The sequence below is a fragment of the Streptomyces sp. cmx-4-9 genome (assembly GCF_046548835.1).
Classification (GTDB): Bacteria; Actinomycetota; Actinomycetes; order Streptomycetales; family Streptomycetaceae; genus Streptomyces.
In genome coordinates, this window is sequence record NZ_JAEBEE010000014.1 from 1 (window position 1) to 56,259 (window position 56,259).

Annotated in this window: 48 protein-coding genes (1 of these 48 only partly in view); 15 read left to right on the forward strand and 33 right to left on the reverse strand. The window is 72.9% G+C overall.

Annotation, left to right across the window (positions count from 1 at the left end):
* Window positions 1–1,493: 1,493 nt before the first annotated feature.
* Together ACLJTM_RS33165 and ACLJTM_RS33170 are read left to right on the forward strand one after the other, a co-directional pair.
* Window positions 1,494–2,210, forward strand: a complete 717-nt coding sequence (locus ACLJTM_RS33165; protein WP_411107522.1) for a hypothetical protein — start codon at window positions 1,494–1,496, stop codon at window positions 2,208–2,210.
* Window positions 2,207–2,680 carry a MarR family transcriptional regulator gene (locus ACLJTM_RS33170; RefSeq protein ID WP_411107523.1) on the forward strand — a complete coding sequence of 158 codons (474 nt, stop codon included), beginning with the start codon at window positions 2,207–2,209 and terminating at the stop codon, window positions 2,678–2,680. The genes ACLJTM_RS33165 and ACLJTM_RS33170 overlap by 4 nt, the downstream gene beginning before the upstream one ends.
* 113 nt (window positions 2,681–2,793) lie before the next feature.
* Here ACLJTM_RS33170 and ACLJTM_RS33175 read toward each other — a convergent pair whose 3' ends face one another.
* The 3 genes from ACLJTM_RS33175 to gdhA all read right to left on the reverse strand — a co-directional run bounded on the left by ACLJTM_RS33175 (window position 2,794) and on the right by gdhA (window position 6,724).
* Complete coding sequence (locus ACLJTM_RS33175) at window positions 2,794–3,741, reverse strand: DMT family transporter (RefSeq protein WP_411107524.1); 948 nt, start codon at window positions 3,739–3,741, stop codon at window positions 2,794–2,796.
* Window positions 3,742–3,804: 63 nt separating this feature from the next.
* On the reverse strand, window positions 3,805–5,145 hold the full coding sequence (locus ACLJTM_RS33180) for an AMP-binding protein (RefSeq protein WP_411107525.1): 1,341 nt from the start codon (window positions 5,143–5,145) through the stop codon (window positions 3,805–3,807).
* A gap of 220 nt (window positions 5,146–5,365) precedes the next feature.
* Window positions 5,366–6,724: an NADP-specific glutamate dehydrogenase gene (gene gdhA, locus ACLJTM_RS33185; RefSeq protein WP_411107526.1), complete on the reverse strand. Its 1,359-nt coding sequence runs from the start codon at window positions 6,722–6,724 to the stop codon at window positions 5,366–5,368.
* Window positions 6,725–6,933: 209 nt separating this feature from the next.
* On the opposite strand from gdhA, the gene ACLJTM_RS33190 reads away from it, so the two are divergent.
* Window positions 6,934–7,437: a DUF1772 domain-containing protein gene (locus ACLJTM_RS33190; RefSeq protein ID WP_411107527.1), complete on the forward strand. Its 504-nt coding sequence runs from the start codon at window positions 6,934–6,936 to the stop codon at window positions 7,435–7,437.
* Between the two features lie 122 nt (window positions 7,438–7,559).
* Window positions 7,560–8,033 carry a GNAT family N-acetyltransferase gene (locus ACLJTM_RS33195; protein WP_411107528.1) on the forward strand — a complete coding sequence of 158 codons (474 nt, stop codon included), beginning with the start codon at window positions 7,560–7,562 and terminating at the stop codon, window positions 8,031–8,033.
* Between the two features lie 15 nt (window positions 8,034–8,048).
* Here ACLJTM_RS33195 and ACLJTM_RS33200 read toward each other — a convergent pair whose 3' ends face one another.
* The 3 genes from ACLJTM_RS33200 to ACLJTM_RS33210 all read right to left on the reverse strand — a co-directional run bounded on the left by ACLJTM_RS33200 (window position 8,049) and on the right by ACLJTM_RS33210 (window position 10,307).
* Window positions 8,049–9,086 carry an AraC family transcriptional regulator gene (locus ACLJTM_RS33200; protein WP_411107529.1) on the reverse strand — a complete coding sequence of 346 codons (1,038 nt, stop codon included), beginning with the start codon at window positions 9,084–9,086 and terminating at the stop codon, window positions 8,049–8,051.
* Between the two features lie 103 nt (window positions 9,087–9,189).
* Entirely contained in the window at window positions 9,190–10,035 is an 846-nt protein-coding gene (locus ACLJTM_RS33205) for an NAD(P)H-binding protein (RefSeq protein ID WP_411107530.1), read from the reverse strand.
* Between the two features lie 68 nt (window positions 10,036–10,103).
* On the reverse strand, window positions 10,104–10,307 hold the full coding sequence (locus ACLJTM_RS33210) for a DUF4287 domain-containing protein (RefSeq protein ID WP_411107531.1): 204 nt from the start codon (window positions 10,305–10,307) through the stop codon (window positions 10,104–10,106).
* Between the two features lie 203 nt (window positions 10,308–10,510).
* Between ACLJTM_RS33210 and ACLJTM_RS33215 the strand changes: the two genes are divergently transcribed.
* The 7 genes from ACLJTM_RS33215 (at window position 10,511) to ACLJTM_RS33245 (ending at window position 18,543) form a co-directional block, all read left to right on the forward strand.
* Window positions 10,511–11,038, forward strand: a complete 528-nt coding sequence (locus ACLJTM_RS33215) for a flavoprotein (protein ID WP_411107532.1) — start codon at window positions 10,511–10,513, stop codon at window positions 11,036–11,038.
* A gap of 455 nt (window positions 11,039–11,493) precedes the next feature.
* Window positions 11,494–12,171 carry a ScbR family autoregulator-binding transcription factor gene (locus ACLJTM_RS33220; RefSeq protein WP_411107533.1) on the forward strand — a complete coding sequence of 226 codons (678 nt, stop codon included), beginning with the start codon at window positions 11,494–11,496 and terminating at the stop codon, window positions 12,169–12,171.
* Between the two features lie 226 nt (window positions 12,172–12,397).
* Window positions 12,398–13,660 carry a ParA family protein gene (locus tag ACLJTM_RS33225; protein WP_411107534.1) on the forward strand — a complete coding sequence of 421 codons (1,263 nt, stop codon included), beginning with the start codon at window positions 12,398–12,400 and terminating at the stop codon, window positions 13,658–13,660.
* Window positions 13,657–14,673, forward strand: coding sequence for a ParB/RepB/Spo0J family partition protein (locus ACLJTM_RS33230; protein WP_411107535.1), 1,017 nt, complete (start codon window positions 13,657–13,659; stop codon window positions 14,671–14,673). The genes ACLJTM_RS33225 and ACLJTM_RS33230 overlap by 4 nt, the downstream gene beginning before the upstream one ends.
* A gap of 250 nt (window positions 14,674–14,923) precedes the next feature.
* Window positions 14,924–17,212 carry a telomere-associated protein Tap gene (tap, locus tag ACLJTM_RS33235; protein ID WP_411107536.1) on the forward strand — a complete coding sequence of 763 codons (2,289 nt, stop codon included), beginning with the start codon at window positions 14,924–14,926 and terminating at the stop codon, window positions 17,210–17,212.
* Between the two features lie 9 nt (window positions 17,213–17,221).
* The gene (gene tpg, locus ACLJTM_RS33240) at window positions 17,222–17,776 is read left to right on the forward strand and encodes a telomere-protecting terminal protein Tpg (RefSeq protein ID WP_411107537.1); all 555 of its coding nucleotides are present in this window, start codon (window positions 17,222–17,224) and stop codon (window positions 17,774–17,776) included.
* 164 nt (window positions 17,777–17,940) lie between these two features.
* Entirely contained in the window at window positions 17,941–18,543 is a 603-nt protein-coding gene (locus ACLJTM_RS33245; protein WP_411107538.1) for a cupin domain-containing protein, read from the forward strand.
* Between the two features lie 245 nt (window positions 18,544–18,788).
* Here the strand turns inward: ACLJTM_RS33245 and ACLJTM_RS33250 are convergent, their stop codons facing one another.
* The 3 genes from ACLJTM_RS33250 to ACLJTM_RS33260 all read right to left on the reverse strand — a co-directional run bounded on the left by ACLJTM_RS33250 (window position 18,789) and on the right by ACLJTM_RS33260 (window position 22,556).
* Entirely contained in the window at window positions 18,789–19,550 is a 762-nt protein-coding gene (locus ACLJTM_RS33250) for an SDR family oxidoreductase (RefSeq protein WP_411107539.1), read from the reverse strand.
* 86 nt (window positions 19,551–19,636) lie between these two features.
* The gene (locus ACLJTM_RS33255) at window positions 19,637–21,139 is read right to left on the reverse strand and encodes an FAD-dependent monooxygenase (protein ID WP_411107625.1); all 1,503 of its coding nucleotides are present in this window, start codon (window positions 21,137–21,139) and stop codon (window positions 19,637–19,639) included.
* A gap of 247 nt (window positions 21,140–21,386) precedes the next feature.
* The gene (locus ACLJTM_RS33260) at window positions 21,387–22,556 is read right to left on the reverse strand and encodes an FAD-dependent monooxygenase (RefSeq protein WP_411107540.1); all 1,170 of its coding nucleotides are present in this window, start codon (window positions 22,554–22,556) and stop codon (window positions 21,387–21,389) included.
* Between the two features lie 366 nt (window positions 22,557–22,922).
* On the opposite strand from ACLJTM_RS33260, the gene ACLJTM_RS33265 reads away from it, so the two are divergent.
* On the forward strand, window positions 22,923–23,699 hold the full coding sequence (locus ACLJTM_RS33265; RefSeq protein WP_411107541.1) for an alpha/beta fold hydrolase: 777 nt from the start codon (window positions 22,923–22,925) through the stop codon (window positions 23,697–23,699).
* Window positions 23,700–23,789: 90 nt separating this feature from the next.
* On the opposite strand, the gene ACLJTM_RS33270 is transcribed toward ACLJTM_RS33265, so the two are convergent.
* From ACLJTM_RS33270 to ACLJTM_RS33295, 6 genes are all read right to left on the reverse strand, one after another.
* Window positions 23,790–24,518 carry an SDR family oxidoreductase gene (locus ACLJTM_RS33270; protein WP_411107542.1) on the reverse strand — a complete coding sequence of 243 codons (729 nt, stop codon included), beginning with the start codon at window positions 24,516–24,518 and terminating at the stop codon, window positions 23,790–23,792.
* Between the two features lies 1 nt (window position 24,519).
* The gene (locus ACLJTM_RS33275) at window positions 24,520–26,043 is read right to left on the reverse strand and encodes an FAD-dependent monooxygenase (protein WP_411107543.1); all 1,524 of its coding nucleotides are present in this window, start codon (window positions 26,041–26,043) and stop codon (window positions 24,520–24,522) included.
* Window positions 26,040–27,536 carry a 3-carboxy-cis,cis-muconate cycloisomerase gene (gene pcaB, locus ACLJTM_RS33280; protein WP_411107544.1) on the reverse strand — a complete coding sequence of 499 codons (1,497 nt, stop codon included), beginning with the start codon at window positions 27,534–27,536 and terminating at the stop codon, window positions 26,040–26,042. Before pcaB ends, ACLJTM_RS33275 begins: the two co-directional genes overlap by 4 nt.
* On the reverse strand, window positions 27,533–29,527 hold the full coding sequence (locus ACLJTM_RS33285; RefSeq protein WP_411107545.1) for an FAD/NAD(P)-binding protein: 1,995 nt from the start codon (window positions 29,525–29,527) through the stop codon (window positions 27,533–27,535). The genes pcaB and ACLJTM_RS33285 overlap by 4 nt, the downstream gene beginning before the upstream one ends.
* A 731-nt stretch (window positions 29,528–30,258) precedes the next feature.
* A complete protein-coding gene (locus ACLJTM_RS33290; RefSeq protein ID WP_411107546.1) occupies window positions 30,259–30,669 on the reverse strand; it encodes an enediyne antibiotic chromoprotein in 411 nt (136 codons plus the stop codon).
* Between the two features lie 114 nt (window positions 30,670–30,783).
* Window positions 30,784–32,331, reverse strand: a complete 1,548-nt coding sequence (locus ACLJTM_RS33295) for an MDR family MFS transporter (RefSeq protein WP_411107547.1) — start codon at window positions 32,329–32,331, stop codon at window positions 30,784–30,786.
* A gap of 224 nt (window positions 32,332–32,555) precedes the next feature.
* On the opposite strand from ACLJTM_RS33295, the gene ACLJTM_RS33300 reads away from it, so the two are divergent.
* Window positions 32,556–33,659 carry a transcriptional regulator gene (locus tag ACLJTM_RS33300; RefSeq protein WP_411107548.1) on the forward strand — a complete coding sequence of 368 codons (1,104 nt, stop codon included), beginning with the start codon at window positions 32,556–32,558 and terminating at the stop codon, window positions 33,657–33,659.
* Between the two features lie 84 nt (window positions 33,660–33,743).
* Here the strand turns inward: ACLJTM_RS33300 and ACLJTM_RS33305 are convergent, their stop codons facing one another.
* The 16 genes from ACLJTM_RS33305 to ACLJTM_RS33380 form a co-directional block, all read right to left on the reverse strand.
* A complete protein-coding gene (locus ACLJTM_RS33305; protein ID WP_411107549.1) occupies window positions 33,744–34,517 on the reverse strand; it encodes a response regulator transcription factor in 774 nt (257 codons plus the stop codon).
* 208 nt (window positions 34,518–34,725) lie between these two features.
* Window positions 34,726–35,790 (reverse strand): C45 family autoproteolytic acyltransferase/hydolase, encoded by a 1,065-nt coding sequence (locus ACLJTM_RS33310; RefSeq protein ID WP_411107550.1) that lies wholly within the window; start codon window positions 35,788–35,790, stop codon window positions 34,726–34,728.
* Window positions 35,787–36,404 carry a GNAT family N-acetyltransferase gene (locus ACLJTM_RS33315; protein WP_411107551.1) on the reverse strand — a complete coding sequence of 206 codons (618 nt, stop codon included), beginning with the start codon at window positions 36,402–36,404 and terminating at the stop codon, window positions 35,787–35,789. The genes ACLJTM_RS33310 and ACLJTM_RS33315 overlap by 4 nt, the downstream gene beginning before the upstream one ends.
* An 84-nt stretch (window positions 36,405–36,488) precedes the next feature.
* Window positions 36,489–37,775, reverse strand: a complete 1,287-nt coding sequence (gene purB, locus ACLJTM_RS33320; protein WP_411107552.1) for an adenylosuccinate lyase — start codon at window positions 37,773–37,775, stop codon at window positions 36,489–36,491.
* A gap of 45 nt (window positions 37,776–37,820) precedes the next feature.
* Window positions 37,821–39,326, reverse strand: a complete 1,506-nt coding sequence (locus tag ACLJTM_RS33325; RefSeq protein ID WP_411107553.1) for a glutamine synthetase — start codon at window positions 39,324–39,326, stop codon at window positions 37,821–37,823.
* 3 nt (window positions 39,327–39,329) lie between these two features.
* Entirely contained in the window at window positions 39,330–40,742 is a 1,413-nt protein-coding gene (locus tag ACLJTM_RS33330) for an amidase (RefSeq protein WP_411107554.1), read from the reverse strand.
* A 76-nt stretch (window positions 40,743–40,818) separates the two neighbouring features.
* Window positions 40,819–42,819 (reverse strand): hypothetical protein, encoded by a 2,001-nt coding sequence (locus ACLJTM_RS33335; protein WP_411107555.1) that lies wholly within the window; start codon window positions 42,817–42,819, stop codon window positions 40,819–40,821.
* Window positions 42,816–43,145 (reverse strand): 4Fe-4S dicluster-binding protein, encoded by a 330-nt coding sequence (locus ACLJTM_RS33340; protein WP_411107556.1) that lies wholly within the window; start codon window positions 43,143–43,145, stop codon window positions 42,816–42,818. Before ACLJTM_RS33340 ends, ACLJTM_RS33335 begins: the two co-directional genes overlap by 4 nt.
* A gap of 183 nt (window positions 43,146–43,328) precedes the next feature.
* Window positions 43,329–44,744, reverse strand: a complete 1,416-nt coding sequence (locus tag ACLJTM_RS33345) for an alkaline phosphatase family protein (RefSeq protein ID WP_411107557.1) — start codon at window positions 44,742–44,744, stop codon at window positions 43,329–43,331.
* A complete protein-coding gene (gene eboE / locus ACLJTM_RS33350; protein WP_411107558.1) occupies window positions 44,741–45,910 on the reverse strand; it encodes a metabolite traffic protein EboE in 1,170 nt (389 codons plus the stop codon). Before eboE ends, ACLJTM_RS33345 begins: the two co-directional genes overlap by 4 nt.
* Window positions 45,911–45,913: 3 nt before the next feature.
* Entirely contained in the window at window positions 45,914–46,783 is an 870-nt protein-coding gene (locus ACLJTM_RS33355) for a TatD family hydrolase (protein WP_411107559.1), read from the reverse strand.
* Complete coding sequence (locus ACLJTM_RS33360; RefSeq protein ID WP_411107560.1) at window positions 46,783–47,448, reverse strand: EboA domain-containing protein; 666 nt, start codon at window positions 47,446–47,448, stop codon at window positions 46,783–46,785. Before ACLJTM_RS33360 ends, ACLJTM_RS33355 begins: the two co-directional genes overlap by 1 nt.
* Entirely contained in the window at window positions 47,445–48,290 is an 846-nt protein-coding gene (locus ACLJTM_RS33365; RefSeq protein ID WP_411107561.1) for a sugar phosphate isomerase/epimerase family protein, read from the reverse strand. Before ACLJTM_RS33365 ends, ACLJTM_RS33360 begins: the two co-directional genes overlap by 4 nt.
* Window positions 48,287–49,162 (reverse strand): SCO3242 family prenyltransferase, encoded by an 876-nt coding sequence (locus ACLJTM_RS33370; protein ID WP_411107562.1) that lies wholly within the window; start codon window positions 49,160–49,162, stop codon window positions 48,287–48,289. Before ACLJTM_RS33370 ends, ACLJTM_RS33365 begins: the two co-directional genes overlap by 4 nt.
* Window positions 49,159–50,301 (reverse strand): inositol-3-phosphate synthase, encoded by a 1,143-nt coding sequence (locus ACLJTM_RS33375; protein WP_411107563.1) that lies wholly within the window; start codon window positions 50,299–50,301, stop codon window positions 49,159–49,161. The genes ACLJTM_RS33370 and ACLJTM_RS33375 overlap by 4 nt, the downstream gene beginning before the upstream one ends.
* 316 nt (window positions 50,302–50,617) lie before the next feature.
* Window positions 50,618–51,721, reverse strand: coding sequence for a ScyD/ScyE family protein (locus tag ACLJTM_RS33380; RefSeq protein WP_411107565.1), 1,104 nt, complete (start codon window positions 51,719–51,721; stop codon window positions 50,618–50,620).
* Between the two features lie 242 nt (window positions 51,722–51,963).
* On the opposite strand from ACLJTM_RS33380, the gene ACLJTM_RS33385 reads away from it, so the two are divergent.
* Together ACLJTM_RS33385 and ACLJTM_RS33390 are read left to right on the forward strand one after the other, a co-directional pair.
* Entirely contained in the window at window positions 51,964–52,998 is a 1,035-nt protein-coding gene (locus tag ACLJTM_RS33385; RefSeq protein ID WP_411107566.1) for a methyltransferase, read from the forward strand.
* Window positions 52,999–54,075: 1,077 nt separating this feature from the next.
* Window positions 54,076–54,390 (forward strand): hypothetical protein, encoded by a 315-nt coding sequence (locus ACLJTM_RS33390; protein ID WP_411107567.1) that lies wholly within the window; start codon window positions 54,076–54,078, stop codon window positions 54,388–54,390.
* An 89-nt stretch (window positions 54,391–54,479) separates the two neighbouring features.
* On the opposite strand, the gene ACLJTM_RS33395 is transcribed toward ACLJTM_RS33390, so the two are convergent.
* Both ACLJTM_RS33395 and ACLJTM_RS33400 read right to left on the reverse strand, forming a co-directional pair.
* On the reverse strand, window positions 54,480–55,979 hold the full coding sequence (locus ACLJTM_RS33395; protein WP_411107568.1) for an FAD-dependent monooxygenase: 1,500 nt from the start codon (window positions 55,977–55,979) through the stop codon (window positions 54,480–54,482).
* A gap of 106 nt (window positions 55,980–56,085) precedes the next feature.
* A protein-coding gene (locus ACLJTM_RS33400) for an FAD-dependent monooxygenase (protein WP_411107569.1) crosses the window boundary here: on the reverse strand, window positions 56,086–56,259 show its final stretch. Its footprint extends 1,305 nt past the window's final position; 174 of the gene's 1,479 nt are visible here — the last part of the coding sequence; the start codon falls outside the window, past its right edge; it ends in the stop codon at window positions 56,086–56,088.

Consider the following 56,259-nt stretch of genomic DNA (forward strand, 5'->3'; position numbering starts at 1 on the left):
CGGGCTCCGCTGCGCTCCGCCCAGGGAGGCCGCCTCGCTTCGCTTGGCGGGGTGGGCTTCGGCCGGATCAAGCGCTGCGCGCTTGGGAGAGACCGGGCTCCGCTGCGCTCCACCCGGCTCCGCTGCGCTCCGCCCAGAGATGCCACCTCGCTTTGCTCGGTGGGGTGGGCTTCGCCCACCGGTGCCGCCCTTCGGGCGGATCCAAGCGCTGCGCGCTTGGGAGAGACCGGGGTTCCGCTGCGCTCCACCCGGCTCCGCTGCGCTCCGCCCAGGGAAGCCACCTCGCTTCGCTCGGTGGGGTGGGCTTCGCCCACCAGTGCAGGCCTTCGGGCGGATCCAAGCGCTGCGCGCTTGGGGGAGACCTTGGGAGAGACCGGGTTCCGCTGCGCTCCCCCCGGCTCCCCCCGGCTCCCCCCGGCTCCGCTCGGCGAGGTCGGCTTTGCCGACCATGCCGGCCTTCGGCCGGGAGTCCTTCGCTTCGCTGCGGACTGGTTTGGGCTCCGCTGCGCTCTGCCCAAGGAGTGCCTTCGCTTCGTTGGGGGTCTGACTTCCCTAGCCCAGACCGTCTCTGGCCGGGAATCCTTTGTTCCCTTGCGTGTTGGCTCCGCTGCGCTTCGCCTAGGGAAGGCTGGGCTTCACTTTGCTCGATGAGGTGCCTTCCGCTTCGCTGCAGGCACCGTACGGTCGGCGGGTTGTCCATTCGTTGAGTGCGGAAGGTCCCGTGTGCTTCGTTTTGAGCACTGGCTAAAGCTTGACTGGGTGTGAAGGGCTGAAGGACGGCTGTGTTTGATCGGGGATGGGTGCTTCAGGTCAGGGAATCGGGACAGCGGTACGGCGGTTTGGCCGCTGTTGTACTGAAGTTCGCCCATTTTTGATGCTTGTCTTATGGGTTCTTTTCGGCCCGAACAAGAGGGCTTGGCATGCTCATGTGACTGCTGTTCTCAACAGGGCGTCCTGGAGTGCTTGAGGAGTGATTCAAAGGCACCTGTGGATAGAGATGGGAACCAGACACACCAGGCTCTGTTCAGGACAGGTGTCCGAGGAGGGTGAACCTCTCCACAGAGCGCATGACGGTGCGTCAGATTACGGATCCGCGGCAGTCGTTTGGGCTGTGCTGGGACCGTCAGATGCGAGACCACGTGCATATAGAGGGTACGGAGATGCGTTTGCGCAGGTCAGAGGGGGTGCGGAGGAAAAGATATGTCCCCTGAGAAGGGACATATCTCGGGTGATGTGTCCCTGGTGAGGGGACAGAGCGACGACAAAACGTCAGCGAGACTGACGCAATTAGGCCTAAAACGTCGGGATGGCTGACGTTTTGCGGAGATGTGTGCGTGAACTGGGGGTGGGAGGGGTGGGGTTGGCGCGCGGTGGTTGGAGGGGGGTCCTGGCCGAGATATGTCCCCCCAGGGGGGACACAAGACACGCCGAACGTCAACGAGCGTGACACTTGTGTCACCCTTGTTGACATACTCTCCTCGCAGATCAACGAAGTGGAGAGCATCCTCGTGTCATCCGAGCCACAGCGCCGCCGGCCGAGTCCCGGGCGTGCGCCGCGTCCTGATCTCCCTGTTGATGACGCGATCTCGGCCTGGAGTCAGCCGCTGGCCCCGGTCAAGGACCTGGACAGCCTGGCGAAGCGGTACCCGAGCCGGAAGCTGACGCTGGAGGGTGAGCGCAAGCCGCTGGAGTTCTACGGGACCCAGAGTCAGCCGAACGCATTCTCGATGGACAGCCTCGAGTTCTTCCTGGTCATCGCGCAGTACTTCCGGGAAGCGTTGCCGTTGCGGCTGATCCTGCTGCTCATCGCCTGTCAGCGGGCCGGGGGGCGGATTCAACTGACGCAGGAGGAGATGGCTACCATCCTGGATGTCACCCGGACGAAGATTTCGGAAGCGCTCCACACGGTGATGTCTCATGGGATCGTCTTCAAGGTGCGGCGGGGTGTGTATCAGTTCAACCCGCCCTACAGTTACCGGGTAGCCGAGTTCATCCCGGGTACGGAGATGACGGGTGAGTTCGTGAAGGTGGAGCAGCACAGCACCATCTCGGAGATTCGTGGCGACACGAGTCTTCCGGACCTGGTGCGGTTTCCGTCGCTGGACCACATGCGGCAGGCCATCGCGGAACTGCGGGCCGAACGGGCAAAAGAGCGCGCTGCGCGTCGGCTGAGCCGGGCGAAGCGCACGGAAGAAGGGACAGCTCAGTGAGCACCTTGCGATTCGCTGCTGTCAACGCCGATGGGCTTCTCTCAGACCTCGACCTCCCGCCGGCGGCCTATCGGGTGCTGCTGAAGCTGCGTTCGTTGAGTGAGCCGGGTGGACGGATCCTCATCGACCAGGCGACGGTCGGTGGGCTGCTGGATCTGAGTCGGCCGAGCGTGAACGCCGCGCTGCGGAGTCTGGAGCTCGCGAAGGCGGTGCGCAAGGTCCGCAACGGGGTGTACCAGATCAACCCGATGCTGGCCGGTTACAACTCTTTCGAGGACGCGGTGGCGGCGGTCAACGAGATGCCTGCGGAGGAGCGGCTGGACGCGCGCGGCTATGTGGCGAGCTACCACCAGGCCGTGGCGGCGTACCAGGACCAGCTGGCCGAGCAGCGTAAGAAGCGGGCCGCGCAGGCGGCTGCGAAGAAGGCCGCGGAGACGAAGCGGCGGAGGACGCTGCACGCCGTCGGGTAGCGGGACGTACGAGGAAGGCTTCTGAGGGGTGCTCAGGGGCCTGGTGGGGCCCCGGAGGTATTCCGGGGCCCTCTTGTGTTGCGGGGGCTTCAGGCGGGCTTGTGGGGCCTCGGTCAGCTCCCGGTGTGTATTGGTGGTTCCTCGTGTCCGGGGGGTGCGTGGCGGGCGGGGCGGGCGGCGGGTCGTCTGCGGGAGACGGCGACGCCGGCCAGGCAGATGGCGCCGCCCAGCAGGGTCAGCCAGCCGGGGACCTCGTCGAGGACGGCCCAGGCGATGAGGACGACGGCGGCGGGGACGGCGTAGGTGGTCGCGCCCATCTTGCCGGCGGTGGTCCGGGAGAGGGCGTACGTCCAGGTGGTGAAGGCCAGGGCGGTGGGGAACAGGCCCAGGTACACCATGTTGAGGGTGGCGTTGAGGGGGGCGCGGGGGAGGTCGGTGAGGAGTTGGCCGGCGAAGGGGAGGGTGACTGCGGTGCCGACGAAGCAGCCGTAGGTGGTCACCTGGAGGGGGCTGGCGTGGGAGAGGGCGGGCTTCTGCGAGACCACGCCGGCTCCGTAGGTGAGGGCGGCGACCAGGCACAGGAGGACGCCGGTGACGGAGGCGGCGCCGCCGGTGGAGGTGGACAGGCCGACCACGGCGGCGCCGGCGAAGGAGACGCCCATCCCGGCCAGCAGCATCGGGGGGAAGCCCTCCTTGAGGAGCCAGCCGCTGAGCAGGGCGATGATGATCGGGCCGATGTTCACGATCATGGCTGCGGTGCCGGCGTCGACCTTCTGCTCGCCCCAGTTGAGGGCCACCATGTACAGGCCGAACCACAGGACTCCGGAGGCCAGGATGCCGGGCCAGGCCTTGCGTGACGGCAGCGGGACGCGTTTGACGAGCAGGACGCAGCCCAGGGCCAGGGAAGCCGTCAGGAGACGTCCCAGGGCCAGGGCGCCGGGGCCGTAGTGGGCGGCTGAGGAGCGGATGGAGACGAAGGCGGAGGCCCACAGGACGACGGTGAGGGCCGCTGCTGCGAGGGCGCGTCGGTCGGTTCCGGGTGCGTCGGATGGTTGGTCCATGCCGAGAACTTCTCATGGCGGAGAGGGCCGGTCCGACGCGTTTTCGTACGGGTGGGCGGTGCTTCAGCTGCCGGGTTCCCCGGTGAGGAGCAGTTTCTTCTGCGGCTTGCCCATGGCGTTGCGGGGGACGGCCGTGATGAAGCGGACCTCCCGGGGGCGTTTGTGGACCGACAGGTGGGCGGCGACGAACTCGGTGAGTTCGTCGCCGGTGACGCCTTCGGCGACGACGAACGCCACGATGCGCTGCCCGAGGTCGGCGTCGGGGACGCCGACGACGGCGGCTTCGGTGACCTTGGGGTGGTCGAGGAGGGCGTTCTCGATCTCGCCTGCGCCGATCCGGTAGCCGCCGGACTTGATGAGGTCGATGGAGGCGCGGCCCACGATGCGGTGCACGCCGTCGTCGTCGACGGCGGCGATGTCGCCCGTGCGGAACCAGCCGTCCTCGGTGTACGCGGCGGCGGTGGCTTCGGGCCTTCCCAGGTAGCCGGCGAAGAGGGTGGGTCCGGTCAGCTGGAGTTCGCCGATGTCGGCGCCCGGTTCGGCCGCGATGCGGGTGCGGATGCCGGGCAGCGGGGTGCCGACGGTGCCGGGGCGGACCTCGGCGCAGGCCCGGCCGCTGACGGTGATCAGGGTTTCGGTCATGCCGTACCGCTCCACGGGCCGGTGTCCGGTGAGGCGTTCCAGGTTGCGGAAGACGGGGGCGGGCAGGGCGGCGCTGCCGGACACCAGGAGGCGGGCCCCGGACAGGGCGGCGGCGTCCTGTGGTGAGGCGGCGATCCGCGACCAGACGGTGGGCACGGCGAAGTACAGGCTGCCGCGGGCCTGTGCGTAGGCGGCGGGAGTGGGGCGGCCGGTGTGGAGCAGGCGGCTGCCGGTGCGCAGGGCGCCGAGGACGCCGAGGACGAGCCCGTGGACGTGGAAGAGGGGCAGGCCGTGCACGAGGGTGTCCTCGGCGGTCCACTGCCAGGCTCCGGCGAGGGCGTCCAGGTCGGCGGCGACGGCCGCGGCGGTGAGGACGACGCCTTTGGGGGCGCCGGTGGTGCCGGAGGTGTACAGGATGAGCGCGGGGTCCTGGGGGGCGGGTGCGGGTCCGCTCCAGGGGGAGCGGCGGGCGAAGTCCACGGTGAGGTGCCGGGCGCCGGAGTCGCGCAGGATGTGCTCGCGTTCGGCGGGTCCCGCGTCGGGTGGCAGTGGTACGAGGGGCACCCCGGCCAGGAGGGCGCCGACGGCGGCGGCGACGGTCTCCAGGGAGGCGGTCGCTGTGACGGCGAAGGCGGGGGCTCCGGCGATGTCGGCGGCGACGGCCCGGGCTGCGCCGAGCAGGTCCTCGTAGGAGGTGCTGCGGCCGGCGACGGTGACGGCGTCCTTCCGGTCCCCGTGGACGCCGGTGAGGGCGGTCAGCATGGCGGCGACTCCGTGAGTGGTGGGGGAGCGGGTGGGCCGGGGTCAGCCTACGGGGCCGGGCTGCGGGGCTGGGCTGCGGTGCGGGGGCTGGGCTCCAGGGGCCGGGGCTGGGCTCCAGGGGCCGGGTCGCCTCGGCCGCAGGCGGGGGCCCCGGCAGCAGGTGCCGGGGCCCCCGGGGGCGGTGGCGGCCGCGGGGGGCGGTCGCGGCGCGGGGGGTCGGTCAGATGACGCCTTGGGCGAGCATGGCGTCGGCGACCCGCTCGAAGCCGGCGATATTGGCTCCGGTGACGTAGTCGCCGGGGGCGCCGTAGCGTTCGGCGGTCTCGGCGGTCACCGTGTGGATGGAGCGCATGATGGCGGCCAGTTCCTCTTCCACGCGGGCGGCGCTCCAGGCGGTGCGGCCGGCGTTCTGGGCCATCTCCAGGGCGCTGACGGCGACGCCGCCGGCGTTGGCGGCCTTGCCCGGGCCGAAGGCGATACCGGCGTCCTGCAGGATGCGGACGGCGCCGGGGGTGGTGGGCATGTTGGCGCCTTCGGAGACCACCTTGACGCCGCTCTGGAGGAGGTTGCGGGCGTCGGCCTCGTCGAGTTCGTTCTGGGTGGCGGACGGGAAGGCCGCGTCGGCGGGGACCTCCCAGACGCGGCCGCCGCGCACGAAGCGGGCGGAGGTGCCGCGCCGGCGGGCGTACTCGGAGACCCGGCCGCGTTCGGTCTCCTTGATCTGCCGGAGCAGCGCGAGGTCGATGCCCTTGTCGTCGACGACGTAGCCCTCGGAGTCGGAGGCCGTCAGCGGGTTCGCGCCGAGCTGCTGGAGCTTCTCGATGGTGTGCAGGGCGACGTTGCCGGAGCCGGAGACGACGGCGGTCAGGCCGTCCAGGGCGCCGCCGCGGGCGGCGAGCATCTCGGCGGCGAACAGGACGCTGCCGTAGCCGGTCGCCTCGGGGCGGATCGCGGAACCGCCCCAGCCCTGGCCCTTGCCGGTGAGGACGCCGGCCTCCCAGCGGTTGGTGATGCGCCGGTACTGCCCGAAGAGGTAGCCGATCTCGCGGCCGCCGACGCCGATGTCACCGGCCGGGACGTCGGTGTGCTCGCCGATGTGGCGGTGGAGCTCCGTCATGAAGGACTGGCAGAAGCGCATGACCTCGGAGTCGGACCGGCCGCGGGGGTCGAAGTCGCTGCCGCCCTTGCCGCCGCCGATGCCGAGGCCGGTCAGGGCGTTCTTGAAGATCTGCTCGAAGCCGAGGAACTTCACCACGCCGATGGTGACCGACGGGTGGAAGCGCAGGCCGCCCTTGTACGGGCCGAGGGCGCTGTTGAACTCGACGCGGTAGCCCCGGTTGACGTGCACCCGGCCGTGGTCGTCCTGCCACGGGACCCGGAAGATGATCTGGCGTTCCGGTTCCACGAGCCGCTCCACGAGGGCGGACTCGGCGTACTCGGGGTGCGCGGCGAACACGGGGCCGAGGGTCTCCAGGACCTCCCGTACCGCCTGGTGGAACTCGGGCTGGGCGGGGTTGCGGCGCTCGATGTCGGCGCGCAGCGCGTCCAGGCCGTCCTTCGGGGCCGTCTGGTCCTTCACGGGCTGTTCCTCCTGGGGAGTGGGTCCGGTCCGGTACCGGGGCCGACGGGCCGCCGGGGGTCCGGATCGCTGTCACTGTTGCGGGCAGGGCTCAAGACACCATAGAAGTGGGGTGGAATCCTCCGGGACGTGATGGGTCGGCGGTGCCTATGATCGGCGTCGCCGGCACGGAGGACGGCCCGATCAGTCGCCGGCAGGGGGAGACCGGTGTGGAAACGGCACGACTCGTCGCACTCGTCGCTGCGGTTCTGACCTCGGCGCTGATGAGCGGACTGTTCTACGGGTTCTCCGTCGCCGTGATGCCGGGCCTGAAGCAGAGTGGCGACCGTACGGTCATCGAGACGATGCAGCGCATCAACGTGGCGATCCTCAACGGCTGGTTCCTGCTCGGCTACCTCGGCGCCCTGCTGTCCATCGGGCTCGCGCTGGGGCTGCACGGTGCTGCGGGCGGGGGTGGGGGCGGTGCGGTGTGGCCGGTGGCCGGGGCGCTGCTCTGCTACGTCCTGGCGATGGTGGTCACCGCGCGGGTGAACATCCCGCTGAACAAGGCTCTGGAGCAGGCCGGGCCGCCTGAGCGGATCGCCGATCCGGGGGCGGTGCGGTTGGCGTTCGAAGGGCCGTGGGTGCGGGCCAACGCCTGGCGTGCGGTGCTGTGCACGGTGTCGGTGGGGCTGCTGGCGTGGGCGCTGGTCCTGCACGGGCAGGGCCGGTAGGGGCGTAAGGCCGGTAGAGGTAGGGCTGGTAGAGGCGTAGGGCCGGGGTGGCCGGTGTGGCTGGTACGGCTGGGGGGAAATCGCCTTCGGGCCGTCGGGGGGCCGCCGTTAGGGTGCTGGTCATGAACAGCACGTCCCTTCGTCTTGAACCGGTGACCGCAGAGAACTTCGACGCGGTGTGCGCGGTGCGCGTGCACCCCCGTCAGGAGCACCTGGTCTCACCCGTGGTGAAGTCTCTCGCCGAGGCGTACGTCCACGGGGCGGCGGCCTGGCCGCGGGCCGTTGTCGACGGGGAGGAGGTCGTCGGCTTCGTCATGGCCTTCTTCGACGTCGTGTGGAATCCGGCCGTGGACCCCTCGGACGTCCGGTCCGGACTGTGGCGGCTGAACGTCGCCGCCGGGCGGCAGGGCAAGGGCTACGGGAGGTTCGCGGTGCAGGCCGTCTCCGAGGAGCTCCGTCGCCGGGGTGTCGGACGGCTCCACGTGACCTGGGAGCCGGGTGAGGGCACCCCGGAGCCCTTCTACCTCGGTCTGGGGTTCCGCCTCACCGGGGAGACCAGCGGTGGTCAGACGGTCGGGGTGCTGGATCTGGGGTGAGGGGGTCCGGGCCGGTTACGGGGACGGCAGGACGACCGTGCGCGGGGGGCGGCACGGCTCCGGTGCGGCGGCCGGGGCGGGAGCGGTGCGGAAGGCGCTGGGGCTGATCCCGCGGACCCGTTTGAAGGCGGTCGAGAGGGCGAACGCGCTGCTGTAGCCCACGCGGCGGGCCACGGTCGCGACGGTGGCGTCCGGTTCGCGCAACAGGTCGGCGGCCAGGGCCAGTCGCCAGCCCGTCAGGTACGCCATGGGCGGCTCCCCCACGCTGTGCGTGAAGCGCCGGGCCAGCGAGGCGCGGGAGACCCCGGTCTTGAGGGCCAGCCCCTCCACCGTCCAGCCGTGCGCCGGGTCCTCGTGCAGCAGGCGCAGGGCCTGGCCCACCACCGGGTCGTTCTGGGCGCGGTACCAGGCCGGGGCGCCGCTGCCGGGCGTCGCCAGCCAGGTCCGGAGCACTCCGATCAGCAGCAGGTCCAAGAGCCGGTCCAGCACGATCTCCTGGCCGGGCTCGTCTTTGCCGATCTCCTCCGACAGCAGGTGGATCAGGGGGGTGACGGCGGTGGTGGGTGGGTGGGCGGGGTTGACCGGGTGGGCGGGGCGGGGGCTGCGGTGTACCAGCATCGAGGGGAGCACGCCGAGCAGGCGCCGGCCGATCTCGCTGGGTGCCTGGTAGGTGCCGCTGAGCATCACCGCGGAGTGCTCGTCCTGCAGGGCGGCGCCCCAGGTGCGCACACCCAGGTCCATGCTGCCGGTGACGTCCTCGCCGTCCTGGGTGCTGCACCGCTGGTCCGCGTCGACCGTGATCTGTACGGGGGTGCCGGGGGAGTCCGCAATCGTGTAGGGCTCCGGCCCCCTGATGACGGCCACGTCCCCGGGGCCGATCGGGACGGGCTCGCCGTCGTCGGGCACCAGCCATGCCGAGCCGCGCACCATCGTCGCCACCGACAGCGGGGCGTGGTCTTCGACCCGTAGGGACCAGGGTGGGTTGAAGACGGACTTGAGGAGGAAGGCGCCCCGGGCGTTCGGGCCTTCGAGGAGGCCGGTCAGCGTGTCCATCCGTACATCCTCCTGCGCTGGGCGCTGGGCGCTGGGCGCAGGTGCCGGGCGCTGGGTGGGCGGGCTCGGGTGGCCGGGCTCGGGTGGGCCGGCTGGGCGGAGGTCAGGCGTTCCAGATGCCGGTGGCGGCCGCGCGGCGGGCGAAGTCGGCGAAATCGCGGGGCTTTCGGCCGAGGACCTCCTCGACCCCGTGGTCCAGGTGCGCGTTGCGTCCGTCGAGGATCAGGGCGAACAGGTCGGCGAAGTCCTCCGGGAGGCCGTGCTCGCGCAGCACCGCCCGGTACGAGGCGTCGGAGACGGCCACGTACGTGATGGTGCGGCCGGTGGCCTTCGACAGCTCGGCAGCGACGTCCTGGAAGCTGAGCAGGCGGGGCCCGGTCAGTTCGTAGGTCCGGCCGATGTGCCGGTCGTCGGTCAGCGCGGCCACCACCACGTCCGCGATGTCGTCGGCGTCGACGAAGGGTTCTACGGCGTCCGCGGTCGGCAGGGCGATCTCGCCGGCCAGGACCGGCTCCAGGAAGAAGCTCTCGTCGAAGTTCTGGTGGAACCAGGCGGCGCGGACCACGGTCCAGTCGGCGCCGGAGGCCTTCAGGTTCTCCTCGGCGCGCCGGGCCGACTCCTCGCCGCGGCCGGAGAGCAGGACCAGGCGGCGGGCTCCGGCGGCGACGGCCGCCCGGGCGAACGCGCCGACCTGGTCGGCGGCGCCGGGGAAGGCGAGGTCGGGGTAGTAGGTGACGTACACCCGGTCGACGTCCTCCAGGGCCGCGCTCCAGGTGTCCGGACGGTTCCAGTCGAAGGGCGTCTGCGAGGAGCGGGAGCCGACCCGGACCGGGCGGCCCTGGGCGGTGAGCCTTTCGGCGACCCGGCTGCCGGTCTTGCCTTTGCCGCCGATCACCAGGGTGGTGGCGGCGGCTTCCCTGCTCTGCGTGCTGTGCGTCGTCTGCGTCATGTGTCCAGTCAAATCCACGGTTGCGAGACGGGCCATGGCCGCAGAGCTCAGTTGCATACGCGTGCGTCTCAGCCCTCGGCGAGGGTGTGGGCGACCAGGGCATTGGCGTGGCCGTGGCCCAGGCCGTGTTCCTTCGTGAGCCAGGTGACGAGCTCCATGTGGCGGGTCAGGGGAGCGGCGCGGATGAGGTCCTGCCAGTGGGAGACCGGGTGCCCGTACTTCTTCTCGATGGAGGGGAAGTAGGAGGCCGGGCCCTTGGGCTTGTCGGTCATGGGGGTGTGTCCCTTCTGTGCGGCCGCGTGGTGCGGCGCGGTGCTGTCGGAGGTATGACGGCTGCGCTGCACGGAACTCATCGGTCGGGCGGGAGGAATGTCGCGGGCGCGCGGGGCTGGTGGCCGCAGCGGTGCGCGGCCCGTCCCCACCATCCCCACCCCTCAACCACGGTCCAGGTCAAGCAATGTGATCACATGTCGGTATGACGAGCACGCTCTACCTTTTCTGTTCCGCTGCCCCGCCCGTGTTCGACGTGGCCCATGTGATCGAGGACGCCCGGGTTCGCGGCTGGGACGTCTGCCTGGGTCTGACGCCCACGGCGGCCCACTGGCTGGCCGGGAGCCTCGACGGGCTGGCGGCACTGACCGGCCACCCGGTGCGGTGGCAGTACAAGCTGCCGGGGGAGCCCGACGTGTGGCCCGCAGCCGATGCGCTGCTGTTCGCCCCGGCCACCTTCAACTCGCTCAACGGCTGGGCGCTCGGGCTGACCGACCGATTCGCCGCCGGGGTTGCCGCGGAAGCGCTGGGCAAGGGCACTCCGGTGGTGGCCGTGCCCTGCCTGAACGCGGCGCTGGCCGCGCATCCGCAGTTCGACCAGTCGGTGGCCGTCCTGCGCGGGGCCGGGGTGACGGTGCTGCACGGGGAAGGCGGCTTCGTGCCGGGACCGGCGGGCCCTGACGCCCCGGACCACTTCCCGTGGCAGGCGGCCTTGGACGCAGTGGGGCGCTGACGGCACCGGGGTGCCGGTGGTGCTGGTGGTACCGGTGGTACCGGTGGTGCTGCTGGTGGTGCCGAGGGCGTTAACGGCGTTAACGCCGTTAACGCCCTCGGTGGTTCGGGGCGCCGGGGGCGGGTGGCGTTAACGCCGTTAATGGTGGGTGGGGTGGGGTGGGGTGGGGTGGCGTGGGTGCCTTCTGCGGGATGCGGGGTGCGGAGTGCGGGGTGCGGGGTGCGGGGGGCGGTGCCGTTAACGGCGTTAACGGCGTTAATGCCCTGCGGGCCCGTCAGCTGCCACAAAGTAATAGGTCAAAGTGGAGCAATCGGTCGGGAAACGGACTGGCTTCGGTGAGAAACCGTACTTGTCGACTGGTTTTCTTTGGGTTCTTCCGACTAGATTGATCCTCAAGTGAGACGCCTGCGGAACCCCCGCGGCGTCCGCTCGTCGAGGACGCGGGGGACGGGTACGTGGCGAGGGTCAGGCAGGAACGCGCCGAGATCACCCGACAGGCGATCCTGGACGGCGCTGCCGTCGCCTTCGACGCGTGCGGGTTCGAAGGCACGAGCCTGAGTGACGTGGTCAGGCACGCCGGGGTCACCAAGGGCGCCCTGTACTTCCACTTCCAGTCCAAGGAAGCCCTGGCCCGCACCCTGATGGGAGAGCAGTACCGGCAGGTCGCCGAGGGGGTGCCCGCCATCGTGGACCCGGGCGTCCAGACGGTCATCGACCTGACCCACCGGATGGCGCACGCGCTGCGGACCGACATCCGTATCCGCGCCGGGATCCGGCTGGTCATCGAGCTCGGCTCCTTCACCCAGCCCGATCCGGAGCCGTACAACGTCTGGATCGACACCTGCCGGGACTGCCTGGGTGCCGCCCAGGAACGCGGCGACGTGCTGGCGGCGCGTGACGTGTACGAGCTCTCGACGCTCCTGGTCGGTGCGTTCACCGGGATCCAGGTCACCTCGCACGTGCGGACCGGCCGCGAGGACCTGCACGCCCGGGTCTTCGACCTGTGGGACTTCCTGCTCCCCGGGATGGTGCCCGCCGAGCGCATCCCCCTCTTCGACCCGTCGGGCTCGCCCGAGTGCCGGGCCGAACTCGGACTGCCGGCCCCCGACTCCCTCGGAGTCGCGGTCGGCTGACGCCGCGTCCAGGGCGGCCTCGTACACGCCGTGGTGAACCACGGGGGTGCTCACTACGGCGTGTGCGAGGCCGCCCTGTCGCGTTTCCCGTAACGTCCCGGTTCGATCCGGTGTCGTTGCGGAACCCGCCCTGGATCCGCTCCGGATCCAGGGCGTTTCTTATTTCGTTAGCAAAACTCAAGCGTGGCGGCCTCTCTTGGCGTAGAACGTTAGTAAAGTCCCTCTCATGACTTCGCCCTCGTCCCAGAGCGACCGTGAGAAGGTCGTCTCCAAGCTCCCCCCGAGGCTGCGCCAGGAGTTGAAGATCCGCACCGCTCAACTGCGGGTGGACATCCAGGACGCCGTTCACCAGGGCATCGCCCACTGGAGCGCCCTCGCTTCCGCGCCGTCGCCCGCCGACACCTCCGGCGCCGAGTCCTTCTCCACCTGGCTGCCCGCGGGCCAGTGGGAGTCCTTCCGCGCCGATGCCAAGGACCGGGGCGTATCCCTGATCCAGGGGCTGGCCCAGGCGGTGCGGCTGTGGTTGGAGATGAACCCGGCCCCCACCGTCCGGCGGCCGGCGGTCGTGCGCCGCATCATCGTGTGCAACCAGAAGGGCGGCGTCGGCAAGACCGCCATCACCGCGGGTACGGGGGAGGCCCTCGCGGAGGATCCGTCCGCGCTGCACCCGGTGCGGGTCGCCCGGCAGCTGGCCCGGCTCGCGGGTCCCGAGGACGAGGGACGGCAGGCGGACCCGGCGGCCGTGCCGGTCGATCTGGAGGACCTGCCCGGTCTGGGCATGCGGGTACTGCTCGTCGACTTCGACCCGCAGGGCCATCTGACCAAGCAGCTCGGACAGCAGCCGCTGCCCATCGGCGGCGACAGCCTCACCTGCCACATGGCGGGCGAGGCCAAAGGCCCCCTCGCCGAGCTGATCGTGCCGGTCTCCGACGAGCGTTTCGGCGACCGGCTGCACCTGCTGCCCGCCTGCACGGACGCCTTCCTGCTGGACGTCCGGCTCTCCACCGTCCGGGCCCGCGAAGCCGCCCTCGAACGGGCCCTCGCCCCCGTCGAGTCCGACTACGACGTCATCCTCGTCGACTGCCCGCCGAGCCTGGGCCTCAGCATGGACGCGGCCATCTACTACGGGCGCCGTCGTGACACCGAACAGGCCGGCGCCTCGGGGGCGCTGATCGTCGTCCAGGCGGAGGACTCCTCGGCCGACGCGTACGACCTGCTCACCTCGCAGATCAACGACCTGCGCGACGACCTCAGCCTCGACATCGACTACCTGGGGCTCGTCGTCAACCTCTACGACGGGCGGCGCGGCTACATCGCGACCTCCTCCCTCCAGGCGTGGATGGACATAAAGGATCCGCGTGTGGTGGCCGTCGTACCCGACCTCAAGGAACAGCGCGAAGCGGTGCGGGTGAAGCAGCCGCTGTTCGTGTACGCGCCCAGGGGCGGCCAGGCGGTCGCACTGCGCGCCCTCGCAAGGGAGATCTCATGAGCAAGGCCGACAAACTCGGGGTCTCGGCGTCCTTCGCCCGGGCCCAGCCGGCCGGCGTCAGCTCCCGCCGCGCGGCGATCGCCGAAGCCACCGGCGCCCCCACCTCCGGGGTGGTGCCGCCCTCGGAGGTGCCCATCGAGGCGCTGGCGCACAACCCGTTCAACCTCCGTGAGGAACTCACCGAACTCGACGAGATGGCGCAGTCCCTGCTCGCCCGGGGACAGCTCCAGCCGCTCGCGGTCGCCACCCGGATGGCCTTCATGGAAGCCCACCCGGGGCAGACCGACGGGCTGGGCCGGGCCCCGTACGTGGTCATCGACGGCAACCGGCGGCTGGCGGCGGCCCAGCTGGCGGGGCTGAAGTCGATGCACATCCACGTCAACGACTCCTTGGCCACCTCCGCGGCGGACATCCTGGAGTCCGCGCTGATCGCCAACGTCCACCGGGTGGACGTGGCGCCGATGGACCAGGCCCGTGCGCTCCAGGAACTGGTGGACGTGCACGGTTCCCAGGCGCAGGTCGCCAAGCGGCTCGGGAAGACCGCGGCCTGGGTCTCGCAGCGGCTGAGCCTCCTTCAGCTGACCCCGGAACTCCAGGAGAAGGTGGAGTCGGGGGAGCTGAAGGTGGAGCCGGCCCGGCGGATCGGGCGGCTGCCGCAGGAAGAGCAGGAGGCTGCCGCGGAGGCTACCGTCAACGCGGTCACCCCCCCTCGGCAGCGGAACCGGGCGGCGGCAGCGGCAGCGGGCGGGCCGAACGCCGCCACCGGTAGTGCCGGTCCGGGCGGCGGCAGCGGTGGCAGTGGCAGCGGTGGTGGCGGCAGCAGCGTTAACGGCGTTAACGCCGTTAACGCCGTCCTGGCCGCCGAGGGGGGGAGCGGCGCCGGGGCAGGTGCCGGGGCGCGGCGGATCACGATTGCGGCGGACTCTCCGGAGAAGGTCGCGGACGGGCTTGCGGCCCAGCTGTCCCCGGCGGATCTGAGGGCCGTCACCGAGCTCCTGCTGAGCCGGATCTGAGGGCGGGCGGACTGGAGGGCGGGGCGTCGGCGGCGGGGTGCCGTCTGCGTCCAGGGCGTTGACCGCGTTGACGGCGTCAACGCCCTCTGAGGGGTCGCGGCGTTAACGGCGTTAATGCCCCCTCGGGGGCGGCAGCGTTAACGCCGTTAACGCCCGGGCGTGGTGCGGGACGCGGCGGGAGGTCGGCCCCCGTGCGTTTCGTGTGCGTTCAGGCGTGCGCTTCGCATAGGCTGCATCTGGAGGTGCCTGCATGCACGAGGAACACGACGGCCTGTTCGCGGCAGTCGACGCGCTGCTCGAAGAGGCGGCCGCGCAGGACGCGCTGCCGCACCCCGACGAGCGCAAGCGGCTGCGTGAAGCTGCCGGGCTCAGTCAGGAACAGATCGCCAAGGCCCTGTCCGTACGGCGGGAGACCGTCACCTCCTGGGAGACCGGGCGCACCGCGCCGCGGCCGCCGAAGCGCGCAGCCTACGTCCGCCTCCTCGACGGGCTCGCCAGTCTTCATCCTCGTGCCGATGCCGATGCCGATGCCGATGCCGATGCCGATGCCGATGCCGCTGCCGGTGCCGGGCACGGCGGCCGTGCTGCGGTCGGCTCTGCCCCTGTTCCTGACGGCATGGCGGAGCCCGAGCCTGAGCCCGCTTCCGCGTCCGGGGCGGAGGCCGCTGCGAGCCTGGCGATCATCAACGGCGTTAACGGCGTTAACGCCGTGGGCGGTCCGGGCCGTGTGGGGGCGGAGCCCGAGCCGGAGGCTGCGGCCAGCTTGGCGATCATTAACGGCGTTAACGCCGTTAACGCCGTTAACGCCGTGGGCGTCGCAGGTGGGGCCGCGCCCGCTCGACGCCGTGCCCCGTGGAGCCGGCCCGCCGCCCTGGAAGGCAACGGGCCCCTGGTCGTCCTCGACGGCACCGGCCGCGCCCATGCCGCCGGCGGGCTCGTCCTCGACCACCCCACCACCGGGCTGCCCGCCCTCGTCTCCTGGGCGCTCGGCCCGGAGGCCGACCTTCACTCGCCGCGCCTCCACCGCAACGGCAAGGACGGCGACCCCCTGCTCGTCCTCACCGCCGCGGCCGCCGAGGCGTTCGGCCTGCCGCCCGTCCTGGAGGACCGCCGGGGCCTGCGGCTGCCCGACGGCCATCCGGTCCTGCGCCAGCTCGCCAAGGCCAAGTGGCAGCTCACCCGGCGCGGCTTCGGCCCCTGGCCCCGTATCTACCGGCCGGCGACCCAGGGCGGCGGCCGCCAGTGCGTACAGCTCGCCGTGCTGCCCTGGGGCGCACTCGACCCCCGCGCCTGGGGCGAGGACACCGCGGGGCTGCCCGCCCCGGAACTCGCCGAACTGCTCACCTGCTACGCCGCCCGCGTCCTCACCCCGCGCGGTTCCACCGCCGTCTCCGGCCTGGAACTCATGACGGCCCTGAGGCCGCCGACCCGCGCCGTCCGCAACCCAGGCACCGGAGCCTGGGAGTCCGCGCCCGTTGCCGGCTCCCTCACCCGTCCCGTCGACCCCGCGCCGCCCGAGGCCCCCGACGAGCACCCGGTGGTCGCGGCCCTGTACCCGCGCGCCCACCAGCGCACCCCGGACCAGGTCCTCGACGAGGAGGCGTACGACTGGATCCGCGACCCCGAGCTCCTCACCGACGCCGAGTGCGCCCGCACCCACGCCGTCGGCATCGACGTGAACATGGCCTTCGCCGCGGCCGCGAACCGGCTGACCGTCGGGCTGGGTCCCGCCGTCCACGACCCGGCTCCGCGGTTCGACCCCAAGGTCCCCGGCTGCTGGCTCGCCGACCTGTCCGGGCTGCGCCTGGACCCGCGCCTGCCCAGCCCGTTCACCCCGCACGGCAAGGCCCCGGCCGGCCCCGCCTGGTACGCGACCCCCACCCTCGCCTACGCCCAGGAGCTCGGGCACGAGGTCTTCCCGAGCGAGGCCTGGCTGCGCCCGGACCACGGCCCCTACCTCGACGCCTGGTACGCCCGCCTGCGCGACGCGTACCTGGCCACGATGGCCGACCTGGGCGTGCACCCCGACCTCGACGAAGCCGGATACCTGGCGGCGATGGAGACCCACAAGCAGCACGACCCGGCGCGCACGGCGGTCCTCGCCGCGATCAAGTCCACGGTCAAGGGCGGCATCGGCAAGCTCCGCGAACGCCCCCAGGGCGCCGCCTACCGGTCCGGCGAGCCCTGGCCCGCCCTGGAACGCCCCACCTGGCGGCCCGACATCAGGGCTGCGGTCATCTCCACGGCCCGGGTCAACATGCACCGCAAGATGCGCAAGCTCGCCGCGGCGGGGGAGTACCCCGTCGCCGTCCTGTCCGACTGCGCGGTGTACCTCTCCAACGGCCCCGGACCGCTCGACTTTCTGCCCCGCACCCCCGACGGCAAGCCGCTGCCCGGCGGCTTCCGGCTCGGTGTCAGCCCCGGCATGGTCAAGCACGAGGGCACCCAGCCCCTGCTGTGGGCGGTCCGGATGCTCGACGAACGCCACAACCCCGCCCGCCACATCAAGGGCCACGACGCAGCGGCCGACGGAGAGTAGCTTCCCCCCATGTCCGAGATCAGCGACAGCCTCACCAAGGCCGATGAAATGAACTTCACCCGCCCCGTCCCCAAGTCGGCGGGTGCGCAGATGCGGTTCCTGGTGAAGCAGCTCAAGTCCACGAAGGCCGTGGCCGCTCTGCTCGGCATCTCCCAGCGCACCGTCGAACGGTATGTGAAGGACCAGATCAAGCAGCCGAAACCGGCCCTTGCGACCCGTCTGTCGGGCGAGGTGCGCAGCCGCTGGCAGCCCCTGGTCCGCAAGCGGGCCCGGGACCGGGCGGCGAAGAGCACCGGCCTGGTCATCGAGACGCGGGCGAGGTTCGGGTTCACCGCCGCCCCCGGTACGAGCGACGACGGGCGGATGCGCCGGATCACCCAGCACCTGCCGCCCGAGTACGCGGGCCGTCTGCTCGCCGCGCAGGAGGCGGGGGCCTCCGAGGTCCAGCTCCGCCGGATCGCGGCTGAAGGACTGCAAGAGGTCTACTTCAAGGACGGTGGAGCCCGGGCCCAGGGGCTGCTGGTGGAGTTCACCGACATCGACTACGTCGACTTCGCCTTCTGAGGCCCGTCCCAGGCCAGCGGCCTGCCGGCGTCCCGTGCCGCCCTCAGGGGGCGCCGGAGCCGTTGCGCGGCCCCGTTCAACTGCGGGAACGGGGCCGCAGTCGGACGGGCACCGGTCTCGGTTAGATCGGGGATGCGCAGACATCCAAGCTGAAAGAGGACTCGATGACGTACGTCGTTCACCCCGGGGACCGGCCGGAGGGTCGCCGCGGTTTCGAGATCGTGCTGTCGAACAACATGACCGACGGCGCGGCATCGCTGGTGGAGACGCGCCAGGGTCCGGCCTGGTCGGGTCCGCCGCTGCACACGCACGCCGAGTCCACGGAGACCTACTTCGTCGTCTCCGGCAAGCTCATCGTCCAGGTGGACGACGAGGTCGTCGAACTCGGCCCGAGCAGCATGGCGTACATCACCAGCGGCACCCGGCACACCTGGGCCACCCCGCCGGGCGAGGGCGCGCACTTCCTCACGCTGCACATGCCGGGCGGCTACGAGAACTACCACCCCACCGCGCTGCAGGCCGAGAAGGACAACGGCGGCCCGCTCACGCAGGAGGACCTGTTCAAGATCGCTGCGAAGTTCGACTGGCGGCCGTGCGGCGAGTCGCCGCAGCGGCTGACGCCGGACGGCCGGCTGGTCCCGGCGTCCCAGGCGGACGACGAGGCGGCGCGGCTGCGTGCCGAGTGGCTGGAGGCGAACGGCCAGGAGGTCCGCGTGGAGGCGATCCACGAGGACGGCTTCTACGAGAAGGCCGGCCAGGGAGCTTAGAGTCCGCCGCCCCCGCTGCTGCGGGGTGCCCTGACGCGCCTGTGCCCAGACCCCCCGAGCGGGGGTCTGGGCACAGGCGTGTGCGGGGGGCGCGGTCCGGCGTGCGGACAGCACACTGCCGGGGCCCTGGTGGGGGCCCCGGCAGTGGGTGTACGGGCCTTCGCGCGCCGACGCGCAGGCTAGGCGCCGGGCCCATGCGCAGGCGCGGGCGCAGGCCCGGGCCTGCGCCGGGGCGTACGCGCAGGCTAGGCGACGCGCTCGGCGAGGAAGTCTTCCCAGGTGCGGGTGCCGACCTGGGTGCCGGTGAGGGCGAGGTTGTCGCCGGCGCGGTAGGCCTTGCCGGCCTTTCCGGGCATCCGGATGGGCAGCAGGGGGCGGCGCTTGCCGGTGGCGGCGAGGTAGCTGCGCAGGAGGTCGCCGAGGGGGTAGACCTTGGGGCCGGCGATGTCGGCGACGCGGCCGGCGGGCTGGCCGAGGGTGAGTTCGACGAGGCGGGCGGCGACTTCGCGGGAGTCGACGGGCTGGAACTGGAGGCCGCCGGGGGCGGGGACGATGGGCATCTTGGCCATCTTCTCGCCCATCATCAGGACGATGTCGTGGAACTGGGCGGCGCGGAGCATGGTCCAGGGGATGCCGGAGCCGGTGACGGCGTTCTCGGCGTCGAGCTGGGTCTTGAACCAGCCGAGGGGCATGGTGTCGGCGCCGATGACGGAGATGTAGACGAGGTGCTTGACTCCGGCGCGCTTGGCGGCGTCGACGACGTTCTGGGTGACCTTGTCGTCGCCCTTGGTGCCGCCGGCGAGGTGCAGGACGGTGTCGATGCCCTTGAGGGCGGTGTCGAGGCCGTCGCCGTTCATCAGGTCGACGGAGAAGTACTCGATGCCGGGGGTGTTCTCGCGCGGGGTCCGCGCCACGATGCGTACGTCGCGGCCGGCGGCCCGCAGGAGCGGGACGACGTGCTTGCCGAGGTTGCCCGTGCCACCGGTGACCAGGATGGGTGAGGTCATCGCTCCCGTGTCTCCTCTTTCATTGTGTGTGGGTGTGCTGGATGTGCTGGATGTGCTGTGCGTGTGGCTGCTGAGCGGAGCCGGCCTCAGGCGGACACGGCCGACCGTGCCGCACCGAGCCAGCGGTCCAGTGCGCCGGCCAGGTCGCCGCCGTCGGGCGCGACCCAGGCGAGGTATCCGTCGGGGCGGACCAGGGCCGCCTCGGGAACGGAGTTCAGGAGGCTGTCGCCCTCCACCGGGACCCAGCTGCCGGAGACCACGTCGACCCGGTCGGACCAGGCCGCGGCGATCCGCTGCGCCTCGGAGGCCGCCTCGGAGGAACCGGTGGTGATGAGCACCGCCCGTCCCGCGTGCAGCAGCTCGGCGACCCGGGTGCGGGTACCGTCGGCCCGTACGAGCTCCCGGTCGGGGAACAGGCGACGGCCCAGCAGCGGGTGCTCTCCGGCGCCGACGTCGTAGCGGACACCGAGCCCGCTGATCATGCCGGCGAAGTGGGCCGCCACGTCCTTGTCGTCCATCAGCTCGCGCATGACGGCGCGCAGCGGGTCGATCCCCTCGTCGCTGAGGTACAGCAGCGACCCGGCGTGCGTGTTGCGCAGCAGCTGCTCGCCGTAGGGGTGGCGCTCCGCGTGGTAGGTGTCGAGGAGGCTGTCGGGGGCCGAACCGGTGGCCACCGCGGCCAGCTTCCAGCCCAGGTTGACCGCGTCCTGGATGCCGGTGGCCAGCCCCCAGCCCGCCAGCGGGGGAGTCTCGTGCGCGGCGTCCCCGGCGAGCAGGACCCGGCCGCGCCGGTAGTCGGTGGCCAGTCCCGCGCCGTTGCTGAAGGCGGCCATCCAGCGGGCCCGGCCGTGGTGGATGGACTCGCCGGTCATCCGCTGCCAGGCGTCGGCGACGTCGGTGAAGGTCAGGGAGGCGGAGTCCGGGTGCGGCGGCAGGCTCCGGTCGTGGATGAGGACCCGGTAGTAGCCGTCGCCCAGGCTGACGGACAGGATCATGTGGCCGCCGGGCACGTGCTTGCCGGTGGGTCGCTGGGGCAGCTCCACCCCGGTGACGTCGGCCATGTACATCCCGCGGGTGGACTCCCAGCCGGGAGCCTCGATGCCGGCCAGGGTGCGTACGGTGCTCTGGCCGCCGTCGCAGCCGACGAGGTACGCGGCGGCCGCCTCGACGCGGCCTTCGGGGCCCTCGAAGCCGGCGACGACGCCGTCCCCGCTCTGCTGCAGGTCCACGAGCTCGTGGCCGCGGACCACCGGTACGCCCAGCTCCTCCAGCCAGCCCGCGAGCATCTCCTCGGTGCGGGCCTGCGGCAGGCCCAGTACGCCGTGGTGGCTCTCGTCGAGCTTGCCGAGGTCGATGCCGACGCCGCCGAAGTGGCCGTTCTGGCCCGTGCGGTACGAGCCGAGCCGGGTCAGCAGGCCGCGCTGGTCGAAGACCTCCGCGACGCGGCGGGTGAAACCGAGCGCACGCGATTCCCCGGAGGGTGCGGGCAGCCTGTCGTACACGGTGACGTCCGCACCGCCGAGCCGGATTTCACCCGCGAGCATCAATCCGACCGGTCCGGCACCGACAACTATTACGCGAGTTTTCACTTTCCGGCTCTCCCGTGTGAAGACAATGCTGCCTGCGGCATTGAGCGTGAGCGTAGCGGGCTTGCAGCCGCCGTACAACGTATCCAATAGTCGAACCGGAAGGTTTGGCTCAGACTTTTCTGTCTGAACCGGGGAAAGACCGGCTCCCGGTCCGACTCTTTATCAAGCGGTTGACGAGTTGAATGCGAGTCGCATTCGAGTGGAATTCGAGAATGGATTTCCCGGTCCCGTCCCGTCCGGTCAGGTCCTAGGACGCGGAGGCGGCGACCGGGGCGTCCCAGTCGATCCGGTACGTGAACTGCCAGTCCATGTTCTCGGGCTTGATCTCGCCCGCCCCGCGGGCGCCGGCCTTGCTGGCGTTGGTGCGGGTGGCGCCCTCGATGATCCGCTCGACGCGCTCGCGCCGCAGCAGCTCGTAGGCCGCGAAGGCCTCCTGGTAGGGCAGGTCGCGCAGGCAGCGGGCCAGCTGCACGGAGCTCTCGATGGCCTGGGAGGCGCCCTGGCCGGAACTGGGCGAGGCGGCGTGCACCGCGTCGCCGACCAGCACCAGACGGCCCCGGCTCCAGGTCGGGACGGTGGGCATCGTCTCCAGCGGGCCGGTGATCAGCAGGTCGGCCGGGTCGGAGCGGCGCAGCAGGTCGGGGGCGGGGGAGCGGTCGCCGGCGAAGGCCTCGCGCAGCACGGACAGCCACTGCTCGTTGCCGACCGCCCGGGCCTCGGCGAGGGTCATCGGCTCCGGGTGCGGCAGGTTCACGAACCAGCCGCCGGAGGAGTCCGCGTGCGCGAGGTAGCCGAAGGAGCCGCGCTTGCCGTAGGCGACGTGCAGTTTGCCCTCGGTGGAGGGCAGGCCGGTGTCGCCGAGCTGGGCGGCGAAGCCGAGCAGGCCCGCGTACCGGGGCTGCGGGGCGTCCGCGTCGATGAGGGTGCGGACGGTGGAGCGGATGCCGTCCGTGCCGACCAGAATGTCGGCGTCGGCGTGGCTCCCGTCGGCGAAGTGGGCGCGTACCCCGTCCTCGCCCTGCTCGACCTCCACGATGCGCTGGTCGTGCAGGGTGCGGATGCCGCGGCGGGCGGCCTCGTCGTACAGGGCCCGGTAGAGGGCGCCGCGCCACACGAAGCGGGAGGGCGGCAGCTCGGAGGGGAGGCTGACCTCGCCGATCACCTCGCCGTCGCCGCTCTTGAGGACGGTGCCGCGCATGGGGATGCCGACGGCGCGTACGACGTCCCCGGCGCCGATGGCGTCGAGGGCGTTCACCCCGTTCGGGGCGAGGCTCAGGCCGCCGCCGATGCCGTCGGCGGTGCTGCTGTACGCCTCGTGGACGGTGGCGTCGATGCCGGCCTTCTGCAGGGCCATGGCGGTGATCGTGCCTGCGATACCGCCGCCGATGACGAGGGCGGTACGGGTCTGGGAAGTCATAGCGTCTCTGCCTCTGTCGGTTGAGGACCGGCCGTCGGTTCCGGCCCGGTGCAGGTCAGCCGAACCTGTCTCGACATTCGAATTCGCCGAATCGGCAGCGCCCAGCGACATGGCTGACTTTTCGGGTGACGGTAGGCGAGCGGCGTGATCCCATTCAAGGTGTTCAACTGTGCCGCGGCGTGCAGTCGGACAGTCGCCGTGCTCAAGGGTGTGCGTTGACAGCCGCGGAAATGCGCGACTATTTTTTCAGCCGGACATGGAAAGATGGCGAGAAGTGGCTGCATTTTCAGGCCGCCGATTCGGCGGCCGGCCGGCGCTGCGAAATCACGTCATCACGACATCACGTCAATTCGACAGGAGAGTGTGATGCGCAAGGTCGTTTCGCGGGACGGCACGACGATCGCGTACGAGCAGGCCGGCGAGGGCCCTCCGATCGTCCTCCTCGGCGGCGGGTTCCGCGACCACACCGCCTTCGACACGCTCGTCCCCGAGCTGTCGGGCCACTGCACCGTGTACGCCTACGACCGGCGCGGCCGGGGGCAGAGCGGCGACTCCCCGGCGTACGCCGTCGAGCGGGAGATCGAGGACCTGGCCGCGGTCGTCGAGGAGGCCGGCGGCAACCCGGTCGTCTTCGGCGGCTCCAGCGGGGCGATCCTGGCGCTGGAGGCGATGATGGCGGGCGTGCCGATGCGCAAGCTCGCCCTGCTGGAGCCGCCCTACCGCGTGGAGGGCTTCCGCACGCCGGAGGAGGCGTTCGCGGGCAAGCTCCAGGCGCTGCTGGACCAGGACAGGCGCAGCGAGGCCGTCGAGTACTTCCTCGCCGAGCACGTCGGCTTCCCGCCCGAGTGGATAGCGGACTGGAAGGCCAGCCCGATGTGGGCGTCGAACGAGGTGCTGGCGCACACGCTGCCGTACGACACCCAGGTGATGGGGGACGGCCGGATCCCGGTCGAGCGGCTGCGCCGCGCCGGTACGGAGACGCTGCTCATCAACAGCGACTCCACCAGCGACTGGCTGCTCGCGGCGACCGCGGCGACGGCCGCCGCGCTGCCCGCCGGTCGGCGCCTGCAGCTGCCCGGGGTGTGGCACCGGGTGCTCCCCGAGGTCCTCGGCCCGGTCCTGGTCGACTACGTCACCGGCTGAGGTCCGGCCGGGCCGTCCCGGCAGCAGGCTGCCGCCCGCCCCCGACCGCGTACCTGCGCGGTCGGGGGCGGGCGGCTCTCCGTCCTGCGGCTACCAGGCGACCGGGCCGTGCTCGTCCTGGGAGGTCCCGGTGGGGCCGTCCGGGCCGAGCACGGCCAGCCGTACGGCGACGACGGCGCCCTGCTCGACGCTCTGGTGCCCCCGGTGGCCGTTCATGTCGGTGGCCGTGAACCCGGGGTTGGCGGAATTGACCTTGATGCCCGTCTCCCGCAGCTCCTTGGCGTAGGCCAGCGTGAGCGCGTTCAGGGCGGTCTTCGACGACTGGTAGGCGACCTGGTTGTAGGCGGCGAACTCGCCGTCGAGGTCGGCGTTCAGGGCGAGGGAGCCCACGTTGCTGGACAGGTTGACGATGCGCCCGGCCGCCGAGCGGCGCAGCAGCGGCAGCACGGCGTTGGTCACCGTCAGCACGCCGAACACGTTCGTCGCGTAGACCTCCTGCAGCTGCCGGGCCGTCGCCCCGGAGGGCGGCCCGAAGTAGTCGCCGGTGATCCCCGCGTTGTTGACCAGCACGTCCAGGCGGCCGAAGCGCTCCTCGGCCTGCCGGGCGGCCCGTTCGGCGCTCGCCGGGTCGGTCACGTCCAGCTGCAGCGCCGCCGCGTCCAGCCCCCGGGCCGCCAGGGCGGCGGCGGCTTCCTTGCCGCGGACCTCGTCGCGGGCGCCGAGCAGGACGGCGTACCCCCGCTCGCCCAGCTGACGGGCGATCTCCAGGCCGATGCCCTTGTTGGCCCCGGTGACGAGGGCGACCTTCGGATCGGACACCTCAGGCCTCCTTCGCGGGCTCGCCGAACCAGCGGGTCAGGGCGGCCTGCAGGCCTTCGGCGCCCGCCCCTGCGGCGGCGGCCCAGGCGACGTAGCCGTCGGGGCGGACCAGGAGGGCGCCGGTGTCCTGGAAGGGGCCGTCCGGGGCGGCCTCGTGCAGGGTTGCGCCGACGGTGTCGACCCGGTCGGCCCACGGGGCCGCCGCCGCGCGCAGCCCGTCATCGCCGGACAGGTCCAGCAGCAGGCCGCGGGCGGAGTGCAGCAGGGCGACGGTGCTGGTCTTGGCGGAGCCGTCGCGGGCGCCGCCGGCCGGGCCGGAGGCGTCGACCAGTTCCTGCTCGGGCAGGCGCCGCCCGAGGAGCGGGTGCGTGCCGGGGCCGACCTCGTAGCGGATGTCCAGGCCGGTGACCATGCCGATGAGGTGTTTGCGGACCTCTTCGAACCGGGTGAGCTCGGCGAAGACGTCGCGCAGCGGCTGCATCTCCTCACCGGTGATGTACAGGCTGCGCTGGGTCAGGGTGTTGACCAGGACGCGGGCCCCCACGGGGTGGCGTTCGCGGTGGTAGGTGTCGAGGAGGTCCTGCGGGGCGTGGCCGTGGATCTGCGCGGCCAGCTTCCAGCCCAGGTTCACCGCGTCCTGGACGCCGGCGCTCATGCCCTGCCCGCCGATGGGCAGGTGGATGTGCGCGGCGTCGCCGGCCAGCAGGATCCGGCCGCGCCGGTACTCGCTCGCCTGGCGGCTCGCGTCGGTGAACTTGCCGATCCAGCGGGGGGTGCCGCCGCGGATGTCCTCGCCGGTCAGCCGCTCCCAGGCGTTCGCGACCTCCTCGAAGGAGGGGGCCTCGTCGCCCTTGCGCGGGACGACGCCCGCGTCGTAGTAGGTGACGCGGAAAATGTCCGGGCCCTGCTGGAAGGCGAGGACCATTCCGCCGGGGACCCGCTCGCCGTTGGGCCGGGGGCGCACCTGCACCCCGACGACCTCCGCGAAGGCCATCTCGATGCGGGCGTCGTGGCCGGGGAAGTCGATGCCCGCCTTCTTGCGGACGGTGCTGCGGCCGCCGTCGCAGCCCACGAGGTACGCGGCGCTCAGGCGGGCCGGCCCGTCCGGTGAGGAGACCTCCACTTCGACGCCGTCCTCGCGGGCGTCGATGCCGGTGACCTCCCAGCCGCGGCGCAGGTCGGCGCCGAGCTCCTCCACCCAGTCGTTCAGGACGGAGACCGTCAGCGACTGGGGGACGCCCTTGGCGCCGTACGAACCGCCGGGCACCTCCCGGTAGTCGAGGGGGACCCCGCCGAAGTGGCCGATGTCGATGGTGCCGAAACCACCGAACCGCGGCAGCAGGCCGCGCTGGTCGAAGGTCTCGATGGTGCGGGCCGTGAAGCCGAGGGCGCGCGACTGGTCGGTCGGCTCGGTCGAGCGTTCCAGGACGATGCACTCCACGCCCGCCAGGCGGAGCTCGCCGGCCAGCATGAGCCCCACCGGCCCGGCTCCCACGATGATGACGTCCGTATCGGTGTGGCTCATTTCGCCCCTTGGTGGTGAACGGATGGTTGGCGTGCGGCGGTGGCCGCGGACGCGGGCGGGCCGGCCAGGGCCCGGTCGACGAGGGGCCCGGCCAGGCCCGTGTACCCGGCCGGGTCGAGCAGCGCGTCCAGCGCGGCGGGGGTGAACACCCCGTGCAGCTGCGGGAGTTCGCCGAGCACTTCGGCCAGCGGCCGGGAGGTCCGGGCTGCCTGCCGGGAGGCGTACGTGAGGAGGTCCTTGGCGGGTGCCTTGCCCAGCAGGGGTGCGAGGACCGCCGAGATGCGCTCGGAGACGATCTGGCCGCCGGTGGCCGCGAGGTTGTCGTGCATCCGCTGCGGGTGCACGGCCAGCCCCCGGACGAGTTCGAGGGCGGTGTGCGCGGCCCCGCCGGACAGGCGCAGGCACTCGCGCAGCGGCTGCCACTCGGAGTGCCACCCGCCCGCCGACCGTTCGTCCTCGGTGGCCAGGCACTGCGTCAGGACCGAGGCCAGCGCCGGGACCTGGAGGGCCGCCGAGCGGATCAGGGTGGCGAGGACCGGGTTGCGCTTGTGCGGCATGGCCGAGGAGGCGCCCCGGCCGGCGGCCGCCGGCTCGGCGACCTCGCCGATCTCGGTGCGGGTCAGGACGAGCACGTCCGCGGCGATCTTGCCGAGGGCGCCCGCGGTGTGCGCGAGCGCCGCACCCAGGTCGGCGACGGGCGTGCGCAGCGCGTGCCAGGGCAGGGCGGGTGCGGCCAGGCCCGTCTCCTCGGCGAACGCGGTGACCAGGCCGTCGAGCACGGCGCCCGGTTCACGGCCGTCCCCGGCGTACTGGAGGTAGCCGGCCAGGGTGCCGGCGGCGCCGCCCAGGGAGACGGGGAGGCCGTGGTCCGCGATCCGCTGGAGGCGTTCGGCGGACTCCAGCACCAACTGGCGCCAGCCCGCCGCCTTGAGGCCGAAGGTGGTGGGTACGGCGTGCAGGGCGAGGGTGCGGCCCGCCATCACCGTGTCCCGGTGATCGGCTGCGAGGGCGGCCAGCGCCTCGGCGGTGTCCCGCAGGTCCGCGAGGATCAGGCGCAGGGCCCGGCCGGCCACCAGCATGGCGCCGGTGTCGAAGATGTCCTGGCTGGTGGAGCCCCGGTGGACGTACTCGGCGGCCTCGGGTGAACGCTCCACGACCACCGCGGTGAGGGCCGTGACCAGGCCGACGACCGGGTTGGCCGTCTCGCGGGAGGCCAGGGCCAGGGCCCGCACGTCCAGGTGCCCGGCGTGCGCCGCGGCCGTGATGGTCTCGGCCGCGGACGCGGGTACGGTCCCGCAGCGGGCCTGGGCGCGCACCAGGGCGGCCTCCGCGTCGAGCATCGCCTGGATCCAGGCGGTGTCCGCGACGGCGGCCTCGACGGGGGTGCCCGCCCGGACCGGGGAGAGCAGGCCGGTGTCCGGCGGGCAGGCCGCCGGCCCGGTGCCCGGAGCCGGCTCCGGGCCCGGGGGGACGGCGTGGGGGGAGTGCGTCATGCCGTGGCCGCCGCACCCGTGCTCGTCGCCGCGGCCGTGTCCAGGGCTCCGGCCTGCAGTGCGGGCAGGTCCAGGACGGCGGCCGCGATGGCGTCGGAGTCCTCCAGGGTCACCGAGCCGACGCCGGGGCGGATGCCCGCCGCCGTCACCCAGTGCACGGACTCCGTGGGCACCCCGTACGCGAAGCGCCTCGGATGCGGTGCGCCCTGGGCGTCCAGCAGCCGGTAGGGGCGTTCGGACACGGCGAGGCCGCCGGTCTCGTACACCGCGCCGTCCGCGCCGGAGATGCGGTACGGGTGGCACTGGCCGGTGCGCAGCAGCTGGCTCATCAGCGGGTCGCTGGTGCGTCGCAGGTCGATCTCGGGCAGCCGGCACTCGATGAGCGCGCCGGCCCGTACCCGCACCCCCGGGATCTCCGCGGAGGTCCCGGTGAAGGAGGGCCCTTGCGGGTCCTGCGGGTCGGCGGCGGCCCGCATGCCGGGGCCGGTCACCTCCAGGACGCCCGCGTCGATGAGCGCGGCCATCTCCTCGATCCGGGACGCGGGCGGCCCGATCGACAGGTAGGCGTTGAGCGGTGTGTACCAGCGGTCCAGTTCGTCGCGGTGCGAGGCGGCGTCCAGCCCGCCGTGGTCGACGGCCAGCCGCAGCTCGTTGCGCAGGTCCCGCAGCAGGTCCAGGGCGGCCTTGACCGGTCCGCTGACGTTGCCCTCGCGGGCGTGCCGCACGTCCTGGTCGAGGTGGCCGCGCAGCCAGCCGCGGAACTCGGCGAGGTCGCGGAAGGTCCGCGCGCCGTACGGGCGGGCGACGAGCTCCCAGTCCCAGCGCTCGTCCGTGCCGATCCCGGCCTCGTCCAGCAGCTCCTGCTCCTGCGGGCCGGGCTCGGCCGCCAGGTAGCGGGCGGCGAATGCCGTGACGGCCGCCGGCGTCGTACGGGAGGCCAGCAGTGCCTCGTAGTAGACGCACTCGACCTCCTTGGCGATCAGCGGCCACAGGTCGGTGCCGAAGCGGATCGCCGTCCCGCGGTGTGCGGTGCGGGCCCGCAGTGCGGCGATGTACTCGGCGGTCAGCAGCCGGGGGAAGTACCGGCCGTGGGCGCCCTTCTCGTTGTCGCCGCGCGCCTGGTAGGGCACGCCGCGCCGGGAGCCGGCGTACAGGCGCGGTTCGCGGCCCGAGGGGCGGTAGACCAGACGGCCGTCGACGCGTTCGAAGACGCCGCCGCGGGCGTGGGTGAACAGCGCCATGTAGTCGAAGAAGTTCAGTCCGAGTCCGCGCAGCAGCACGTTCTCGCCCGGTGCGATCGAGGACAGGTCCACGTCCGCCGGGTTCGCGGGCGCGATGTACGTCAGGCCGGTGGCGGCGGCGAACTCGGCCAGCTCCCGCTCGGTGTCGGTGAGGCGTACCTGGACGTGGCCCTGGGCCAGGACCACCGCGGACAGCCCGGCCAGCCGGGTGCCGTCCTCCAGCAGCACGGCCTGCGGGCCGCCCGGCACCCCGCCGTCCTCCAAGGCGACGGCGCGCACGGGGTGCACGCGGACCGTCATGTGGGCGGCCGCGTTCGCGGTGACCTGCTGGAAGACCCAGGTCAGGTACTGGCCGTAGAGGGCGCGGGTGGGGTAGGTGTCCGGTCCCAGGTCGCGGGCCTCGGCGAGGGTCTCGTCGTCGTAGGCCACGCCCGAGCCGGGGGTCAGTGCGCTCGGACCGAGGGCCTTGGCCCACTGGTAGAGGCTGGGGCCCTCCTCCAGCGGCCCCTCGACGGTCACGCTGTCGTCGGTGTACACCGTGACCTGCGAGGCCACCGTGTTCATCAGCAGGTGCCGGGGCTGGGTGGGGCGCCACACCCGGCCCGAGCCCGGGGGATCGGGCTCGACCACGTGCACGGTGACGTGGTCCCAGCGGGGGGACTTGCGTTCGTGCGCGCACAGCCGTTCCAGTACGGACAGCCCGCGCGGTCCGGCGCCGACGAGGCAGACTTCCATACGTCCGCTGCTCACAAGGACACTCCGCTCGGCAGACGGGGACGGCCTCGTCCGCGGCGCCGCCGCGTCGGCTGCACCGCGGGCCCGGCGTCGCCCCCGAAGGTCATGGTGGATTCCCGGTGTTCCGGGCAGAACGGAGCAGCCGCCGTCTCCGGCGGCCCCGCAGGGGGTCCGGCGGGACCTTCGCGGTCGCCTCCGTGGGTACCGTCCACAGGGCCTCCTTCCTCCGCAAATGTCGGCCGCGGCGCTCAACCGGGGCTCGGACGGCGCTAGAGGGGCTGGTTGGAGGGGGTGCGGCGGGGGTTGGCACGGCGCGGACGGCTCCGCCGGCGCCGCCCGTGCGGGCGGGGCGGGGCAACGGCAGAGGCACCTCCCGCGGCCGGGGAGCGGCCGTCGTGCGGGAGGTGCCTTCTGGACCTGCGCGGGGTGACCGCCCAGGCAGTGGTCGTGGCGCCGGCGCCGGGACACGGGGGGTCACCGCGTGCCTGGGCCGCCGTACGAGAGGTGCCTGCTGCCGTGTCCGCACGGGATTGCCGGGCGGACGGCCGCTGGGGAGAAGGTGGAGAAGGTGGTGTGGGAAAGGTGCCGTGGCTGCGCGGGGTCACCGCGCGGTGTCAGCCGCCGTACGGAGGGACGTCCGGGCGGGATCGCCGCGCCGTCGCCGTGCGCCGTACGGGAGGGGCCCGGTCCGCGCGGGGTCACCGCGCGGTCGGCCGTGCCCCGCGTCAGCCGGCTCTCGTCATCCCTCAGTTGAAGGAGATGTTCTGGCCGACCTGACCGGTGGTCTCCTGCCAGGCCACGACGCGGCACTGCGTCTCGGCGCAGTTCACCGGGATGGCCGTCCCGGTGGCCCAGTCGGTCGCCTGGAAGTTCTTGTTCACCGGCAGGCTCAGCTGGAAGGCGCCGTTGGCATCGGCGGTCGCGACCACCGCGGTGTTGCAGACGATGCCGTCGGCACACTGGGCGACGCCGACCTCGCTGCCCGCGGCGTAGCCGGAGCCGGTGACCGTGACCGACTGGCCGTCGGACAGGCCCGAGGCGGGCGACACGGACACCGTGGCGGCAGCGGACGCCGGGCCGGCGGCGATCGCGAGGGCAGCGGCGGCGGTGGCGCCGAGGACACCGAGCTTGGACAGGCGGGAACGGGTGATCTGCATGGTCAACTCCACATCGTGTGCGGTCCGTACGTAAGAAACGTGATTCGTGATCACGCCTTACGAGAGTCGGACGCAGCGGATGAGAGTCGCTTGAGATCCGCTATAACCCGCAGGTCAGCGCCGTGGTGCGGGCGGAGCGGCGTCATCCATCGCCTTGCGCAGGGCGACCTCCCGGACGAACAGGCCCGCCACGAAGGCCACGGCGCCGACGCCCGCGCCGACCAGGAACGCGGCGTGCGTCCCCGCCGCCGTGGCATACCGGAACGCCTCCCGCACCGGGGCCTCCAGCGTGCCCAGGCCCGCCGCGTCCAGCTGGGCGTGCTGCAGCGACGGCCCGCCGCCCGGGACGCGTTCGGCCATCCCCTCCTGCAGGCGGCGGTTGAAGAGCGCGCCCATGATCGCGACACCGAACGAGCTGCCCAGCATGCGGAAGAGCATCACGGAGGCCGAGGCCACCCCGATGTCCTTCATCTGCACGCTGTTCTGCGTCACCAGCATCACCACCTGCAGCACGCAGCCCAGGCCGGCTCCGAGCACCGCCATCGCGATGCCCGACTCCAGCCGCGAGGTGGAGGTGTCCATCCGCGACAGCAGGAACATCCCCGCGAACATCAGCGCACCGCCCGCCACGGGGAACACCTTGTACCGCCCGCTGCCGCTGGTGACCCGGCCCGAAACGGCCGCGACCACGATCATCGTGCCCAGCATCGGGAGCAGCAGCAGACCCGAGTTCGTTGCGGACGCCCCCTGCACGGTCTGCTGGTACAGCGGAAGGAAGAGCACCGCACCGAACATGATGAAGCCGGTGGCCGTCCCGATGACCGCCATCAGCGAGAAGTTGCGGTTGCGGAAGATGTACAGCGGCATGAGGGGCTCGGCCGCCCGGCCCTCCCAGAACACGAACCCGGCCAGCGACAGCACCGCGGCCGCCGTGAGGGCCACGATCACGTCCGAGCCCCAGGCGTACTCCGTACCGCCCCAGGTCGTCACCAGCACGACGGCGGTGATCCCGGCCGTGAGCAGCCCCGCGCCGAGGTAGTCCACGCGCGCCGGGGAGCGCCGTTTGGGCAGCTTCAGCACCACCGCCGCCATCGCCAGCGCCACCGCGCCGACGGGCAGGTTGATGTAGAACGCCCAACGCCAGCCGAGGTGGTCGGTGATGGTGCCGCCGGCCAGCGGGCCGCCGACCATGGCCAGCGCCATCAGGCCGGCCAGCATGCCCTGGTACTTGCCCTGTTCGCGCGGCGGCACCAGCTCGCCCACGATCGCCAGGACCCCGGCCATCAGACCGCCCGCGCCCAGCCCCTGCACGACGCGGAAGCCGATCAGCTGCCCCATGTCCTGGGCCATGCCGCTGAGCGCCGAACCCGCCAGGAAGATCACGATCGCGGTGAGGAAGACCCCCTTGCGGCCGTGCATGTCGCCGAGTTTCCCCCAGATGGGTGTGGCGGCCGCGGTCGCCAGGGTGTAGGCCGTCACCACCCACGCCAGGTGCTCCAGCCCGCCCAGGTCGCCCACAACCGTGGGCATGGCCGTGCCCACGACCATGTGGTCGAGCTGCGCGAGCAGCATCGCGATCATGAGTGGGAGCAGCTGCAGGCGTACGCTGCGTCCGCGCGCCTCCGTCCCGATGTCCGCCGCCGCCACGGTTGTCGCCGCCATCTGCTTCCCCTCACTGGGATGAACCGCCGTCTTCGGGTCCGCAGTGGAGCAGCGGCCGCTCGCGTTTCACTCGCGGTCGCCGCGCGCACGCCCCGGACAGGGGGGAGCGCGTATCAGGGGTCTGTCAGCGTGGCGTCAGCGCGCGTTGACAGGTTCGCGGAGGGCCGTTTCGGCCCGCCAGCCCCGTGCTGCCCGACCGCCTGCGTGAACGAGGAGTCCCGGTGATGGCCGACCAGGTCGTGCGCGTGCCCTACGACAGCAGCTCGGACTGCCTGCTCGCCCTGCGGGACACGGTCCTGCGGGAGACACCCGTGGAACAGGTCCGGGTCGCCGACGTGACGGTCTCCTTCACCCCGCGCACCGCGGGGGTCGACGGCGACTGGGCGCTGACCCTCGCCGGATTGGAGACCGAGCTCCCCCCGATCCTCGTCCACCGGCCGACCATGACCGTCATCGACGGGCTGCACCGGCTGCGGGCCGCCGGCCTCAAGGGGCGCGAGCACATCGCTGCCCGGTTCTTCGACGGCTCCCAGGAGGACGCCGCCCTGCTGGCCGTGGCGCTGAACACGGCCCAGGGCCGGCCGCTGTCCCAGACCGACCGGGTGTGTGCCGCGCAGCGGATCCTCACCGCCCGGCCGCACTGGTCGGACCGGGCCATCGCCGTCGTCGCGGGCCTGTCCGCCAAGAAGGTCTCCGAGATACGGGTACGGGCCGACGGCCTGCCCCGGTGCGAGCGCCGGGTGGGCCTCGACGGGCGGGCCCGGCCCCTGAGCACCGCCCAGGGGCGCGAACGCGCCGGTCAACTGCTCGCCGCCGACCCGAAGGCCTCACTGCGGACCATCGCCCGCCAGGCCGGGATCTCCCCCGCGACCGTCGCCGACGTACGCGACCGGCTGCTGCGCGGCGACGACCCCGTGCCGCCCCGTCAGCGCGGGGTCGCCGGGACCGAGCGCGCCGGCCAGGACCGCGAGCGCGGCGACCGGGAGCGCGGGGAGCGGGACCCGGCCGCAGACGAGCGGGGACCGGAGGCCCGGTCGCCCGGTGAACTGTTCGGGATCTTCGATGCGCTGCGGCGGGACCCGTCCCTGCGCCTGAACGAGGTGGGCCGCAACATCCTGCGGATGCTGGACGCCTGCTCGCTGGTGGCGCGCGACCGGCAGCGGATCATCGCCAACCTGCCGCCCCACTGCACCGGCCAGATGGCGGAGCTGATGAGCGGCTACTCCGAGCTGTGGCAGCTGTTCGCCGACGAGCTGCGCCTGAGCGAGGAGACGCAGTCGGCCCCGGAGCGCGGAGCCGCCCGGGTGGGCGCCGCACGCTCCTGGTGACACCCCCCGGCCTACGAAGACGCCCCCGGGCGGACCCTGCAAGGGCCGCCCGGGGGCGTCTTCGTGTACCGCCGCCCCGGGCGTTCAGGCGTTGCCGAGTTTGAAGCCGACGCCCCGCACCGTCACGATCCACCCGCTGTCGCCCAGCTTGCCGCGCAGGCTGCTGACGTGGGTGTCGACGGTGCGCCGCGACCAGGAGTCGCCCCACACCTGCTGGAGCAGCTGCTTGCGGGGCACGACCGTGTCCGGGTGCGAGGCCAGCAGGCACAGCAGGTCGAACTCCTTGCGGGTCAGGGCCACCTCGACGCCCTCCACGGTCACCTCCCGGGAGTTCACGTCGATGTGCAGCGGTCCGCGGCGGATCTCCTGCACGGACGCCGGCTGCCACTGCGCGCGGCGCATGACGGCCTCGATGCGGGCCATCAGCTCGCGCAGTCCGTAGGGCTTGGTCACGTAGTCGTCGGCGCCCGCCTGTAGGCCCAGGACACAGTCCAGCTCGGACTGGCGGGCGGTGACGATGATGACGGGCACCCGGCTGACGGAGCGGATGGCCCGGCACACCTCCAGCCCGTCCAGGTCCGGCAGTTCGAGGTCCAGCAGGACCAGGTCCATCTCCTCGTACGCCTGGAGGGCGGCGCTGCCCCGCCGTACGCCGACGGCCTCGTGCCCGTGCCGGCGCAGCTGGGTCACCAGGGAGTCGGCGACGTCGCCGTCCCCGTCGACCACCAGGATGCGCTGCCCCGTCAGCGAGGCCGCGGTGCGCGGCGTCCCGCCCGGCCCGCCCTCCGTGACCAGGCGGATGGGGTGCGGGACGGGTGCGTGGGGCTCCAGCAGTGCCTGTGACGGAATCTGAGTCATGCCTCCCCCGAGGGTCCTGCACGGCCTGCGTGTCATCGGTGCGTCTGCGGGATGCGGATGCGGGCACGCGTCCGGCCGGGCCCTGCCGGGGCAGGTCCGGACCACGTCCCGCCGACGAACCTACCCATCCCCGGTCGAGACCTGATACAGCCGTGGCCAAGACCGTGCTGAGCAGGGGTCCTCGCGCGCTGCGGACACCGCCCGGGGCTCATACGGTGAAGACCCGGGTCGCCGAGCGGGACGGGTCGCCCGGCCGCAGGTGCAGCCGGCCCGCCGCCGGGAAGAGCACCGCGGCGGCGACCGTGCGCTCCACGCGGAAGTCGCCGTGGTCGGCGATGCACACCGGCGGCCGGGACAGGACGGCGAAGTGGTCCTCCGCGTCCGCGTCCGGGGCGAGGCCGGCCAGCCCCTGCTCGGCGGCCGCCAGACGCAGGTCGGAGGAGACCCGGTCGGCGGCGCTCTGCCGGTCGAACGGCACGAAGTCCCCGTGCAGGTAGTGGTTGGTGTGCACGGCCCGCCCGGAGGCGGGCTCGGTCACCCGGATGTCGTTGCCGCAGATCTCCGCGTACACGGCCCGTTCGCTGTCGCACAGCATCAGCGAGCGGGAGCTGGCCAGCGGCAGCCCGGCGAGGATCTTCAGGGCCTGGTCCACGTCGGAGGCCGTGTCCAGCAGGTGGCGGATGGCCAGGTACGGGGAGACGCCCGGCCGCCACTGCCCGTCGGTCACCAGGTTCAGGCCGATGGCCAGGCCGTCGCTGTTGAGGCCGAGGTAGCCCAGCAGGCCGGCGAAGCTCAGGACCAGGGAGCGGCGCGGTGATCCGGTGCGGGCGATCCGCAGGACGCTGATGTGGGAGTCCAGGTTCGCGTTCAGGTCCACCGTTTGCGCCAGCACCGGGCCGGCCCCCGCACCGTCCGCGGCGGCCGGGCCGGCCGTGCGGGCGTAGGTGGTGCAGTCACCGGCCGTGGGCACCTGGTTGTAGCCGATGATCTCGCGGCGGAGCTGGAGCAGCCAGGCCTCGTCCTCGCTGATGCCGGCGCCCTCCGCGAGGCCCGCGACCTCCTCGGCGAGGTCCGGCAGGGCCGCCCCGACCGCCGCGCGGTACGCGGCGATCGACGGCAGCAGCCCGGGCATCGTCAGGGGCTCGCGGGTGAGGTGGTTCAGCCGGGCCAGGCCGTCGGCGAGGAAGGCGCGCAGCGGGACGGCGAGGGCCCGGCCGTGGGCGAGGCCGATCTCGCGGGGCGTGCCCGAGGCCGGGACGAAGGCGATGCTCACGGCGAGACGGCCGGCTTCGCCTTCGGGCCCGCGGCGAGGTTCTCCTTCACCTTGGGCCACTCGGCGCGCAGCACGCTGTAGAACACGGCGTCGCGGCGGCGGCCGCCCGGCATGTAGTTGAAGCTGCGCAGGGTGCCCTCCTCGGTGGCGCCGATGTTGGCCAGGCCGCGGCGGGCCTGGAGGTTCAGGACGTCGGTCTTGAACTCGACGCGCTCGGCCTCCAGCGTCTCGAAGGCGTGCTGGAGGAGCAGGGACTTCGCCCAGTGGTTGATGCCCTGGCCGCGGAAGTCCTTGCCGAGCCAGGACGCGCCGATCTCCAGGCGGCGGTCGGCCTCGGCCAGGCTGAGCAGGCTCATGCTGCCCGCGATGCGGCCGCTCTGCTTGTCGGTGATGACGTAGACGGCGCGCCGGCCGGCGGCCTGCTCGGCGAGGTTCTTGTCGAAGAAGGACTCGAAGTCGCCCTCGGAGCCGACGACGACGGTGAAGTACCGCCAGATGTCGGGGTCCATGGCCACGGCGCGGACGCCTTCACGGTCGGCCTCGCTGATCGGCGTCAGCAGGACGTGGTCGTTCTCCAGGATGGTCGAGGCGTTCTCGGCCCAGTTCGCGGTCATGGTCAGGCTCCGGTCGTGACGTGGTGAGGTGGTGACGAGGTGAGGTGGTGAGGTGGTCGGTGGGGCGGGGGTGGCGGTGGCGGGTCAGTCCGCGAGCTTACGGAGCTTCTCCAGCCGGGCCAGGACGACGTGGTGGTTCACGAGGAACCGCTCCGGCCGCAGCACCCCCAGGTCGATGCCGTTGCCGGCCAGGGACTGCCCGAAGTGCTCGCCGGTGGCGATGGTGTGGTTCGCGGCGGCCTGCACCGAGCGGTACGCCGCCTCGCGCTCCATGCCGCCGCTGAGCAGCTCGGCGAGGACCGAGGAGCTGTAGACGAGGCCGTCGGTCTGGTCGATGTGCTCGCGCATCCGCTCCGGGTGCACCGTCAGCGAGGCCACCAGGTCCGCGGCGACCGTCGCCTGGTAGTGGCCCACGGCCAGGCTGTCGGGAAGTATCACCTTCTCCACGGCCTGGTGGGCGATGTCCCGCTCATGCCACAGCGGCACGTTCTCCAGCGCCGTGTTCGCATAGCCGCGCAGCAGCCGCGCCAGGCCGTTCAGCCGCTCGCTGACCGTCGGGTTGCGCTTGTGCGGCATGGCGCTGGAGCCCTGGTACGCCGAAGAGCGCCGCTCCTCGACCTCGCGGACCTCGGTGCGCTGCAGCAGCCGCAGCTCCAGGGCGATCTGCTCCACGCAGGCGCCCAGCGTCGCCACGGCCTGGAGCAGCTGGGCGTGCCGGTCGCGGGCGACGACCTGGCTGGGCGCCGGCTCGACGCCGAGGCCCAGCGCCTCGCACACGTACTCCTCGACGTACGGGTCGATCAGCGCGTACGTGCCCACCGAACCGGAGACGGTGCCCACGGCGACCGCCTCGCGGGCCGCGGCGAGCCGGGTCAGGGAACGGTCGACGGCGAAGGCGAAACCGGCCAGCTTGTGCCCGAAGGTGGTGGGCTCCGCGTGCACCCCGTGGGTGCGGCCCACCATCACGGTGTCCCAGTGCTCGAAGGCCTTGTCGACCAGCACCCGCCGCAGCCGCTTCGCGGCGTCGCCGAGCAGGTCGGTGGCGCGGGCCAGGGTGTGGCCGAGCGCCGTGTCCACCAGGTCGTAGCTCGTCATGCCCAGGTGCACCCAGCGGGCCGATGACGCCGGCATGCCCTCGCAGTACGCGGCGAGGAAGGCCAGCACCTCGTGCTCGCGTTCCTTTTCCAGCTCCTCGACCCGGGCGGGCGTCGGGACCGGGGCCCGCCGCATGTCCTCGACCGCCTCGGCCGGGACCCGGCCGAGGCGCACCTGTGCCTCGGAGGCGAGGATCTCCACGCGGACGTAGGTCGCGTAGCGGGACGCGTCCGAGAAGAGCTCCGCCATCTGCGGCAGCATGAAGCGAGGAATCACGAGGGTCCTTCGTCGGTGGGGTGGTCGGGGGTCGGCCGGGCCGGGTCAGAACGCCGCGAAGTACTCGCGCTGCTCCCACTGCGTGACCCGGCCGGCAACGGGGGCGGCCTGCAGGGCCCAGGCCTCATAGCGGCGCAGTTCGCTCTCCTTCACCTTGGTCAGGCACGCGGCGAGCGGGGCGCCGAGCAGCTGGGCGGCCCGGCCGTCGCGGAAGGCGTCCAGGGCCTCGCGCAGGGACTGCGGTACGAACTCGGCGGTGGGGCCCGCCTGGTGCCTCCCGGCGGGGAGGGCGTCCCGGGTGAGGCCGTCGAGCCCGGCGAACAGCTGGGCCGCGATGTTCAGGTACGGGTTGGCGCAGGGCTCGCCGATGCGGTTCTCGATGTGCGCGCCCGCGCCGCTGCCCACCACCCGCAGCATCGCGGTGCGGTCCTCCAGGCTCACTCCCACGCGGGTGGGGGACAGGGCGTGCGCGGAGCTGAGCCGCTGGTAGCCGTTGACGGTGGGCACCGACAGCAGGAACAGGTCCCGCAGCCACGACAGCAGCCCCTCCGCGTAGGCCTTGCTGTTGGGCGACATCCCGGCGGACAGGCCCTCCGCGCTGAACACGTTGCGGCCCGTGGCGGTCTCCACCAGCGACTGGTTCAGGTGCCAGCCGCTGGGGTCGGCCCCCTCGATCCGCGGCTGGGACATGAAGGAGGCATGGTGGCCGCGGCGGGCGCAGAACTGCTTGGTGAACGTGCGGAACAGCAGCATCGCGTCGGCGGTGTCCAGGGCGGACATCGGGTCGAAGGTGGTCTCGACCTGCCCGGGTCCCATCTCGTGCTCCATCGAGCGCAGCGGCAGGCCCAGTTGCAGGAGGTCCAGGGCCAGCGGGTCGGTGACCGGGGCCACCGAGTCGTAGGCCTGGTCCAGGTTGAACTGGTAGCCCGCGTTCATCGCCGCGACCCGCGGGGCCTCGCCCTGGAGTCCGAAGCCGTTGCCCTCGTTGCCCGGGTCCTCGTCGAGGCGGCGGGTGAGGTACCACTCGACCTCCAGGCCCAGGACGGGCGACAGGCCGTGCCCGGCGTAGCGGGCGAGGGTGCGGCGCAGCACCCCCCGCGAGGACAGCGGGTGCGGGGTGCCGTCGCGCAGGTACTCGTCGCCGATCACCCAGGCCGTGCGGGGCCCGTCGCCGGGCAGCTGCTGGAAGGTGAGCGGGTCGGGCACCAGGACGAAGTTGCCCAGGCCGGCGATCTCGTCGACGCCGATGCCGTGGTCGCCGCGGTAGTCGACGGCGGTCGCGCAGCCGGTGTCCTTCAGGAAGGGGCCGGGGCTGAAGTTCATGCCGTTGCGCAGGACGCCCCGGAAGGTCCGGGCGGTCAGCGTCTTGGAGCGGGCCAGCCCGTGCGGATCGGCGAAGACCAGGCGGACGAAGTCCACCTGGTCCAGGGCGGCCTCGATCCGCTCGGCGGCCGCGAGCTGCGCACCGTCCCACAGCTCGTGGCCGGCGACGAACGAGGGGCTCCCGACGCTGCCCTCCGCGGAGGGGGTCGACCATGAACGGGCAAACATGGCTCAGAGCGTCCTTTCGGCAAGGGCTGCGGGTACGGCGAGGGGCACGGGCACGGCGGCGGGCGGCTGCGGCAGTGGCGCCAGATCGGCCTCCAGGCGGCCCGCCACCGTGAGCACCAGGTCGTCCGCGCCGACCGGACCCACGAGCTGCACCCCGGCGGGGAGCCCGGAGCCGGTCAGGCCGGCGGGGAGCGACACGGCGGGCTGGCCCGTCATGTTGAAGGGGTACGAGGCGGGCGCCCACGACAGCCACAGCAGGTCGCGCGGGTCGGCCGCCCAGGACGGGCCGATGGCGCCGGCCGCGAACGGCTCGACGGGCACGGTGGCCATGGCGAGCAGGTCGTAGCGGTCCATCACCGAGCGCAGGGTGCGCCGCAGCTCCTGGCGGACCCCCTCGGCCCGCATCACGGCCGTCCCGCTGAGGGTGCGCCCGTACCGGACGACCTCCAGCCGTCCGGGGTCGCACCACTCCTCGGCCTCGGGGGAGGTGCCCGCGGCCTCGGACGCGGCGAGGAGGTCGACCAGGGCCGGGTACAGGTCGTTGCAGCGGACCTCGATGTCCTCGACGCGGTGCCCCTGCGCGGCCAGGACGGACCGGGCCTGGGCGGTGGCCCGGCGCACGGCGTCCGTGGTCCCCTCGTACTCGATCCAGCCGATCCGCAGCCTGCGGTGGTCGCGCGGGGTGTCCAGCGAACCGAGGCCCGAGTCGGGGTCGCCCGGGTGCGGGCCGGAGATGACCTGGCCGAGCAGGGCGGCGTCCGCGACGCTGCGGGCGATGGGGCCCTGGTGGGCGAGGCGTTCGGCGCCGTTGGGGAAGTAGGGCACCCGGCCGTAGGAGGGCTTGTAGCCGACGACCCCGCAGAAGGCGGCCGGGATCCGGATCGAACCGCTGCCGTCGGTGCCCAGCGAGGCCTCGCACAGCCCGGCCGCGACCGCCGCGGCGGCCCCGCCGCTGGAGCCGCCCGCGGTCAGCCGCGGATCGTAGGGGTTGCGGGTGGGCGGGGCGACCCGGCTGACGGTGGAGGCGCTCCAGCCGTACTCGGAGGTGGTGGTCTTGCCGACGACGACGGCGCCGGCCGCACGCAGCCGGGCCACGGCCGGGGCGTCCGCCCGCGGCCGGTCGTTGGGCAGCAGCGAACCGCGCGTGGTGGGCAGGTCCCGGGTCTGCAGCAGGTCCTTGACGGAGACGGTGACCCCCAGCAGCGGCATGTCCCACCAGGCCTCCCGGCCGCGTTCGCGGATCCGGGCGTCGGCCTGCTCCGCGGCCCGCAGGGCCTCGTCGCCGGCGGCCGCGACGAACGCGCCCAGGGTGTCCTGCTCGCGGATGGCGGTCAGGACGGCCTGGACGTGTTCGACGGCGGTGATCTCTCCCCGGCCGAGGAGTTCCTTGGTGTGGCTGACGCCGCGGGCGGTCATCGGCTCTCCTTCACGAGCACCCCCGGCAGGGCGAGGGGCGAGCGGGTGCGGGGCGCGGGACGACCCCCGGTGCGCCTCAGGACGCGTGCCGGGCCTGCCCCGGCGCGGCTCCGGCCACGGCGGGCTCGGCCGCCGCGGACCCGGCGTCCGCCGAGCCGCCCGGAGCGGACTCGGCGCCCGGCGCGGACTCGGCGCCCGCGATGGACGACCAGTGCCAGGCGGCGTCGAAGGACGTGACCTCGACGGGCTCCCCGGCGGCGGCCATGGCCGCGACCAGGCTCGTGGCCCGGGCGATGAACGCCGACACGCGGTGCGCGGCGAGCATGTCCTGCTCCTCGAACGGCGCCCCGTCGCAACGCAGCAGCCGCAGGTCCATGAACCCGTTGAAGCGGCGCCCGTCCACATCGACGGCCTGCGGGGAGCGGATCGAGAACCGCACCTTGTTGTTGACGTGCCCGTGGTGGTGCTGGTCGGAGTAGAAGGCGATGTCCGGGATGGTCGGCGGCACGAAGTGGTCGCGGGCGAGCACCTCGGGGGTCCGCGGCACGTTGCCCGGGACGAAGTGCCAGGAGTTGTACTGCATCCGCGAGGACATCGCCCAGGCGGTGTCCGCGAGCGCGGCGACCGAGTCCGCGAAGTGCCGGCGCGCCTCGGGCAGCGGGACCACGCAGCAGAAGAAGTTGGTGATGTCCCAGTCGCAGATCTCCGCCCAGCTCTCCTCGCGCAACGCCCTGATCAGCGTGGGCAGCGAGCGCATGCCCCGGCTCATCGCGAAGTCCGCCTCGAAGGCCTCGGCGGTGGCGGCCACCGTCTCGTACACCAGGGACTCCAGGCCGGTGCCGAACGCACCGTGCGGGGCGAGAAGCCACTCGGGGGACGCGGCGGCGTGCAGGCCGAGCTCCTCCAGGGTGGACCCGGCCAGCGGCAGCCGCTCGCGCAGCCGTGCGGTGACCGCGTCCTCGCGGACCCGGACCCCGTCGGCCGCGGAGCCCGCCACCCGCTCGATCTTGTGCATCAGCGCACCGTGGATCTCGCGGTACAGCAGCCGGTTGGTGGCCGGCTCCTGGCGGCGGGCGCGCAGCGCCCCGGCCAGGTCGCTGAGGTCGCCGACCCGGTGCGAGGCCGCCGGGGCGATCGGCGCGGCGCCCGCGATCCCGTTGTAGCCCTGGCGGACCCGCTCCAGCATGTACGCGACGTGGTCGACGGTCAGCTGGGTGTTGTTCGCCTCCTCGATCCGGCCGAAGCCGGCCGAGCGGATCAGCAGGGTGAGGCAGACGAGCATCTGGGCGTCGTTGTCCGACCACAGGTCCAGGGGCAGGCCCTGGAGGCTGCTGAGCGCGCAGTCCGGGTGCCCGGGCCACAGCGTCTTGCCGGTCAGCGTGTTCTGGTCGCGGAAGTTCGTGTACTGCTTCTGCTCCTGGTAGAGCACGAAGGGGGCGTTGCGCAGGGCCGCCTCCTTCGCCTGCTCCAGCAGCTCGTCACGGGCCTCGGCGCCCTGCGCCTCCAACCAGCCGCGGCAGTCGGCGACCTGCTCGGCGAGCCGGGCGCCGGCCTGCCGGGTCTCCTCGGCGTACGCGGCCAGCTGGCCGGCGCTCCACGGAACCCGCAGCACTCCGCCCACCAGGTTCTGCTTGGCGAGGGGAGCCTGCGAGGGGACGCGCAGGAGGATGCGGCCGCTGGTCGCCAGGGCGATCTCACCGAGGAACGCGGGTTCGGCGTCGTCCCCGGCGGCCTCGGCGGCGTCGGTGCGGGCGACGCCCCCCTCGGTGCGCCAGGTCAGGCCGCACAGCACCTTGAGCGCCGCCTCGTCCGCCGTGGACAGGGCGCGCAGCTGCACGTCGGCCGGGACGTAGCCGTCCAGGGTGAGCAGCACCTCGACCGCGGAACGCAGGTCGGGGGCCTGCGAGGCGCGCTGCCAGGCCCGCGCCAGCAGGCTGGGGAACCCGGCGTCGGGTTCGCTCTCGCGGTCCGGCTTGAGGGTGGCCCCGGCGGGCGTGCCCAGCCGGCTGGGGCGGCGGCTGATGCGCTTGCGCGCGTTGACGGAGCGGCGGGACTCCCGCTCGGCGGGCCCGGTCATGACGTACCTCCGGCGGTGAGCTCGATGTGGTTCCACATCGCGTCGTCGGTCGGCGTCCAGTCCTCGTCGACGTAGATGCAGTCGACCGGGCATTCCAGGACGCAGGCGGGGCAGCCCGAGCACAGCTCGGGGATGATCACGACGTCGAGGCCGCGGTCGAAGATGGCACCGAACTCCGCGGGGCAGCCGCGCAGGCAGCTGTCGCAGGTGATGCACTCGGACTTCTCGATGCGGCGCGGCGCCTTCTTCCAGTTGTCACCGCGGGTGCGCGAGGCAATGCGCTCGGCCCGCCCGGACAGCGCAGCCGACGAAGCGTTGTTTTCCACGGGCATGGACCCCTTTTGATTCTTCTCGGCCACAGCTGTTACGGGATGCGTCCGATCATCACGGGCCGCTCTGGACCGGCTCCGGAGCGTGGGTCGCAACCGGGTGGAGCCGGGGCCCGCGGTACGCGCCCGCGGGCCCCGGTCCGTCCGGCGGGCCGCCCCCCGGCGGCCCACCGGACGGGCTCAGGCTCCCGTCAGCCCGGCCAGCTCCAGGAGCAGGGCCTTGACCTCCGTGGCCGCGAGGCGCCCCGAGACGGCCGCGGGCGCCGAACACAGCACCACCGGACCGTCGTCGGGGTGGTCGGGCAGCCTCCCGTGGCTGCCGCGCACGGGGGAGGGGTCCAGGGGGACGACCGCCATCCGGTAGCGCATGCCGAGCTTCTTGCGGGCCAACGCCCCCGCCGCGCGGACCCGTACGTAGGGGTCCTCGGGGTCCAGGAACAGCTCGGCCGGGTCGTAGCCGGGCTTGCGGTGGATCTCCACCAGCCGGGCGAAGTCGGGGGCGCGGGCGTCGTCGAGCCAGTAGTAGTACGTGAACCAGGCGTCCGGTTCGGCCACCGCGACCAGCTCCCCGGAACGGGGGTGGTCCAGGCCCTCGGCCTTCTTGCCGTCCTCGTCCAGCAGCCGTGCCAGGCCCGGCAGCCCGGCCAGCGCCTCCCGGGTGGCCGCCAGGTCCTCGGGACGGCGTACGTAGACGTGCGCGACCTGGTGGTCGGCGACGGCGAAGGCCCGCGAGGCGCCCGGGTCGAGGTACTCCATGCCGTCCTGGGTGTGCACCTCCAGCAGCCCGGCGCGGCGCAGCGCCCGGTTGATGTCGACCGGCCGGCTGACGCGGGTGATGCCGTACTCGGACAGGGCGACGACGGTCCGGCCCTGCGCGCGCGCCTCGTCCAGCAGCGGTGCGAGGGCCGCGTCGAGTTCCGCGGCAGCCCGGTGCGCGCGCGGGTCGTCCGGGCCGAACCGCTGGAGGTCGTAGTCCAGGTGCGGCAGGTAGGCCAGCGTCAGGTCGGGGCTGCGGGTGGCCATCACGTGCCGGGTCGCGTCGATGATCCACCGGGAGGAGGGCAGGCCCGCGCCCGGCCCCCAGTAGGTGAACAGCGGGAACGTGCCCAGACGTTCGGTGAGTTCGTCGTGCAGGGCCGGCGGCCGGGTGTAGCAGTCCGGCTCCTTGCGGCCGTCGGCGTAGTAGACCGGGCGGGGCGTGACCGTCCAGTCGGCGCCCGATCCCATCGCGTACCACCAGCAGATGTTGGCGACGGTGTAGCCGGGCACGGCGCGCCGCGCCGCGTCCCAGACCCGGTCCCCTTCGATCAGCTCGTGGCTCTGGCGCCACAGCAGCACCTCGCCGAGGTCCCGGAAGTACCAGCCGTTGCCGACGATGCCGTGCTCCGACGGGGTGGAACCGGTCAGGAAGGTCGCCTGCACCGAACAGGTCACCGCGGGCAGGACGGTCTCCAGCGCGGCGCGCGAGCCCTCCTGCGCCAGGGCGCGCAGGTGCGGCATGTGCTCCAGCAGGCGCGGCGTGAGGCCGACGACGTCCAGGACGAGCAGCGGGTTCGCGCTCGGGGGCGTGCTCGGGCCGGGGGCGGCAGTCGTCATGGCAGTTCCTTCAGGCCGTGGTGCGTCAGCAGGTCGCGGGCGAGGGAGAGTTCGGCGGCGATTCCGTCGGCGAGCCCGTCGGCGTCACGGGGACGCAGCGCCGGCGGCAGCGCCTGCCAGGTGTACGTCTCCACCTCCAGGTGCCGGGTCAGGGGCCGCTCGCCGCCGACCAGGACGGCCAGCGCCTCGTCCAGCACCGGCAGGGTGGACGCCAGCGGAGCCTGCGGCGCCGCGTGCAGGGGTACGTGGAAGTGGGAGCGCCAGGGCCCGCGGTCCCTCGGCAGGCCGCCCGACAGGGCGGGCCCCAGGTCGTCGGTGCCCAGCAGGGCGCCCGCCGTCCCGGTGCGGGTCTGGTGCAGGAAGCGCGGCTCGTCGAAGGCCGCCAGCGCCGCGCGGACCTCCGGGTGGGCGGGGTCCGCGGCGTGCAGGGCCGCGGACAGCTGGGACTTGACGACCGGTACCCCCGCCGCCCCCAGGGCGGCGAGCGCTGCCCGCGGCTCCTCGAAGGAGGCGGCCAGGTGGCAGGTGTCCACACAGATGCCGATGCGGTCGTGCCCGACCGCGGTCAGCGGGCCGATCGCATCGGCGGTGGTCTCCACCACGCAGCCCGGCTCCGGCTCCAGACCCACCCGGATCGAGCGGCCGCTCTCCTCGGCGAGGGCGTCGAGCCGCTCCCCGAGGACGCCCAGCGCCGCATGGGCACGGGCGGCGCGCCCCGCGTCGTACCCGGTGCGCCAGGCCAGCGGCAGCGTGGAGACGGTGCCCTCGGCCACGTCGTCGGGCAGCAGCCGGGACAGCACCCGGGCCAGGGCCAGGGTGTACTCCAGGCGTTCGGCGTCCGCCCAGTCGGGCCGGTAGACGCGGTACTTGACCACCTCGGCGCCGAACCCCTCGTAGGGGAACCCGTTGAGGGTGACGACCTCCAGCCCCCGCCGCGCCAGCTCCGTGCGCAGCCCCTCCAGGGCGCGCGGATCGCCGTCCAGGGTGCGGGCGGCGTCCCGGGCCAGCCACAGCCCGATGCCGAGCCGGCCGGCGCCGAGCCGGCGGCGCACCGGCTCGGCGTGCTCGCGCAGCTGGGCGAGGACCCCCTCCAGGGTCTCGGCCGGGTGCACGTTCGTGCAGTACGCGAGGTGGACGGTGGAGCCGTCCGCGTGACGGAAGCGCACCGGCTACACCCCGGCGGGGACGGTCTTGGGGGCGCCCCGCAGGATCGAGTTGCCCTCGTGGGTGGCGCCGGGGGCCACGGCCTCCAGGCGCAGGCGCCCGCTGAGCGAGTAGAAGGCGACGGGATTGCGCCACAGCACGAGGTCCACGTCGTCCTCGCCGAAGCCCGCGGCCAGCATCGCCTCGCCGACCTTGCGGGTCTTCAGCGGGTCGCTCCTGCCCCAGTCCGCCGCGGAGTTGACCAGCACCTTCTGCGGGCCGTACTCCTTCAGGACGGCGACCATCCGCTCCTCGTCCATCTTGGTGTCGGGGTAGACGGAGAAGCCCAGCCAGGCCCCGCTGTCCTTGGCCTCCTTCACCGTGGACTCGTTGAGGTGGTCCAGCAGCGCCCGCTCCGTGCCGAGCGCGGACTCGCGCACGACGTCGATGGTGCGGCGCAGGCCCTCCAGCTTGTCGCGGTGCGGCGTGTGCACCAGCGCGGGCAGGCCGTGGTCGGCGGCCAGCTGCAGCTGCACGGCCATCGCGTGGTCCTCGGCCGGCGTCATGGAGTCGTAGCCGATCTCGCCCACGGCCACGACCTGGTCCTTGACCAGGTAGCGGGGGAGTTCGTCGAGCACCGGCGTGCAGCGCGGGTCGTTGGCCTCCTTGGGGTTGAGCGCGATCGTGCAGTGGTGGACGATCCCGTGCTGGGCGGCGCGGAAGGGCTCCCAGCCGAGCAGCGTGTCGAAGTAGTCGATGAACGAGGCCGGCGAGGTGCGGGGCTGGCCCAGCCAGAACGCGGGCTCCACGACCGCGCGGACCCCTGCCGCGTACATGGCCTCGTAGTCGTCGGTGGTGCGCGAGGTCATGTGGACGTGCGGGTCGAAGATACGCATTACAGCTCCTCGGTCAGGGTGAGCGCACGGTGCAGGTCCTCGGGGACCGGGCGGCCGGCGGCGGTGCGTTCGGCGGCGAAGGCGGTGAGCATCCGGGCCAGTTCGCCGTCCCCGCGGGCGCGGCCCTCCAGGCCCGCGACGCCGGCCAGCGGCACACCGGTGAACAGGCACTTGAGCACCGCGTGCCGCCAGGCGTGCGGCGGCAGGTGGCGGGCCGCGTACGGGCCGAGGGCCGCCGCGACCAGCAGGGTGTCGTTGGCCCGCAGGGCGTCCTCGACCAGCGGCACGCCCTCGGCGGGCGCCGGGTCCAGGTGCGGCAGGGCCAGCAGGACCGCGCGCCGCTCGGCGGCGCTGCCCTGCCGGTAGAGCCGGGTCACGGTGTCCGCGGCGGGCCGGGCGGCGGCGAGCAGCAGCACCCGCGCCGCATCGGGTGCGGCGCAGTGCCGGCCGGCCTCCGCGAAGCGCAGCTCCCAGCCGGGCGACCGGTCGGCGGCGGCGGCGCGGGCGGCGTCCAGCCAGGCGCGGGCCTCGTCACCGAGCGGCCCGTAGGCCTCGGCGTGCACCCGTGCGTACAGCTCCTCGTACGGGACCCCGTACGGGGCCTCGCCGGCTGCTCCGTACGACGCGTACGGGATCTCGCGGACCTCGGTGGACCGGGCGGTCATCTCGTGCCTCCGTTGCGCAGGAACCGAAGGGACCGCGCTGCCTGCGCGGGCCCGGCGTGGGAGTGGCGGGGCAGTTCGACGACGGTCAGGCCCTGGTAGCCGGTGGCGGCCAGGGCGTCGAGGACCGGTGGGAAGTCGATCTCCCCGTCGCCGAAGGGCAGGTGTTCGTGGACCCCGCGGCGCATGTCCTCGATCTGCACGTGCCGCAGCCAGGGCGCCGCCGCCCGGACGCAGTCGGCCGGGGAGGCCTCCTCCAGGCACTGGCAGTGGCCGATGTCGAGGGTCAGGCCGAGCGGGCCGGGATCGCCCAGCGCCTCCCGCAGCCGGTGGAAGTCGGCGAGCGTCGCCAGCAGATGACCGGGCTCGGGCTCGATCGCGAGGGGTACGCCGTACTCTTCGGCCACCTCCAGGACGGGGCCGAGGGACTCGCCCAGCCGCTTCCAGCCGGTGTCCTCGTCGACGTCCTCGGGCAGCACCCCGCTGAAGCAGTGCACGGCCAGCGCGCCGAGCTCGGAGGCGATCCGCACCGCCCGGACCAGCAGGTCGGTGCGCGCCCCACGGGCGTCCGCGTCGGCATCGAGGAGGGTCGGACCGTGCTTGCGCCGCGGGTCCAGCACGTAGCGGGCGCCGGTCTCCACGGTCACGTCGAGGCCGAGCGAGGCGAGCCGCCGCGCGGTGCGGGCCGTCAGCGCGGCCGCGTCCGGGGCGAAGGTGTCCAGGTGCATGTGGTCGAGCGTCAGCCCGACCCCGTCGTAGCCGAGGTCGGCGAGCAGGGCGAGCGCGTCGCCGAGGCGCAGGTCGGTCAGGCCGTTGGTGCCGTATCCCAGGCGCAGCGTGCTCATGTGGTGCTCACCTTCCGGGCCAGGCGGGCGGCGACGGGCGCGAGCGCGGCGGTCAGCACCGCGGCCGCGGGGGCGCCGGAGCGCGCCATCAGCCCGCCCTGCAGGGCGATCATGGCCCGGATCCCGCCGCCGACGGCCCGCTGGGTCAGCGGCGGCGAGGGGTGCAGGGCCGCGTGGACGAGGGGCCGGGCGAAGGTGGCCGCGTAGGTGGCGGCCAGGGCGACGCGTACGGCGGCTCCGGCCGGCCGGCGGTCCGCTCCGGCCGGCCGGGCGACCGCTCCGGCCAGCAGGCCCGTCGCGGCGAGCGCGGCCAGCGGGGCGGCGGTGGAGCCGCCCTCGGCCTCCCTGCGGGACACCAGGGTGACGGCGTACGTGTGGCCGCCCAGGACGGCCGCCGGCGCCAGGGCCGCGCGGACGGTGCCCGCGGCGGCGGCCGCGCCCAGCAGCAGGTCCAGCGAGCGGGCGCAGGCCATCGCCGCGGGGCCCGCCGGGGTGTGCTTGAGCTTCACGTCGTACCCCCAGACCGTGGCCGCCAGCGGCACGGCGACGGCCAGCGCCGGGCGTCCGGCCCGCGCCGCCAGGGCCAGGCCCGCCGCCGTCAGCGCGCCCGCCGCCGCAAGGGCGGCGCCGGGCCGGATCCGGCCCGAGGGCAGCGGCCGGTGCGGGCGGGCCACCGCGTCCTCCTCGCGGTCCGCCCAGTCGTTGAGGGCCATGCCCGCCTCGTACAGGCACAGGGAGGAGGCCGCCGCCAGTGCGCTGCGGCGCCCCGGCCGCACCCCGGCGGCCGCGGCCCCGGCGAGCGCGTCCCCGGGCACGGTGAACACCGCCGGGACGCGCAGGAGTTCGGCCCAGGCCCGGAGGGCGGCCGTCACTTGGACCCGGCCAGGCGCGCACCGAAGGCCAGCAGGGCGGCGTACTGCTCGGGCAGGGCCGAGGACCCGCCGTCAGGGTCCTTGAAGTAGAAGCCGAGCTCGGGCAGCGGCCCGGCCAGGCCCTGCTCGTGGGCGCGGGCGACCAGCCGGGCCAGGTCCAGGACCAGCGGCGCGGCCAGTGCCGAGTCGCAGCCCTGCCAGATCGTCTGGAGCACCATCCGGGTCCCGAGGAAGCCCTCGAAGGCCACGTGGTCCCAGGCCGTCTTCCAGTCGCCGAGCGCCGGGACGTCGTCGATGTGCACCTGGCCCTCGGGCACCGTGCCCAGGTTGTCGGCCAGCACCCGCTCCTTGCCCGCGTTCTTCGCGGCCGCGGCCGCCGGGTCGGCCAGGGAGGCCCCGTCGCCGCCGCCCAGCAGGTTCGTGCCCGACCAGGCCCGGACCGTCAGCGCCCGCTGGTGGAACATCGGCGCGAGCACGGCCCGCAGCAGGGTCTGGCCGGTCTTGCCGTCGCGGCCGGCGTACGGGAGGCCCGACGCGCGGGCGGCCTCGGCCAGTTCCGGGTGGTGCAGCCCCGCCGAGGGGGTGAAGTTGACGTAGCCGCAGCCCGCCCGCAGCGCGGCGGCCGCGTACAGGGAGCTGGCGGGCAGCTCGCCGGCCGCCGGGACCGGCTCGGTCGAGGCGACGTTCACCACGACCACGCGGGCGACACCGGTGGTGCGGGCGAACTCCGCGATGTCCGCGGCGAAGGCGGCGATGAGCTCTTCGCCGGTACGGGTGTCGCCCGGCAGCGGTCCGCCGGTGCGGATGCGCTCGTCGGCCGCGGCGAGCTCGCCCTGCACGGCGGCGGGCAGCCAGTGCGGCAGGACGCCCTGGGCGGCCAGCTCCTCCGCCCGCTTGGGCAGCGGGGCGGCGGCCGTGTCGTGCCCGCCGAAGACCAGGGAGCCCGGTGCGGGCAGGGAACCGGCCGCGAAGGCCGGTGACTCGGTGACCAGGCCGGTCGGTTCGGCGAGGCCGGCGGCCAGCGCCGCGCAGCCCGCGACCGCCGTCGTGGCGACCGACCCGCGGGCCCCGACGAACCACACACCGGTCCGGGGTCCGGCGGCGGGGGTCTCGGCGTGAAGGGACACGGCAGCCTCCATGGGCGTCGTATTTCGCAAGTGGATGCCCGGCCAGGATGCCGATCCCGGCGGCTTCCGGACGCTCCTCTCCGGCGGCCGTCGAGTGCCGCCCGAGCCGTTCCCCACCGGCGGCCCGCCCGCTGCCCCGCCGCCTGCCTGCCGTCGCCCCCGCCTGCCTGCCGTGGCCCCCCGACCGCCTGTTGTCACCCCCCGATCGCCTGCCGCGCCCCCCGACCGCCTGCCGCGCGCCCCGCTGCATGCCGACGGCCCCGCCGGCTGGGGGACCGGCGGGGCCGTCGAGGAGCGTGCGCAGCGCGCACTCAGGTCAGGACACGGTTCAGAACTTGACCTTCACCAGCTGGCCGCCGGTGCCGACCGTGTTGTTGGTGACGAACACGTCGCCCCAGATGTCGACCGCGAGGCCGGTCGGCTGCTTGAGCTGGTCGCCGGTCGGGATCTCCTTGACCGCCTTGGTGAACTGGTTGATCTCGTACAGCGCACCGGCCGACGGGGGGCCCGCCAGCGTGGTCTTGCTGTAGGTGAGGGCCAGCAGGTCGCCCTTCCAGTCGAAGTCCAGGTCGACCACGTTGGTCAGGCCGGTGACGAAGACCTGCGGCTGGCCGCCCGGCTCGATCTTCCAGATGCGGGAGGCACCCGGGTTGCCGCCGCTCATGTCGGCGACGTAGAGGGTGCCGTCCCAGTCCTTGACCACACCGGTGGGCACGCTCTCCGCGGCCGTGGTGGCGGACAGCTGGTTCTTCGGCAGGACGTGCGCCGTGGAGGTGGTGCCGTTGCTCGCGGCGCGCACGACGGTGTTGGCCGCCGCGTCGGTGATCAGGTAGCCGGAGCCGCTGCGGACGAAGCCCCACGGGTTGGCGTTCAGGTCGCCCGCGTCCGGGTTCAGGCGGGTCTCGTGGTCGACGAGGTCGCCGAGGACCTTGCCGTCGCGGGTGCGGAAGAGGGTGCCCAGCTGCTTGGCGTTGGCGCCGAGCGCGTCCCGGTCGGCGGTGGTGCGGTTGCCGCCGAAGGCGCTCAGGACCAGGAAGCCGCCCTGGGGGTCCGGTACGACGTGCGAGGGGCCCGCGGCGATGACCGGCGCGCCGGCGGCCGCACCGCCGGCGACGGACGACAGCCCGGTCACCACACGGCTCTTGCTGGTGCCCTTGACCTTGTAGATCGCGCCGGTGGCCCCGGCGCACTGGGCGCCCACGGCGCAGCCCGGCTGGCCCTCGCCGGCCTCGGCGACCAGCAGGGTGCCGTCGTTGAGGACCGTGATGTCGCGGGGGTTCTTCAGCCCGCTGGCGATGACCTCCAGCGTCGCGGTGCCGCCGGTGACCGTGGCGTCGGCCTGGGCCGGCCCGGAGACCAGCGGCGCGACGACGATGCCGGCCGCCCCCGCTGCCAGGAGGGCCTTCTTCCAGGACTTGCGTGAACTCGACATGTTTCTCCCTTGTCGGCGCCCCCCGTTTTCCCCGGGAGCAGATTGAAACCTGCGCCACGATAGGGGAAAACCAGCCTTTGTCCGACTGCAGGAATTCCGCGGTTGAACACCTGGAATTCCCCGCACCAGGCAGGTTCGAGTGCGACTCCAGGGCACCTGGAGCACATTCCTTATCGTGGTGGAGAGACGGGTCCCTTCCGGCGGTTGGGACAGAATTCAGGCTGCTGCCTTGGAGGAAAAGAATGCCCGCATCCCCGCCCCCTCCCGCCCAGTTCGCGCCCTTCGCGCTGCTGGAGCTGGCCATGGGCTCGATGATCACGCAGGCGATCTACGTCGCCGCCGAACTGCGGATCGCGGAGGTCCTCCACGAGGGCCCGCTGCCGCCCGCGGAGATCGCCGAACGGGTCGGAGCGGACGCCGAGGCCCTCGACCGGCTGCTGCGGCTGCTCGCCAGCCACCACATCTTCGAAGGGCGTGAGGACGGCACGTACGCGCTGACGCCGATGGCCGACGCGCTGCGCGCCGACCACCCGCTGACCATGCGCGACATCGCGGTCCTGATGGGCCACCCCATCCACTGGGAGGACTGGAGCCACCTGCTGGACTCGGTGCGCACCGGTGAGCCGAGCCTGCCGAAGCTGCGCGGCATGGGCGCCTTCGAGTACCTGGAGCAGAACCCGGAGTACGGGCAGGTGTTCATCAAGGGCATGGGCAACATGTCCGATACCGAGACCCAGCCGGTCGTCGGCTCCTACGACTTCTCCGCATTCGGCACGGTCGTGGACTTCTGCGGCGGCCAGGGCGGACTTCTCGCCGGCATCCTGCAGAGCGCGCCGAACACCCGCGGAATCCTTTCCGACCCCCGTGTCGAGGGGAACGGCGCCGTCGAATTCCTCGCCGCACAGGGCGTCGCGGACCGCAGCAGCACGCACGCGGGCGGGCTGTTCGACGCGGTGGTCGAGGGTGGCGACGCGTACGTCCTCAAGCACATCGTGCACGACTGGCCCGAGCACCAGGTGCTGGAGATCCTGCGCAACGTCCGCGCCGCCATCAAGCCCGGCGGCAAGCTGCTGCTGGTCGAGATGGTCATCCCCGAGGACGAGCTCAACGCCTCGCACTCGGGCAAGCTCGTCGACATGTGGCTGCTGCTGCTCGTCGGCGGCAAGGAGCGCACCGCCACCCAGTACGCCGACCTGGTGGCCCGCGCCGGCTTCAAGCTGGAGCGCGTCGTCCCCACCGGCTCCCCCGTCTCGATCGTGGAGGCGATCCCGGTCTAGTACCGGTGACCCCCGCCGAAGGCCCCGGTTCCCACCGGGGCCTTCGGCATGCCGTCCTTCGCCCGGGCCCGGCCACGCGCCCCGGCCCGGCTTCGCTCTCCATCGGCGTCGCACCCTGCCCCGCGCGCCGACCGCCCCCGGACCCGTCGCCCTTTCCACGGCACCGGCCCCGTCCGACCTGGAAGACCTCAGCCACAGAAGGTGTGCCCAGGCGATACCCGCAAGCCGGACTCCGGCCGTCGGAATTCGCTCAGCCCCCACCGGCATCAGCCACGCTGCCTGCTTTTCCACCCCCGTACCCCCGCCCACCCGCGGGTCGGCACGAGCCCTCCACCCTCGGGCCGGCGCGCGGTTCGTGGTTGCCGTTCCTCCTTGTCATAGAGAAGGCGATACCCCCGCGCCGCTCTGACCTGCGGAGATGTCGGAGGCAATGGCATCCTGGGATGCCTATATCGGCATCCTGGGATGCCTATACATGGCGCTGATGGTCATGTCGCCTGTGGTAATCAAGGGAACCTCAAGGTTCCTTCCCCTACCCATGGCGACATGTCACCCCTGGTAATGTCGGGGGTTCGGACGACACGGGGGGCGGGGGCCGGAAGTTGACCAGGGGCACACGCGGTACGCGACGAAAGCTGATCAGCCAACAGAGCGGCGAGGTGCACGAACTGTGGGAGGAAGGGCCGGTCCAGCGCTCGTACGACTTCGGCGGGAGGTTCGGACAGTTTTCCTTTCCGCGGGTCATGGCGATGCTCGGCAAGGGCTCGGGTCTGACGGGCGACGACTTCCGGGTGTTCTTCTACTGTGCGATCCAGACCTATGAACAAGGTGGCGCGACGGCCGCCGAAACGGCACAGCACCTCGGTCTGACGCCGCAGGGCACCCGCCGGATCGCCAAGAAGCTGGCCGAGAACAAACTGTTCCTCGTCGCCGAGACGGTGGGGCGCACCATCAGGTACCGGGCCAGCCCGCACATCGTGTCCAGCCTCACGGGACAGGAACAGTCACAAGAGGCAGCCGCCTATCAGAAGCCGACCCTGCCGGGGCTACCCGACGCTGCACCGAAGGACAGGAAGAATGCCACGTCAAAGCCCGTACCCGGAGCTCGTAGCGCTGCAACTGCGGATCAGCGGGCTTCCGCACCTCAAGCAGAACCTGTTGATGACGTACGCGGTCTTCGGGGCGCTGGAGCACGCGGTGGAGATGACGGCCGTCGAGCTGGCTGAGATCGTCGGCGTCCCCCCGTCGCACTTCTCCCGTGCCCGGCGTGAGCTGGAGACGGACGGGTGGATGGAACTGACCCACAAGGTGGGGCAGGTGAAGTTCTACCGCCTGGGCGAGAAGGCCACCGGTCGACGGGTGGTCGTGCCGCTGAAGCGTCTCGGAGGCTGACCGGACCACCCCGGGGTCGAACGCACCCGCGCCCCTGCCCTCCCGGTCGCAACCGGGGGGACAGGGGCGCGGCCCCTGGGGGGAGGGGGTCAGTCGGCCGGACCGAACCAGCGCTCCAGTGCGGGCGCCGGGTCCTGCCCGCCCGCGGAGCCGGCCCAGGCGACGTAGCCGTCGGGGCGGACCAGCAGGGCGGTGACGCCCTCCAGCGGGTCGGGGCCGTCGGTGGGCTTGGCGACGACCGTCGCCACGTCCACCCGGCCCTGCCAGCCGGCGGCCGTGCCCCGCAGGGACGCGTCGTCGGACAGGTCCAGCAGGACGCCGTGCCCGGCGTGCAGGAGTTCGGCGATCCGGGTCTCACCGGCGGCGCCGACCAGCAGCCGCGGCGGCATCCGGCGGCCCACCAGGGGGTGGACCTCCTCGGCGTCGCCGAGGTCGTAGCGGATCTCCAGGTGGCTGACGATGCCCGCCAGGTGCCGCTTGACGTCGTCGTACTGCACGAGCTCCTGGAACAGCTGGCGCAGCGGCTCGGCCTCCTGGCCGCCGAGGAACACCGTGCCCTGGGCCCGGGTGTTCATCAGCAGCCGCTTGCCGACCGGGTGCCGTTCGGCGTGGTAGGTGTCCAGCAGGGCGTCCGGCGCCGTGCCGCGCGCCACGGCCGCAAGCTTCCAGCCCAGGTTGACCGCGTCCTGCACGCCCGTGCTGAGGCCCTGGCCGCCGGCCGGGAGGTGGATGTGGGCGGCGTCGCCGGCCACCAGCACCCGGCCGCGCCGGTACTCGGAGGTCTGGCGGGTGGCGTCGGTGAAGGAGCTCACCCACTTCGCGCCGCCGCCGTGGATGTCCTCGCCCGTGATGTGCTCCCAGGCGTCGGCGACCTCCTCGAACGGGACGATCGCGTCGCGGTCGCTCGCCGGGGTGCCGTGCGGGCAGACGATGATGCGGTCCACGCCGTCGCCGAGCGGGCCGACCATGACCATGCCGTTGGGCAGCTGCTCACCGAGGTAGCGCGGGCGCAGGTTGCATCCCACCACGTCGGCGACGTACATCTTCCGGCTGGCCGGGATGCCCGGGAAGTCGAAACCGGCCGCGCGGCGGATGGTGCTGCGCGAACCGTCGCACGCCACCAGGTAGGAGGCGCGCAGGCGCTGCTGCCCCTCCGGGGTGTCCACGGTGACCTCGACGGTGTCCCCGTCCAGGAAACCGTCGGCCAGTGCGGCGAACTCCCAGCCGCGCCGGACCTCCGCGCCGAGTTCCTTCGCCCAGTTCTCCAGCACCTCCTCGGTGCGCCACTGCAGTACGCCGCGGGCGCCGAAGTGGGCGTCCTCCAGCACGCTGTAGTCGAACTGCACCCCGCCGAAGTGGCCCATGGGCATCGTTTCGAGCCCGCCCCACCGCGGCAGCAGGCCGCGCTGGTCGAACGACTCCATGGTGCGGGCGGTGAAGCCGAGGCCCCGCGACTGCATCGTGGGCTCGGTCAGCTTCTCGATCACGATCACGCGTGCCCCGCCCAGGCGCAGTTCCCCGGCGAGCATCAGGCCGGTCGGACCGGCTCCGACGACGATGACATCGGTGTCCACCGCTGTCCCTTCCATGGTGTTCCCTTCCTCGAGATGCGTCGTAAAGAGTTGCGCGGTGGTGGGCGGTCGAAGGTGCGGTGGGGCGCGGCCGGCGCGCGGTCGGCGTGCGGCCGGCGGCCGGTCAGCCCGAGGGGCCGAACCAGCGCTCCAACGCCTCCCGCAGCCCGGCGTCGCCGGACCCCGCCCACGCGACATGGCCGTCCGGCCGCAGCAGTACCGCGCCGACGCCCTCCAGGGCGCCGCCCTGCCCGGGCAGTCCGGCCCGTACGGTCACCCGGTCCGCCCAGCCGTCCGC

Coding starts and splice junctions, on each gene's coding strand:
- ACLJTM_RS33175 (WP_411107524.1), bottom strand. CDS start 3,741: ATGGACCAACCATCCGACGCACCCGGAACCGACCGACGCGCCCTCGCA.
- ACLJTM_RS33180 (WP_411107525.1), bottom strand. CDS start 5,145: ATGCTGACCGCCCTCACCGGCGTCCACGGGGACCGGAAGGACGCCGTC.
- ACLJTM_RS33195 (WP_411107528.1), top strand. CDS start 7,560: ATGAACAGCACGTCCCTTCGTCTTGAACCGGTGACCGCAGAGAACTTC.
- ACLJTM_RS33200 (WP_411107529.1), bottom strand. CDS start 9,086: ATGGACACGCTGACCGGCCTCCTCGAAGGCCCGAACGCCCGGGGCGCC.
- ACLJTM_RS33205 (WP_411107530.1), bottom strand. CDS start 10,035: ATGACGCAGACGACGCACAGCACGCAGAGCAGGGAAGCCGCCGCCACC.
- ACLJTM_RS33210 (WP_411107531.1), bottom strand. CDS start 10,307: ATGACCGACAAGCCCAAGGGCCCGGCCTCCTACTTCCCCTCCATCGAG.
- ACLJTM_RS33215 (WP_411107532.1), top strand. CDS start 10,511: ATGACGAGCACGCTCTACCTTTTCTGTTCCGCTGCCCCGCCCGTGTTC.
- ACLJTM_RS33225 (WP_411107534.1), top strand. CDS start 12,398: ATGACTTCGCCCTCGTCCCAGAGCGACCGTGAGAAGGTCGTCTCCAAG.
- ACLJTM_RS33230 (WP_411107535.1), top strand. CDS start 13,657: ATGAGCAAGGCCGACAAACTCGGGGTCTCGGCGTCCTTCGCCCGGGCC.
- tap (WP_411107536.1), top strand. CDS start 14,924: ATGCACGAGGAACACGACGGCCTGTTCGCGGCAGTCGACGCGCTGCTC.
- tpg (WP_411107537.1), top strand. CDS start 17,222: ATGTCCGAGATCAGCGACAGCCTCACCAAGGCCGATGAAATGAACTTC.
- ACLJTM_RS33245 (WP_411107538.1), top strand. CDS start 17,941: ATGACGTACGTCGTTCACCCCGGGGACCGGCCGGAGGGTCGCCGCGGT.
- ACLJTM_RS33250 (WP_411107539.1), bottom strand. CDS start 19,550: ATGACCTCACCCATCCTGGTCACCGGTGGCACGGGCAACCTCGGCAAG.
- ACLJTM_RS33260 (WP_411107540.1), bottom strand. CDS start 22,556: ATGACTTCCCAGACCCGTACCGCCCTCGTCATCGGCGGCGGTATCGCA.
- ACLJTM_RS33265 (WP_411107541.1), top strand. CDS start 22,923: ATGCGCAAGGTCGTTTCGCGGGACGGCACGACGATCGCGTACGAGCAG.
- ACLJTM_RS33275 (WP_411107543.1), bottom strand. CDS start 26,043: ATGAGCCACACCGATACGGACGTCATCATCGTGGGAGCCGGGCCGGTG.
- pcaB (WP_411107544.1), bottom strand. CDS start 27,536: ATGACGCACTCCCCCCACGCCGTCCCCCCGGGCCCGGAGCCGGCTCCG.
- ACLJTM_RS33290 (WP_411107546.1), bottom strand. CDS start 30,669: ATGCAGATCACCCGTTCCCGCCTGTCCAAGCTCGGTGTCCTCGGCGCC.
- ACLJTM_RS33295 (WP_411107547.1), bottom strand. CDS start 32,331: ATGGCGGCGACAACCGTGGCGGCGGCGGACATCGGGACGGAGGCGCGC.
- ACLJTM_RS33300 (WP_411107548.1), top strand. CDS start 32,556: ATGGCCGACCAGGTCGTGCGCGTGCCCTACGACAGCAGCTCGGACTGC.
- ACLJTM_RS33305 (WP_411107549.1), bottom strand. CDS start 34,517: ATGACTCAGATTCCGTCACAGGCACTGCTGGAGCCCCACGCACCCGTC.
- ACLJTM_RS33315 (WP_411107551.1), bottom strand. CDS start 36,404: ATGACCGCGAACTGGGCCGAGAACGCCTCGACCATCCTGGAGAACGAC.
- ACLJTM_RS33325 (WP_411107553.1), bottom strand. CDS start 39,326: ATGTTTGCCCGTTCATGGTCGACCCCCTCCGCGGAGGGCAGCGTCGGG.
- ACLJTM_RS33330 (WP_411107554.1), bottom strand. CDS start 40,742: ATGACCGCCCGCGGCGTCAGCCACACCAAGGAACTCCTCGGCCGGGGA.
- ACLJTM_RS33335 (WP_411107555.1), bottom strand. CDS start 42,819: ATGACCGGGCCCGCCGAGCGGGAGTCCCGCCGCTCCGTCAACGCGCGC.
- ACLJTM_RS33345 (WP_411107557.1), bottom strand. CDS start 44,744: ATGACGACTGCCGCCCCCGGCCCGAGCACGCCCCCGAGCGCGAACCCG.
- ACLJTM_RS33355 (WP_411107559.1), bottom strand. CDS start 46,783: ATGCGTATCTTCGACCCGCACGTCCACATGACCTCGCGCACCACCGAC.
- ACLJTM_RS33360 (WP_411107560.1), bottom strand. CDS start 47,448: ATGACCGCCCGGTCCACCGAGGTCCGCGAGATCCCGTACGCGTCGTAC.
- ACLJTM_RS33365 (WP_411107561.1), bottom strand. CDS start 48,290: ATGAGCACGCTGCGCCTGGGATACGGCACCAACGGCCTGACCGACCTG.
- ACLJTM_RS33375 (WP_411107563.1), bottom strand. CDS start 50,301: ATGGAGGCTGCCGTGTCCCTTCACGCCGAGACCCCCGCCGCCGGACCC.
- ACLJTM_RS33380 (WP_411107565.1), bottom strand. CDS start 51,721: ATGTCGAGTTCACGCAAGTCCTGGAAGAAGGCCCTCCTGGCAGCGGGG.
- ACLJTM_RS33385 (WP_411107566.1), top strand. CDS start 51,964: ATGCCCGCATCCCCGCCCCCTCCCGCCCAGTTCGCGCCCTTCGCGCTG.
- ACLJTM_RS33390 (WP_411107567.1), top strand. CDS start 54,076: ATGCCACGTCAAAGCCCGTACCCGGAGCTCGTAGCGCTGCAACTGCGG.
- ACLJTM_RS33395 (WP_411107568.1), bottom strand. CDS start 55,979: ATGGAAGGGACAGCGGTGGACACCGATGTCATCGTCGTCGGAGCCGGT.